The 57241-nt window shown below is 43.2% G+C and carries 63 protein-coding genes and 1 pseudogene (2 of these 64 cut by a window edge); 15 read left to right on the forward strand and 49 right to left on the reverse strand.

Features of this window, described 5'->3' with window-relative positions; genetic code table 11:
- The 4 genes in view from GC098_RS22925 to hrpB are tightly spaced (at most 45 nt apart) and all read right to left on the reverse strand, a layout consistent with a single transcriptional unit that may run on beyond the window.
- On the reverse strand, positions 1-518 hold the 5' portion of the coding sequence (locus GC098_RS22925; protein WP_171645533.1) for a class I SAM-dependent methyltransferase. The gene continues 133 nt to the left of window position 1, outside the view; the window shows 518 of its 651 coding nt (coding positions 1-518); the start codon lies at positions 516-518; the stop codon falls past the left edge of the window.
- A gap of 45 nt (positions 519-563) precedes the next feature.
- Positions 564-827 (reverse strand): hypothetical protein, encoded by a 264-nt coding sequence (locus GC098_RS22930; RefSeq protein WP_307546358.1) that lies wholly within the window; start codon positions 825-827, stop codon positions 564-566.
- Complete coding sequence (locus tag GC098_RS22935) at positions 820-1539, reverse strand: alpha/beta hydrolase family protein (RefSeq protein ID WP_171645534.1); 720 nt, start codon at positions 1537-1539, stop codon at positions 820-822. Before GC098_RS22935 ends, GC098_RS22930 begins: the two co-directional genes overlap by 8 nt.
- Before the next feature lie 33 nt (positions 1540-1572).
- Positions 1573-4059, reverse strand: a complete 2487-nt coding sequence (hrpB, locus tag GC098_RS22940; protein ID WP_171645535.1) for an ATP-dependent helicase HrpB — start codon at positions 4057-4059, stop codon at positions 1573-1575.
- Between the two features lie 228 nt (positions 4060-4287).
- Here hrpB and GC098_RS22945 point away from each other — a divergent pair, with 228 nt between their 5' ends.
- Entirely contained in the window at positions 4288-4542 is a 255-nt protein-coding gene (locus tag GC098_RS22945; protein WP_171645536.1) for a YpbS family protein, read from the forward strand.
- Between the two features lie 14 nt (positions 4543-4556).
- Positions 4557-4721: a hypothetical protein gene (locus GC098_RS22950; protein ID WP_171645537.1), complete on the forward strand. Its 165-nt coding sequence runs from the start codon at positions 4557-4559 to the stop codon at positions 4719-4721.
- 52 nt (positions 4722-4773) lie between these two features.
- Here GC098_RS22950 and GC098_RS22955 read toward each other — a convergent pair whose 3' ends face one another.
- Genes GC098_RS22955 through GC098_RS22970 form a run of 4 tightly spaced genes read right to left on the reverse strand, consistent with a single transcriptional unit; the run spans position 4774 to position 6983 of the window.
- The gene (locus tag GC098_RS22955; RefSeq protein WP_246358855.1) at positions 4774-5421 is read right to left on the reverse strand and encodes an NUDIX hydrolase; all 648 of its coding nucleotides are present in this window, start codon (positions 5419-5421) and stop codon (positions 4774-4776) included.
- A gap of 30 nt (positions 5422-5451) precedes the next feature.
- A complete protein-coding gene (locus tag GC098_RS22960; RefSeq protein ID WP_171645538.1) occupies positions 5452-5709 on the reverse strand; it encodes a DUF2164 domain-containing protein in 258 nt (85 codons plus the stop codon).
- A gap of 9 nt (positions 5710-5718) precedes the next feature.
- A complete protein-coding gene (locus GC098_RS22965; protein WP_171645539.1) occupies positions 5719-6027 on the reverse strand; it encodes a Dabb family protein in 309 nt (102 codons plus the stop codon).
- 38 nt (positions 6028-6065) lie between these two features.
- Positions 6066-6983 (reverse strand): hypothetical protein, encoded by a 918-nt coding sequence (locus tag GC098_RS22970; protein ID WP_171645540.1) that lies wholly within the window; start codon positions 6981-6983, stop codon positions 6066-6068.
- A 176-nt stretch (positions 6984-7159) separates the two neighbouring features.
- On the opposite strand from GC098_RS22970, the gene GC098_RS22975 reads away from it, so the two are divergent.
- From GC098_RS22975 to GC098_RS22985, 3 genes are all read left to right on the forward strand, one after another.
- The gene (locus tag GC098_RS22975; protein WP_164826781.1) at positions 7160-7336 is read left to right on the forward strand and encodes a hypothetical protein; all 177 of its coding nucleotides are present in this window, start codon (positions 7160-7162) and stop codon (positions 7334-7336) included.
- Positions 7337-7479: 143 nt separating this feature from the next.
- Positions 7480-8469, forward strand: coding sequence for a YpdA family putative bacillithiol disulfide reductase (locus GC098_RS22980; RefSeq protein ID WP_171645541.1), 990 nt, complete (start codon positions 7480-7482; stop codon positions 8467-8469).
- A 127-nt stretch (positions 8470-8596) separates the two neighbouring features.
- Positions 8597-8896, forward strand: a complete 300-nt coding sequence (locus GC098_RS22985; protein WP_036632364.1) for a hypothetical protein — start codon at positions 8597-8599, stop codon at positions 8894-8896.
- Between the two features lie 64 nt (positions 8897-8960).
- Here GC098_RS22985 and GC098_RS22990 read toward each other — a convergent pair whose 3' ends face one another.
- The 12 genes from GC098_RS22990 to GC098_RS40910 all read right to left on the reverse strand — a co-directional run bounded on the left by GC098_RS22990 (position 8961) and on the right by GC098_RS40910 (position 19492).
- Positions 8961-9515, reverse strand: a complete 555-nt coding sequence (locus tag GC098_RS22990; protein WP_171645542.1) for a DNA-3-methyladenine glycosylase I — start codon at positions 9513-9515, stop codon at positions 8961-8963.
- A gap of 84 nt (positions 9516-9599) precedes the next feature.
- Positions 9600-10406, reverse strand: coding sequence for a TatD family hydrolase (locus GC098_RS22995; RefSeq protein WP_171645543.1), 807 nt, complete (start codon positions 10404-10406; stop codon positions 9600-9602).
- Complete coding sequence (locus tag GC098_RS23000) at positions 10390-11166, reverse strand: ABC transporter ATP-binding protein (RefSeq protein ID WP_171645544.1); 777 nt, start codon at positions 11164-11166, stop codon at positions 10390-10392. The genes GC098_RS22995 and GC098_RS23000 overlap by 17 nt, the downstream gene beginning before the upstream one ends.
- A 19-nt stretch (positions 11167-11185) precedes the next feature.
- On the reverse strand, positions 11186-11953 hold the full coding sequence (locus GC098_RS23005; protein WP_171645545.1) for an ABC transporter permease: 768 nt from the start codon (positions 11951-11953) through the stop codon (positions 11186-11188).
- Positions 11953-12243 carry a thiamine-binding protein gene (locus GC098_RS23010; RefSeq protein ID WP_029194191.1) on the reverse strand — a complete coding sequence of 97 codons (291 nt, stop codon included), beginning with the start codon at positions 12241-12243 and terminating at the stop codon, positions 11953-11955. The genes GC098_RS23005 and GC098_RS23010 overlap by 1 nt, the downstream gene beginning before the upstream one ends.
- A 27-nt stretch (positions 12244-12270) precedes the next feature.
- Positions 12271-13284: an ABC transporter substrate-binding protein gene (locus GC098_RS23015; RefSeq protein WP_171645546.1), complete on the reverse strand. Its 1014-nt coding sequence runs from the start codon at positions 13282-13284 to the stop codon at positions 12271-12273.
- Between the two features lie 770 nt (positions 13285-14054).
- On the reverse strand, positions 14055-14465 hold the full coding sequence (locus GC098_RS23020; RefSeq protein WP_171645547.1) for a VOC family protein: 411 nt from the start codon (positions 14463-14465) through the stop codon (positions 14055-14057).
- A gap of 18 nt (positions 14466-14483) precedes the next feature.
- Positions 14484-15335: a patatin-like phospholipase family protein gene (locus GC098_RS23025; protein ID WP_171645548.1), complete on the reverse strand. Its 852-nt coding sequence runs from the start codon at positions 15333-15335 to the stop codon at positions 14484-14486.
- A 387-nt stretch (positions 15336-15722) separates the two neighbouring features.
- Positions 15723-17288, reverse strand: a complete 1566-nt coding sequence (locus GC098_RS23030) for a DUF3369 domain-containing protein (RefSeq protein ID WP_216625389.1) — start codon at positions 17286-17288, stop codon at positions 15723-15725.
- The gene (locus GC098_RS23035) at positions 17285-18820 is read right to left on the reverse strand and encodes a sensor histidine kinase (protein WP_171645549.1); all 1536 of its coding nucleotides are present in this window, start codon (positions 18818-18820) and stop codon (positions 17285-17287) included. The genes GC098_RS23030 and GC098_RS23035 overlap by 4 nt, the downstream gene beginning before the upstream one ends.
- Before the next feature lie 9 nt (positions 18821-18829).
- The gene (locus GC098_RS23040) at positions 18830-19210 is read right to left on the reverse strand and encodes a hypothetical protein (protein ID WP_171645550.1); all 381 of its coding nucleotides are present in this window, start codon (positions 19208-19210) and stop codon (positions 18830-18832) included.
- A 153-nt stretch (positions 19211-19363) separates the two neighbouring features.
- The gene (locus GC098_RS40910) at positions 19364-19492 is read right to left on the reverse strand and encodes a hypothetical protein (RefSeq protein ID WP_281367113.1); all 129 of its coding nucleotides are present in this window, start codon (positions 19490-19492) and stop codon (positions 19364-19366) included.
- A 28-nt stretch (positions 19493-19520) separates the two neighbouring features.
- On the opposite strand from GC098_RS40910, the gene GC098_RS23045 reads away from it, so the two are divergent.
- Both GC098_RS23045 and udk read left to right on the forward strand, forming a co-directional pair.
- Complete coding sequence (locus tag GC098_RS23045) at positions 19521-19838, forward strand: hypothetical protein (RefSeq protein WP_171645551.1); 318 nt, start codon at positions 19521-19523, stop codon at positions 19836-19838.
- Between the two features lie 115 nt (positions 19839-19953).
- Positions 19954-20589, forward strand: a complete 636-nt coding sequence (gene udk, locus GC098_RS23050) for a uridine kinase (protein WP_171645552.1) — start codon at positions 19954-19956, stop codon at positions 20587-20589.
- A 57-nt stretch (positions 20590-20646) separates the two neighbouring features.
- On the opposite strand, the gene GC098_RS23055 is transcribed toward udk, so the two are convergent.
- Positions 20647-21804, reverse strand: coding sequence for an MFS transporter (locus GC098_RS23055; protein ID WP_171645553.1), 1158 nt, complete (start codon positions 21802-21804; stop codon positions 20647-20649).
- Positions 21794-22336: a hypothetical protein gene (locus tag GC098_RS23060; protein ID WP_171645554.1), complete on the reverse strand. Its 543-nt coding sequence runs from the start codon at positions 22334-22336 to the stop codon at positions 21794-21796. The genes GC098_RS23055 and GC098_RS23060 overlap by 11 nt, the downstream gene beginning before the upstream one ends.
- Positions 22337-22496: 160 nt before the next feature.
- On the opposite strand from GC098_RS23060, the gene GC098_RS23065 reads away from it, so the two are divergent.
- On the forward strand, positions 22497-23612 hold the full coding sequence (locus tag GC098_RS23065) for an aminopeptidase (protein WP_171645555.1): 1116 nt from the start codon (positions 22497-22499) through the stop codon (positions 23610-23612).
- Positions 23613-23719: 107 nt separating this feature from the next.
- Here GC098_RS23065 and GC098_RS23070 read toward each other — a convergent pair whose 3' ends face one another.
- Positions 23720-25201, reverse strand: coding sequence for a L,D-transpeptidase family protein (locus tag GC098_RS23070; RefSeq protein ID WP_171645556.1), 1482 nt, complete (start codon positions 25199-25201; stop codon positions 23720-23722).
- Between the two features lie 176 nt (positions 25202-25377).
- Between GC098_RS23070 and GC098_RS40915 the strand changes: the two genes are divergently transcribed.
- Positions 25378-25509, forward strand: a complete 132-nt coding sequence (locus GC098_RS40915; protein WP_268618802.1) for a hypothetical protein — start codon at positions 25378-25380, stop codon at positions 25507-25509.
- 485 nt (positions 25510-25994) lie between these two features.
- On the opposite strand, the gene cyoD is transcribed toward GC098_RS40915, so the two are convergent.
- The 5 genes from cyoD to GC098_RS23095 all read right to left on the reverse strand — a co-directional run bounded on the left by cyoD (position 25995) and on the right by GC098_RS23095 (position 30418).
- On the reverse strand, positions 25995-26324 hold the full coding sequence (gene cyoD, locus GC098_RS23075) for a cytochrome o ubiquinol oxidase subunit IV (protein WP_047677705.1): 330 nt from the start codon (positions 26322-26324) through the stop codon (positions 25995-25997).
- A gap of 1 nt (position 26325) precedes the next feature.
- A complete protein-coding gene (gene cyoC, locus GC098_RS23080) occupies positions 26326-26937 on the reverse strand; it encodes a cytochrome o ubiquinol oxidase subunit III (RefSeq protein ID WP_171645557.1) in 612 nt (203 codons plus the stop codon).
- Positions 26937-28910 carry a cbb3-type cytochrome c oxidase subunit I gene (locus GC098_RS23085; RefSeq protein WP_171645558.1) on the reverse strand — a complete coding sequence of 658 codons (1974 nt, stop codon included), beginning with the start codon at positions 28908-28910 and terminating at the stop codon, positions 26937-26939. The genes cyoC and GC098_RS23085 overlap by 1 nt, the downstream gene beginning before the upstream one ends.
- A 34-nt stretch (positions 28911-28944) precedes the next feature.
- On the reverse strand, positions 28945-29919 hold the full coding sequence (cyoA, locus tag GC098_RS23090; RefSeq protein ID WP_171645559.1) for a ubiquinol oxidase subunit II: 975 nt from the start codon (positions 29917-29919) through the stop codon (positions 28945-28947).
- A 238-nt stretch (positions 29920-30157) separates the two neighbouring features.
- Positions 30158-30418 (reverse strand): hypothetical protein, encoded by a 261-nt coding sequence (locus GC098_RS23095; RefSeq protein ID WP_171645560.1) that lies wholly within the window; start codon positions 30416-30418, stop codon positions 30158-30160.
- A 250-nt stretch (positions 30419-30668) separates the two neighbouring features.
- On the opposite strand from GC098_RS23095, the gene GC098_RS23100 reads away from it, so the two are divergent.
- Positions 30669-31424 carry an MBL fold metallo-hydrolase gene (locus GC098_RS23100; protein WP_171645561.1) on the forward strand — a complete coding sequence of 252 codons (756 nt, stop codon included), beginning with the start codon at positions 30669-30671 and terminating at the stop codon, positions 31422-31424.
- Between the two features lie 75 nt (positions 31425-31499).
- Here GC098_RS23100 and GC098_RS23105 read toward each other — a convergent pair whose 3' ends face one another.
- The 4 genes and pseudogenes from GC098_RS23105 to GC098_RS23120 form a co-directional block, all read right to left on the reverse strand.
- A complete protein-coding gene (locus GC098_RS23105; RefSeq protein ID WP_171645562.1) occupies positions 31500-31808 on the reverse strand; it encodes a DUF4870 domain-containing protein in 309 nt (102 codons plus the stop codon).
- Positions 31809-31912: 104 nt separating this feature from the next.
- The gene (locus GC098_RS23110; RefSeq protein WP_312880286.1) at positions 31913-33097 is read right to left on the reverse strand and encodes an FAD-dependent oxidoreductase; all 1185 of its coding nucleotides are present in this window, start codon (positions 33095-33097) and stop codon (positions 31913-31915) included.
- A gap of 525 nt (positions 33098-33622) precedes the next feature.
- Positions 33623-34279, reverse strand: a complete 657-nt coding sequence (locus tag GC098_RS23115; RefSeq protein WP_171645564.1) for a deoxynucleoside kinase — start codon at positions 34277-34279, stop codon at positions 33623-33625.
- A 108-nt stretch (positions 34280-34387) separates the two neighbouring features.
- A pseudogene (locus GC098_RS23120) lies at positions 34388-35461 on the reverse strand (DUF3900 domain-containing protein).
- A 167-nt stretch (positions 35462-35628) separates the two neighbouring features.
- Here GC098_RS23120 and GC098_RS23125 point away from each other — a divergent pair.
- Positions 35629-35859, forward strand: coding sequence for a hypothetical protein (locus tag GC098_RS23125; RefSeq protein WP_171645608.1), 231 nt, complete (start codon positions 35629-35631; stop codon positions 35857-35859).
- 58 nt (positions 35860-35917) lie between these two features.
- Here GC098_RS23125 and GC098_RS23130 read toward each other — a convergent pair whose 3' ends face one another.
- On the reverse strand, positions 35918-38107 hold the full coding sequence (locus GC098_RS23130) for a PAS domain S-box protein (RefSeq protein WP_171645565.1): 2190 nt from the start codon (positions 38105-38107) through the stop codon (positions 35918-35920).
- Between the two features lie 201 nt (positions 38108-38308).
- Here GC098_RS23130 and GC098_RS23135 point away from each other — a divergent pair, with 201 nt between their 5' ends.
- Positions 38309-39241 (forward strand): zinc dependent phospholipase C family protein, encoded by a 933-nt coding sequence (locus GC098_RS23135; RefSeq protein ID WP_171645566.1) that lies wholly within the window; start codon positions 38309-38311, stop codon positions 39239-39241.
- On the opposite strand, the gene GC098_RS23140 is transcribed toward GC098_RS23135, so the two are convergent.
- From GC098_RS23140 to GC098_RS23155, 4 genes are read right to left on the reverse strand one after another with little or no spacing between them, the layout of a single operon-like run.
- Positions 39238-40932: a M3 family oligoendopeptidase gene (locus GC098_RS23140; protein ID WP_171645567.1), complete on the reverse strand. Its 1695-nt coding sequence runs from the start codon at positions 40930-40932 to the stop codon at positions 39238-39240. The genes GC098_RS23135 and GC098_RS23140 overlap by 4 nt on opposite strands.
- A gap of 46 nt (positions 40933-40978) precedes the next feature.
- Positions 40979-41284, reverse strand: coding sequence for a YciI family protein (locus GC098_RS23145; RefSeq protein WP_171645568.1), 306 nt, complete (start codon positions 41282-41284; stop codon positions 40979-40981).
- On the reverse strand, positions 41281-41979 hold the full coding sequence (locus GC098_RS23150; RefSeq protein ID WP_171645569.1) for a uracil-DNA glycosylase: 699 nt from the start codon (positions 41977-41979) through the stop codon (positions 41281-41283). Before GC098_RS23150 ends, GC098_RS23145 begins: the two co-directional genes overlap by 4 nt.
- An 11-nt stretch (positions 41980-41990) precedes the next feature.
- Positions 41991-44243 carry a type IA DNA topoisomerase gene (locus GC098_RS23155; RefSeq protein ID WP_171645570.1) on the reverse strand — a complete coding sequence of 751 codons (2253 nt, stop codon included), beginning with the start codon at positions 44241-44243 and terminating at the stop codon, positions 41991-41993.
- 199 nt (positions 44244-44442) lie between these two features.
- Between GC098_RS23155 and GC098_RS23160 the strand changes: the two genes are divergently transcribed.
- Both GC098_RS23160 and GC098_RS23165 read left to right on the forward strand, forming a co-directional pair.
- Positions 44443-45552, forward strand: a complete 1110-nt coding sequence (locus tag GC098_RS23160) for a glycosyltransferase family 4 protein (protein WP_171645571.1) — start codon at positions 44443-44445, stop codon at positions 45550-45552.
- Positions 45553-45568: 16 nt separating this feature from the next.
- On the forward strand, positions 45569-46330 hold the full coding sequence (locus GC098_RS23165) for a YheC/YheD family protein (protein WP_171645572.1): 762 nt from the start codon (positions 45569-45571) through the stop codon (positions 46328-46330).
- A 66-nt stretch (positions 46331-46396) separates the two neighbouring features.
- Here the strand turns inward: GC098_RS23165 and GC098_RS23170 are convergent, their stop codons facing one another.
- Positions 46397-46999, reverse strand: coding sequence for a DedA family protein (locus tag GC098_RS23170; RefSeq protein ID WP_171645573.1), 603 nt, complete (start codon positions 46997-46999; stop codon positions 46397-46399).
- A 254-nt stretch (positions 47000-47253) separates the two neighbouring features.
- Between GC098_RS23170 and GC098_RS23175 the strand changes: the two genes are divergently transcribed.
- The gene (locus tag GC098_RS23175; protein ID WP_171645574.1) at positions 47254-47772 is read left to right on the forward strand and encodes a C40 family peptidase; all 519 of its coding nucleotides are present in this window, start codon (positions 47254-47256) and stop codon (positions 47770-47772) included.
- Between the two features lie 53 nt (positions 47773-47825).
- Here the strand turns inward: GC098_RS23175 and GC098_RS23180 are convergent, their stop codons facing one another.
- From GC098_RS23180 to GC098_RS23230, 11 genes are all read right to left on the reverse strand, one after another.
- Entirely contained in the window at positions 47826-47996 is a 171-nt protein-coding gene (locus tag GC098_RS23180; RefSeq protein ID WP_171645575.1) for a hypothetical protein, read from the reverse strand.
- Positions 47997-48015: 19 nt separating this feature from the next.
- Entirely contained in the window at positions 48016-49146 is a 1131-nt protein-coding gene (locus GC098_RS23185; protein WP_246358862.1) for an MGDG synthase family glycosyltransferase, read from the reverse strand.
- A gap of 33 nt (positions 49147-49179) precedes the next feature.
- Positions 49180-49866 carry a response regulator transcription factor gene (locus tag GC098_RS23190; protein ID WP_171645577.1) on the reverse strand — a complete coding sequence of 229 codons (687 nt, stop codon included), beginning with the start codon at positions 49864-49866 and terminating at the stop codon, positions 49180-49182.
- Positions 49863-51341, reverse strand: coding sequence for a sensor histidine kinase (locus tag GC098_RS23195; protein ID WP_171645578.1), 1479 nt, complete (start codon positions 51339-51341; stop codon positions 49863-49865). Before GC098_RS23195 ends, GC098_RS23190 begins: the two co-directional genes overlap by 4 nt.
- Before the next feature lie 17 nt (positions 51342-51358).
- Entirely contained in the window at positions 51359-52105 is a 747-nt protein-coding gene (locus GC098_RS23200) for an ABC transporter permease subunit (RefSeq protein ID WP_171645579.1), read from the reverse strand.
- On the reverse strand, positions 52098-52835 hold the full coding sequence (locus GC098_RS23205; RefSeq protein WP_171645580.1) for an ABC transporter ATP-binding protein: 738 nt from the start codon (positions 52833-52835) through the stop codon (positions 52098-52100). The genes GC098_RS23200 and GC098_RS23205 overlap by 8 nt, the downstream gene beginning before the upstream one ends.
- Positions 52836-53039: 204 nt before the next feature.
- Positions 53040-53960: a hypothetical protein gene (locus tag GC098_RS23210; protein ID WP_171645581.1), complete on the reverse strand. Its 921-nt coding sequence runs from the start codon at positions 53958-53960 to the stop codon at positions 53040-53042.
- A 238-nt stretch (positions 53961-54198) separates the two neighbouring features.
- The gene (locus GC098_RS23215) at positions 54199-55206 is read right to left on the reverse strand and encodes an alkaline phosphatase family protein (RefSeq protein ID WP_171645582.1); all 1008 of its coding nucleotides are present in this window, start codon (positions 55204-55206) and stop codon (positions 54199-54201) included.
- 28 nt (positions 55207-55234) lie between these two features.
- A complete protein-coding gene (locus GC098_RS23220; protein WP_171645583.1) occupies positions 55235-55753 on the reverse strand; it encodes a hypothetical protein in 519 nt (172 codons plus the stop codon).
- Positions 55750-56379, reverse strand: coding sequence for an undecaprenyl-diphosphatase (locus tag GC098_RS23225; RefSeq protein ID WP_216625390.1), 630 nt, complete (start codon positions 56377-56379; stop codon positions 55750-55752). Before GC098_RS23225 ends, GC098_RS23220 begins: the two co-directional genes overlap by 4 nt.
- 83 nt (positions 56380-56462) lie before the next feature.
- Positions 56463-57241: the 3' portion of a HAMP domain-containing sensor histidine kinase gene (locus tag GC098_RS23230; protein ID WP_171645585.1), read on the reverse strand. Its footprint extends 637 nt past the window's final position; only the last 779 of its 1416 coding nucleotides appear in the window; its start codon lies beyond the right edge, outside the window; its stop codon occupies positions 56463-56465.

Below are 57241 nucleotides of genomic sequence, written 5' to 3' on the forward strand. Positions count from 1 at the left end.
TGCTCATCTTCATAGAAGGCGAAAAAGCGTTGAGGTCTGTACGTGTCATTCTCCCAAATCCCTTCGCTTTCGTAACCTCCATACAGGCCCAAGTACAAGAAACCGACTGGCTTCAGGACTCGCTCCATATTGGCTAGAACTTGTAGAAAACTATCCTTTGGTACATGAAGCAGAGCATTCATCGTCCAAATTGCGTCAAAGGATTCCGGCTCCAAATCCAAGGTGTAGAAATCCATGGCAAAGGCTTCAAGTCCTTTTTGAAGGCAAATGTTCACCATCTCATCGGATAAATCAACGCAAGTGACTTGGCATCCATGATTTTTCAAATAAATCGCTTGATGGCCAGAACCGCTTCCAAGATCCAAAATCCGTTGCCCACTACCCTTATCAGCTGCCTGCAGCCTAGCCAAAAAACGATCCATCTCATCTACTTTCCACGACTGAACTGTATCCCCATCCCGCAATCTAGCCTGTTGATCATAGCTCATCTTGAGCGTTGCCTTTATCTCAGGATCCATCGGCGTTTTCTCCCATCCAAACGATCGATATGTAAGCTGAATGTATTACTTCACTAGGGTTTTTTGAGCAGCGTCCACTAGCATATCAAACCACTCGTCGTCTTCCAGCAAGTCTTCAACAGCTTCAATATCCTCTTCTTTTCCTGATTCCTGTAAAAAGTGAAGGGCGTAGCTCCAGTCATCTTTACCTCGTTTGCTTTGCAGGGTAATTTCGTACGGATGCTCATGGCCTTCCACCTTGAATTGAACTTGCCCGAGGTAGCCTTCTTCTTTGCTGTGTTCCATGCTCGCTTTTAGTATTTCAATCATGTTCATCATCCTTTTCTATTCGTTGTAACCAAGTCCAAATCGTGTTCATCGTGGTCTGCAGGTTCGTTGCTTCATTCCATATATAGGGATTGTGATCTCTGAAATAATCGGCATGTCCACCTATTAACGGTAAAGTTTGCCGATGAGAAGGAGCATGTTTCATGCCATTCCAACGGCGCAATCCCAAGCGTGTTCTCATCCAGCCACCCCATGTGCCCAGTCTAGGAACTGGATCATTGGATTTATCCAACTGATTAGCAGCATCAAGATAAAGAACACGGCTCTTTAACGATGGAGGAATCGCACATTTCGGCGATCCAATTTGGACCACACCGAGGATGGAAACCCCCTCTTTCATAAGGGCATCGGCCGCCAGAATAGAAGCCACAGCCCCTGCACTATGTCCGATTAGCAGCAACTGCTGTTTAGGGACAAGGTTGTCGTTAATCAACTTCAACAAGCTTTTGCCGCCATAATGAGACCTCTTCCGATGTGCATTGTTCCATAGATCACTGGTAATTTCTCGGAGCTGCACTTGCTTTCGCCTCGTCCAATCGCCATACGGATAATGAATAACGACTTGGACACGTGAACCTGCTTGTTCAAAACGAGCAGCTAGTTCCGCGGCGAAAGCATCGAGGAAATAAGGCGCTGTGGCAAAACCAGCAGATACATAAATGACGAATTCCTCCGGTTCGGAGTGGATTGTCATGGCTTGCTCAGTTCCCTTCTCGTGCAAATTAGGTTAGGAACGCGGTTTAGCTCGATTTGTCGGCATCGCCGCCATCGGATCGTCCGGCCAGTAATGCTTAGGGTATCGGCCTTTGAGATCTTTTTTGACTTCGAAATAAGCATCCCGCCAGAAGCTCGCCAAATCCTTCGTCACCTGTACAGGACGCTGAGCAGGCGATAATAAGTGTAAGGTCACGGGCACCCTCCCCTTTGCGATCCGAGGGGTATCGGCTAAACCAAACATTTCTTGTAATCGAACCGATAAAGCAGGCGACTCACTGACGCTATAATCAACGGGAATTCGGGAACCGCTGGGTACCTGAATGTGCGTTGGCGCCCATTCTTCTAACCATCGACGCTGCTCCCATGTTAGCATTTCTTCTAATATACTTGTCAAGTTAAGACGCCCTAAAGCCCCCTTGCTTTTCAAACCGTAAAGATGGGGCCCCAGCCAGTCCTCTAAGGAAGCAAGCAAATTGGCGTCCCCCATATCTGGCCATTCTACATCAAATCGATGTAAAAACATAACACGCTGTTGAAGCTGCCTCGCACTCCGAGTCCAAGGCAGCAGCTCCAAAGATTCTGCCTGAATTCCGGATATCAAAGCTTGCATCACCAAGTCTGGGTTTGGATCCTGTAATGGGTTTTCTTTGAGGATGATGGCACCTAACCGAAGGCGCTGTCTTGCTTTAACGGAACCCGTTGTCTGTTCCCATACCACTTCTTGCTCTTTCAGCAAGCGGTCCTCAAAGGCTTCAAATAGCTCTTCCTCCTGAATGGGGACTGCCAAATAAATACGGCTCTCCGCACCGTTATCGTCCAGCTCGGCGGCGACGAGATAACGCTCGTTCGAGAGCGACTGCAGCTCGGGCAGCACAGCGCCGCGCCCGCTGCTGAGCAAGAACCGACCTGTCGACCGCCGCTGCGCGACGCGGTCGGGATAAGCGAATGCGAGCAGCAATCCGCTCGCATTCGCTTTATTCCCGCTCGGACGGATGCCGAGCTGCTGCATGAGCACTTTGGCTTCCGCCGCGATGCGGCGGCATAAGCCAAAGTCAACGTCTACGCGCTGCTCGCCCTGCGCAGCGCGCCAGAGCACTTCGATGCGGGTACGAATATCCGCATCTCGGCCCTCAGCAGCGCGCATGAAATCGCGCTCCCCAAGCATTACGGCGAGCTCGCACGCTAGCGCGCCGAGCTCAAGCGGTATGGCTTGCAGCACCATATGCGCAAGCCGCGGGTGCAGCGGGAGCGACGCTAGGCGTTTGCCGTGCGCGCTCAAGCCCCCGTCCTCGTGCAGCGCGCCCAGCTGCACGAGCAATTCCCGCGCCTGCTGATACGCAGCAGCAGGCGGCGGGTCTAGCCAGACCAGCGAAGCTGGGTCTGGCACGCCCCAGGCGGCCAACTCCAGCGCGAGCGGTGCCAGATCCGCTTCGCGGATTTCTGGCGTACTGCTCAGCGGGAGCTGCCGCTGCTCGGTCTCGGTCCACAGGCGGTAACACACGCCTGGACCGAGCCGACCGGCACGGCCTCTGCGCTGATCCGCAGAGGCGACAGACACAGGCACCGTCGTCAGACGAGTCATGCCGGTGCGTGGCGAGAAGCGGGGCACGCGCATGAGCCCGCTGTCGATAACGACCGTGACGCCTTCGACGGTCAAGCTTGTCTCGGCAATTGAAGTGGCCAGCACAACCTTCCGGTGCCCTGGCGAACATACTGCCAGTGCTTGATCCTGTGCCTCTTGGGAGAGATTACCATACAGAGGTGCGATCTCTATCTCTTTTCCTAATTTAAGTGCAGCAAGGTTGTTAGCAACACGATGAATTTCAGCTGCTCCAGGGAGAAAAACAAGCAAGCTGCCTTCATTCATTTGCAAGGCCCGTTGGATGTTTGTTACTACAACCTGTTCTATTCTACTCGTCATTTTCGCATCCAGATATTGAGTGACAACAGGATAAGTTCGCCCTTCACTTTGAATAATCGGTGCATGATCCAGCATGGCCGAAACCGTGTTAGCCTCAATCGTAGCCGACATAATCAGAATTCGCAGATCCTCACGCAAAAGGGTTTGTGATTGCCTGCTAAGTGCCAACCCCAAATCTGCATGTAAGCTGCGCTCATGAAACTCATCAAAAATAACAGCCCCCACCCCTTCCAAGGCAGGATCTGTTTGAAGCATGCGCGTAAGCACACCTTCCGTTATCACTTCAATTCGCGTGTTCGGTCCAACCCTCGTGTCATTTTTCACTCGATAGCCAATGGTCTGCCCAACTTCTTCACCACGAAGCTTAGACATATATCGAGCAGCCGCACGAGCTGCCAGTCTTCTAGGCTCAAGCATGAGTATCTTTTGGTTTTGCAGCCAAGACTCTTGTAGAATAGCTAACGGTACTTGCGTTGTTTTGCCCGCACCAGGCTGAGCGACCAATATTGTGCATGGATTTGTTAGTAAGGCTTCTTTCAATTGAGGAAGCACGGTTTCAATCGGTAACGAGTTCATTAGTTTTCACTCCGAGGCTTCTGTCAGTCTTGTTATCGCTTGCTCCATGCGTTTCGAGCGGGTTTCCGTCATTTCAAGTCTGGACTCATTCAATTAATGACATTAATTATTAATGAGGCGAGTTTATAATGTCGATTATTGTTCGGATTTCCTCTTACAAAAACTGTTCCTCACCTATTCAATCGTGTATACTAGATTAGAATCTGGTCACTAAAGGAGAACTTTAAGATGAATGTACATGAAGCGATATCCAAACATTCGAATGCACAGCACCTACATCTCGTTAGGTTTGCAGAGCTAGATGCACAGCGTGAGCAAGCTATTGACGCTGCTGTCGATCTGTGCAGAAGCGGGCTCCCTTTTAGCGTTGATGCGATCAACGCCGTAACAGCCCAAATCATCGCCCATGCCAAAGAAGGTATTTCTCCGCTCCGTTCTTATGTAACTGAAGACATGGTGCGTGATTACGTAAACAAAGGTTAAGGAGATAAATAGCGATGGGTGTTCTAACTTTTATTTCAATGCTAGTTATGGGATCAGCATTTAGTGCCGGATTCTTGCTTTTGTTTAAGCGGAAAATAGCTCTTGGTATTGTCTGTATCGGACTCTCCATTGTCTGTTATATCGCATATGCTTACATAGCGACCAAGTATTTCGTCTAAAAATAATATGTACGCAATGAGAACCGATTGGGTCACCCGATACGGTTCTTTTTCATTCAGACCATCCATTTTCCCTTAGTGTACGAAACACAAGATCAAAATAGGCGACTGGATGCGGCACCAAATGATTTAGGGTCAGAAGCAGATTTGTTTGATCTAGCTCGCTTTCGATCCCCATTTTATAACCACTTGCCATTATTTCTTTTGTTTCTTGATGAGCTAAGCGCTCAAGGTCTACGACACTTACTGCGTACAGACCACTTACTTCTTCTGGCTGAAGAATATAACGATTCAGTGGTTGGTCGCAGCGATATATAAACACATGACAAAACTCACGATCAATCAGTTGATCCGAAATCAGATCTTCTTCTGCAAATACCCCGCAAGGGATTAAATCACTGAAATCGACCTTCAGCCCAAGCTCTTCCTCTAGCTCCCTCACACCGTCTTCTGTGGTTTCTCCGGCTGCAAGATGCCCAGCGCAAGAAATGTCCAGCAAGTTCGGAAACAGATCCTTCTCTGGATGTCTTAACTGGAGTAAGAGACTAGGTTTCTTCCCTTCTAGGCTAACGATCCAACACTGAAAAGTTCGATGCCACAGCCCTTTCGCGTGCACTTCTGAGCGCGGAGCAACCCCAAGCTTATTCATCTTTTCATCATAGATATCAAACAGCTCTTCGGACTTGTTCAAATTACTCATGTTCTCCCCTCAGAACCTTCTATGTACCTGCTACCTGCGTATTATTTTTTTCGTCATTTTCATGGCATAGAGGTCTTCTTCCAATGAACTCATTCTTTCCATCAAGGTCTTGCCTGCATCTTCTATGGCCTGGTTATAAATAGGTGCAGCCAATTGTTGAAGCATATAATCGATTAATTGTTCCGTGGCCAAACGTCCTAATTCAATATTATGGTCCAATTCCAGATGGCCTTGCAAATCCTCAATCAACAATTCCTTCTCTTCTTTCGCTAATTTCAATGGTTTCATAAGAGCACCTCACTCAAAAATAGACAAATCGATTTCTTGAAACCGGCTTACTTCTTTTACCCAACGCTCCGCAACATAATGGGTATGTATCGGATGAACATTGTAAGCTTCATAAGCTGCTCTATCTGCAAATACCATTGAAAATCCGAAATCATAATCTGTCTTTGTGCTAACTTGACGAAACACTTCAAATTGCTCAACCCCAGGTATTGCCGCAAGTTCCTGAGCACTGCTTTTTAGAAATTGTTCGGCTTCCAGCGTATCTTTACCTGCGTGTAAATTAAATATCACCATATGTTTGATACTTGCTTGATTCATAGGTCTCTCTTCTCCTTTTTTCTCCATCTTTCTATCCATTATAGCGGATTTTGTATCAACGAACTATATAACCTCTTTGCTTCTTCCATGCTCGACTCCGACTTACTTAAAGCTTGCTCTAATTCATTACACAGTCGATTCACTTCCATCGCTTTATCTTCTACTTGTTTTGAAGTTTCGTGAATCTTACCTTGAACCAACCAATCCGTTAATAATCCGTCAAAGAAGTAATCTGAGAATTTGAGAAATTCGCTAATATGGCTATCTATAGATAACGTCATATGGACATCCTTAAGTTCCTTCTCAAAACGGCTTAGTCTACTCTGAGCAGCGTGTACATGATCCATGGCTTCATCAATTTTTCCATGTTTGATATGCGTTGACAGCATGCCGCCGCCGAGCATATCATAAGTGCCCCAATTACGTGCAGAACGAAGTGATTCAGCTGCTAATTGCAAATATTTCAGGACTGAGTCTCCTGCACTTAACGCTTCTTTAAGCTCTTTGATTTGTAATTGAAATTCCGCTATCCGTTCAGAGAGCTCCCGCAGCTGCCTGCTCTTGCCTGAGTCATTAACATGAATATAAGATTCAATTTTCAGGGTCAAATCTTCCACTTCTAAGTCCCAAAATCGCACGGAATGGAGCTTGTTCCGCATTTCTTGTATCTCTTGCTCAAGATGATCCCTTCGACGAACAGCTTCATTATATCTAAATTTCAGTTCCAGCAGTTCTTGTTCCTCAACAGCCAGCTTCTCTGCTTTCTTGTTCATTAAATCATACAGAAAGCTGGTAAAGCTGTGAGTTTTCAATTTTTCTACATCTCTTTTTTCTTTGATGAGCTGTTCTTCCCAAATGACAATATGATCTTTTGAGTTACTCCATTCTCTTTCTAAATCCGCTAGCCGGGCCGACCAAACTGCTTGCAAGCGGCCATTTTCTTTGGCTGCTGCCAATCTTTGCACAAGCTCTTGAATCATATTCCACCATCCCTTACACAATTCATCTACTCTACTAGACGACGCCCAGCTTTCTTTGGTTTCATCAACTTTCCTTTTTATGGAGAATAAAAACAACCTCAATTGTACACGTTAAAGCTGAACGCTAACCTGCCCTTGAAAGGATGAACGACATGGAAAACGAGAAGCATAGAGGCAAATACAAAGGCACAACGAACATGAATGCGAAAAATCAAGATATGGCTTTCGTGAACGACACGTTAGAAAATGCCCCCAATACGACACCTGTCAACATAGCGGAAGACGACATTAGCGAAGGTAACGAAGAACGACAATTGAATCAGAAGTAAGGGTCATCTTAGATTCAGAGCAGCATACTATTTCCTACATCAAGGGGGTAGTTGTCTGCTCTTTTTTCCCTTAGCTAAACTTGGCATCTTCCTCAGCTTGCGATACTATGTAATGAGTATTTAGTCTTGGGGAGGTTGTTCTAATGGAACAAGTCATCGTCATAGGTGCGGGTCCTTGCGGTTTGTCAGCCGCTATCGCCTTACAGCGCGAAGGCCTTTCACCTTTACTTATAGAAAAAAGCTGTATCGTTAATGCCATTTATTTATATCCAACCTATTTACAATTTTTCAGCACGCCAGAGTTGTTGGAAATTGGCGGTTATCCGTTCACAACACCTCATGAAAAACCTTATCGCCAAGAAGCTTTGGTCTACTACAGAGAGGTTGCGCGTAGAGAACAGCTGCGAATTTTTTCTTATGAGGAAGTTGTTTCTATCGAACAATTAGAGACGGGATTTAAAGTCCATACAGAGGACCAATTCGGGAAAAAGGCGGCGTATAGCACTCGCAATGTCATCGTAGCTACCGGCTACTTTGATCATCCTAATTTGCTCGGTATTCCTGGTGAAGAACTGCCAAAGACAACGCATTATTATAAAGAAGCCCATCCTTATGCAGGGGCAAAAGTAGCCGTTATTGGCGGAAACAACTCCGCGGTCGATGCAGCCATGGATTTGCTCAGAGTTGGCGCTGAAGTTACGGTGGTTTACCGCGGCAAGGACTTCTCAGCCAACATCAAACCTTGGGTTCGACCGATTTTTGAAAGTATGGTGAATAAAGGTCGTATTCGCATGTGGTTCGATTCCAAAGTGGAACGTATTGATGAGCATACCATTACCGTGCGAAAAGCAACCGAACACATCACTTTAGACAATGACTTCGTTCTTGCCCTAACCGGATTTCGACCGGATCGTGGGCTTCTGACCTCCATCGGTGTACAATTTCACGAAGAAACCAACGCTCCTCTCGTTCAACCTGACACGATGGAAACGAACATCCCTGGTTTATATGTTGCTGGTGTTGTCGCTTCATCTAAATATGATGCGAACGAAATTTTCATAGAAACTGGCCGTATGCATGGTCTGGCTATCACGAAGCATATCGTTTCCAGAATGAACCTCCAATCCAATTGATTGGAGGTTTTTTATCATATGAAAATATTTCCCATTTTTCATAGATTCCTCTTCCATTACGAACACTTGTTTGCTATAATGTAAATAAGAACAAATGTTCCAATTAGATGAGGAGGTAGTTAACATGATGAACACCAGTCACAATTTCCGTTTTATCGAGAGAGATTATTGGTACCACAAGGCATTGTGTGACACTGACCATCTTCTTCCCGGACAGATTGACGCCATGCTTGACGAAGCACACACCCACTACGCCGATTATACGTTCAAGTTTTATGACGATGGTTCGGTGACAATCATAGATAACGACACAAATAATCGCATTAAACCTCGCGAACTAACTGGAGCCGTATATGACTTCTACATTCGCAAGCGTATTTATTTAATTAAAACCAATCTAATGGAGAAGCAACTCCAATACGCCTGATTGAAGCACAAAAAGGCCATCTGATTTGGACGATCGTCCTATCAGATGGCCTTTTCTCTACACTTTATTTATATCGAAAACAGGTTTGGTTGTGATCGTTCACCATGCCAACCGCTTGCATATAAGCATAACAAATCGTCGAACCCACAAACTTGAAACCACGCTTCTTTAAGTCTTTACTCATGGCATCAGAGATTTCTGATGTAGCAGGCACTTGACTCATATCCGTCCATTGATTGTTGATCGGCTTCCCACCAACGAACCCCCAGATATAGGAATCAAACGTGCCAAACTCTTGCTGCACCTTTAGAAAGGCTTTCGCATTCTGAACAACGGATGCAATTTTCAAGCGATTGCGAACGATACCTGAATTCTCAAGAAGTTCATTCAGTTTCTTATCGTCATAGTTCACTATGATGTGCGGATCAAACCCATCGAACGCTTCCCGATAGCTCTGTCGCTTCTTCAGAATCGTATACCAGCTCAGTCCCGCTTGTGCGCCTTCCAGATTAAGCATCTCGAACAAATGCCGGTCATCATGGACAGGAACACCCCATTCATGATCATGGTAATCGATATATAACGGATCTTCATTAACCCAACCGCATCTAATAGTCATTTAAACACTCACCTTATCTAGAAATCGAACATGCGTTCTGTATTATTATAAAACCTATACGAATAGATGTCCAGTTAGATTTAATTAGAATAAGTAAGGTGAAGGAATGCCATAGAATTGTTTGGTATTATTTAATAGCGTAGTTGCCGCTTCTTCCACTGGCAGTCCTTTTAGAAGAGCTATCTGTTCAATGACAGCATGGATCATACGCGGATGCGTCTGCTGCCCCTCAAAGGGCCCCTCGAAAGGCCATGGGCCATCCGTTTCGACCATCAAGTGCGTAATAGGATAGTTACGAACAAGTATTCGTATTTCTTCTTCGTAGAGAACGTCCGGTGTTATGGAGATAAAGTAGCCAGCTTGAATCATTCGCTCCACCGTTGAATGTGACCCTTTGAACCAATGGAAATGCGCCTTTTTAATGCCATGCTTCTCAAGTAAGTCGCACACAACGTCAGCATCCTCGTACACAGCGTGCAAGACGACCGGTTTATCCAAATCCGCTGCTATCTTCAAGAAGCTCTCAAGCAGTGCAATGTAAGGCGCTAATTCAAAAACACGTCCCTTTGCTTCAGCATCAAGCCTCATATAATAAGGCAAACCAATTTCACCAACAGCGATCATCCTAGACGAATGCTCACGAATCCATCCGATTAAATCATTCAACTGACCTTCCGTAGGCAATTCTTGTTCAGGATGGAAACCATAGGCTGCAAAAACTTGATCTGGGGCTTGCTTCAGCAGCCACTCAGTTGACTTACAAGAGTCCAGATGTCTCGACACTGCTATAAGCCCCTCGATGTGGCACTCTGCTAATTCCGCTAACAGAGTCGTTGCATCTGTTTCCATGTACATATCGAGATGAATATGGGCATCAATCGCTTTTATCATACGTAATCTCCTGACGCAAAAGCCTCTGAATAAACTGTCGAAGCTCTTGAAATTTCGGGTCAAGCATGACGGACTCTTGACGCGGCCTTGCAAACGGAATAACCAGCTCTTCTATGATTCTGGCAGGTTTGTTAGACAGTACATAGATACGATCTGATAGAAACAGCGCTTCTTCAATGCTATGCGTCACAAATAGAATGGAGCGCTTATTCTGTTCCCATATATTAAGCAGCCACGCCTGCATGTCTTGCCGAGTAAGTGCGTCTAAGGAGCCGAACGGCTCGTCCAGACACATGAGTTCCTGTGGACTGAGCAAAGCTCTCAGAAAAGAGACACGCTGCTGCATACCTCCTGAAAGTACATGCGGAAGCTCTTGCTCATAGCCGCCTAGTCCAACCTTGGGCAGCCACTCTCTTGCTTTGGCTAGCGCTTCTGTTCGCGTTTCTCCTGCAACTTCCTGAGCAAGTGCTACGTTGGACTCAATAGAACGCCAAGGGAACAAGGCAGGCTGCTGCGGCATATAAGAGATTAGGCCCTTAGAGCCTGTCACATTCACGCCGTCCAACCATACTTCCCCTGAAGTAGGCTTTACAAGCCCGCCAATAATGTGAAAAAGGGTGCTCTTTCCGCTACCTGATGGGCCGATAAGTGAAACGAACTCCCCCTCTTTAACATGTAAAGAAATATCCGCAAGCACGGATACACGCTGTTTTTTACCAGGGAACGTTTGATGAATGCCTCTAAGTTCTAATTTACTCATGAACTCATCTCTCCTTTCTTTAAGATGACCGTTTCGCGTTCCATCGAATGACGAGCTTCTCAAGCCCCGCGATGAGCCAGAAGAAGAATAAGCTGAGCGTGACAATCATCAGAATAGCGACAAATTCGCGATCAGCACGGAACGCCGATTTTTGCAAAATCATATAATAGCCCAGTCCAACGCCTCCACCAAGCCATTCGGCAATCACGGCCCCCATCACACTGTATGTAGCCGATATTTTGAGTCCCGTGAAGAGAAATGGCAAAGCATGCGGCAGCTCTAATTTATAAAAGATTTGCCGTTTGCTGGCGCCGATCATCTGCATGTAGTTGTACATACTGCGGTCCGTTTGCATGAAGCCATCCAAGGTGGACATCGTTACAGGAAAAAAGCAAACAAGTGAAATTAATAGGATTTTAGGTAAAATGCCAAAACCAAATAAAATGATGAGCAGCGGCCCCAGCGCAATAGTTGGGACATTTTGAGATAAAATAAGGAGCGGGTAAAAACCAGCCTTTAACGCAGGCACCCGATGTAAGCAGCTAGCAACAAACACGCCGCCTGTTACACCAACACTAAACCCAATCAACATCAAACGAAGTGTGGCGAAAGTGTGCATCCATACTCTGGGCATATCCGTTGTGCCGTCTTTCCATATTTTGAGCGGACTAGGCAGCAACCAGCTTGCTGTACCTCCCCAAGTCACGGCAAGCTGCCATAAAAGCAGCAGAAGGATGACCACAACAATTGGTGGCCACCCCGCTTTGAACCAGCGATGCTGTTTCATTATCTATATTTCTCCGTCAGCTTGTCCATAGAAGCACCCGACGGGTTGAAGTATATTTTCACCTGTGAAATAACATTAGGGCTGCCCATCTCAATCATCGCGGCATTCATGTCTTGAATGATCGCCAGAAGTTGGTCGAGCTCCCCTTCCATCGTCGTTTCCAGCGGAGATACAAAATACTTCACACCAGACTTAGCAATGACTTCAATTGCACGATCTACATAGGGGATTACATCTTCATTGTTTTTCGTTTTCGGGATGATTTGAATACTGACAAGTGCATTAGCCACTATAAGTGCCTCCTCCAACTAATCATGTTATTTTGAGTTTTCCGGTAAGAATTTGTTCGTGAATGCAGCATCTGCATCGATATTTTTCTCGAGCAGCTTATGATCTAGCATCCAATTCGCATAGTTTTCCCATACGGATTTTTTTTGTTCTCCCCAACGAGCAGCATCATCTTGATAACGAGGGCTGAGCCATTTTTGACTGGCAAGCACAAGTTTTTTATCTAGATCAGGAACCGCTTTGATCAAAATATTAGCAGCGTCTTCAGGCTTGCTGATAGCAAATTGGTACCCTTTCGATGCGGCAGCCATGAAGGCTTTCACGAGCTCAGGCTTCTCTTTGATCATTTTCTCATTCGTCGCAAGAACCGGTGTATAGTAATCCAGTTTATCCGAATATTTGTTCAAATAAATCATATTCATCGGCTCGCCGCGCAGCTCGGCATCTACACCTGTCCAAGCATAGTAAATCCAAGCGAAATCAATATCGCGTTTCACAGCTGTGAAATAATCGGCATCACCGATGTTCACAATCTTCACTTTGCTCGGATCCGCTTTCTCGGATTGCATTAGCGATTCGATCATTGAGCTTTCTACAGGAGCACCCCAACCGCCATACGTTTTTCCCTCGAAATCTTTTGGCGACTTGATATTCTTCGCTACCGGCGAAGCAAAACCGGATGTGTTATGCTGAATCACAGCAGCAATGGAAACCAATGGCACACCTTGAATCCGTCCTTGTGTAATGCTTTCTTGATAACTGACACCGAATTCCGCAGCCCCTGAAGCAACCATCGCATCGGCTCCGCCTTCGCCTGGAGCAATAATTTCTACATTCAGTCCCTCTTTTTCAAAAAAGCCTTGATCCTTTGCGACGTATAACCCTGTATGGTTCGTATTTGGTGTCCAGTCCAGAACGACCTTCACGTTCGTTAACGGCTTGGGCGTTTGTTTTGCTGGCTGCTCTGCCATCTTATTGCCGCAACCTGCCAAGGCGACTGTTAAGCTAACTAGCATAAGTGGTGCAATTTTCTTCCATTTCATTCTTTGTTTCCCCTCTCCACACCTCTTTTTAACCACAAGAAAAAGCCCCCGTTATCCGGGAGCGCCATGTGTAGAAAATGATAAACCCATTCGAAACAGATCGAATGAACGTGCATTTATGTAAGTTCTCTACGCTGGCATTACCCAGATCAGATTAACGGTGAGTGACAATGACGGTCACAATCTCAGCCTGACTTCTCAAGCTCCCGTGGGTTCTTATTGGTTTGTTTATACCATACCTCATGTTCGTACTTATTGCAAACAGAAATGATAGTTACATGACGGTATTATGATACATGTACAGCTTTTGTGAGGTTTTACGAACGTTCTCATTTTTGTTCAAAATACGCTTGTTGCATTAAAGTTGTTCAAAGTCTAAGTACATGTATGTGGGCATCCATGGTTACCGATGTTGTATTTTCTGCAACATTTTCCGCTTTCAAAGGCTATTTTTTAAGATGAAGTTGTATTTTGTACAACACTTTTAGTCCATTTAGGGAAAAATGACCTGTATGGGTCCAAAATGTTGCACGTAATACAACAACTTATCGCAATAGGCGCAATATCGGCTGCCATTGTTGTACTTTCTACAACATCAACCAACAAGAGTCTGGATCCAATCCTTCACCAACCTTTAAACAAGAAAAAACCACCATTCACTTCATGATCATGCCCCCCTAGAATTTTCATTGGTTTAACCCAGGGGTTTTTCCAATGCCTATTCTTATTGGGGCGCTTCACTTAATGAACAGTGGCCTTTAATCATCTACCTATTTTTTCACAAGAGTCAATTGCCATGTGACTCCAAAACGATCACCAACCCAACCAAACTTTTCACTAAATGGGTAGGCTCCTAATGGCATGAGCACGGTGCCGTCTTGCGCTAACTTCTCATACACACGATCAATTTCCTCTTCACTATCACATGTGACATACAATGAAATCGCAGGTGTAAAAGTGAAATCATGCTTCACATAGCTATCTATGCACATAAATACCTGTCCATGAAGTGAAAATGTGGCGTGCAGAACACTTCCCTCGGGGCCAGCCTCACCCGCTCCATAGCGCTTTATGGTCAATATCTCGGAATGGTCAAATAAAGACGTATAGAAATTCATGGCTTCCTCAGCTTGGCCAGAAAACATTAAAAATGTCGTTATTTTTTGATTTGATTTTTCCACGAACACAACTCCTTCCAATCAATTAAGTAGCCATTCTTTCATCTGTGATCCCATTCGTTTCGCATCCTGATACCCAAGCTCGTGCAGCGCTTCTAGTTTCTTTGGATCCTTTTCCATACGGCCTACTACTACTTTAGACGAAGGTCGTATAACGATCGCACTTCCATCTGCTTCCATTCGTTCAATGGTTTCTAAGGTTCCATTATAGATTTCGCTTCGATTGACAAGTACATTTACTAGACCGTTATAAGCCGGATAAAAGCTTTTAGCTAACCATCGCTGTTTAAATGGGGTCTTGCGATAACCTTTTTCTTTGGTTAGTACGATAACATGCTTTTTATTCCCGTCAGCAAGAGACTTCTTCACAGGAATCGGATCCACTAAGCCACCGTCAAATAAGGTTCGACCTTCATAATGAATGGGTGTCGCTACAAAAGGCAATGAGCTTGAAGCTTGAACAATCGGCATGGTTTGCTGCATGAGCTGATGCTTCGTGTAATAAATGGGTTCGCCTGTATGCGCATCGGTTGTACCGATAGCGAACTGCTGCGGCGAGTTATAGAAAGCATCGTAATCAAACGGCACCAGCTTATTTGGCAGCTCATTAAATATGAAATCCATCCCAAATATGCTTTTATGACGGAATAAATTGCGATAGCTTAAATATCGGTGATCCCTAATATAACCAATCGTTACTTTTTTATTACGCCCGGGTTGTTTGGAAATATATGAAACGGCGTTGCATGCCCCTGCCGATACACCAACCACATAAGGAAAATATAAATCCTGTTCCATAAAGTATTCCAAGACTCCTGCGGTGTATACGCCTCGCATACCTCCGCCTTCCAGTACGAGTCCAATTCCTTCCATGGCCACACCTTCTTTCTCTTTCTCTCTGTCTCTAGCCCCTTTCTAGCATACAGGAAATGTAAATTAAAAGAAATGCTCCTCCATCTCCGTAAAAGAGACAAAGAAGCAGATTTCATACCACTTTATTAGACGGATTCAGGAATTACCCCTGATAATCCACGTTTTTGGCGAATTTTACGGATGATCAGTCCATTGGTCGGCGACAATAGGAAAGCTTCGAATGAAGCCACTGTCGTGATCGACACCAAACCCATCAAAAGATAGTGGAATAACAAAACCAATCTTTATACGCAACACAAAAAAGCCCCTGTCCAAGGACAAGGGCTCCGCGTTCATTTAGGGTCTGGTCTTGCTAGTATGAGAAGGCTATTCAGGCAATTAATGCCATTAACGCTGTTCCTTGTAGAACTCTTTAATGACCAGAAACTCATCCAAATGCTTAATGAAGAGATCTACGATTACAGGATCGAAATGACGACCGCGTTCCGTTTTAAGCAAATCCATCACGCGATCAAGTTCCCAAGCTTTCTTATAAACACGATCACTGCATAGAGCGTCAAATACATCAGCTAATGCGGTTATACGACCATAGAGATGGATCTCGTCGCCGCGAAGTCCTTGGGGATACCCTGTTCCATCGTAACGCTCATGATGCTGCTGGGCAATGATAGCTGCAGCATTTAAGACTTGCTTGTTCGAATGCTTAAGCATTTCGTATCCAAGATTCGAATGGGTTTTCATAACGTCGAATTCTTCACTTGTAAGCGATCCAGGCTTATTTAAAATCGCATCTGGTATGCCAACTTTACCCACATCATGCATCGGTGAAGCTAAGCGAATGACTTCGGCTTCCTGCTCGGATAAACCATACTTGATGGCCAGTAAACGGGAGTATTCAGCAACTCTTTTTACATGGTGTCCCGTTTCCTTTGATCTCGTTTCTGTGATTTCGCCCATCGTATAAATAATTTCTTGCTGTGTGCTTTCCAGCTCTTCATTCAAATAAATATTTTCGAAAGCCACAGAAACATTCGCACAATAAATATCAACTAAATAATGCTCCCACTCGCTGAGTGCTTTGAATCCATTCATATAGATGACATTTTCCATCCCCATCTTACTTTGAAAATAAATCACAAAGCGATCTGATGCGAAGCTGCTTTTTTTGGAATGAAAGGCATGTTCAATCTCTTCGAGTACATCTGCAGGAACAACATCCCTTGCTCGTTCGTCTTGATTGGATGCATAATCTCCGCTCGCTGCTAGGATATAAATATCTTCAACACCTTTGGTAACAGCAAAGCTGCAATGTAGCGCATTTTTATGTAAGTTAACGATGGATGTCATTTGTGTTAAAACACCAGAAGCGAATTTCTTCATAGATTGCAGCTCGAATAGCGAAGCAGATGATTTAATAATCTCCTCCAGGCCTGATCTGCTTTTCTCAATTGTTTTAATATCACGATAGGAACGCAGCGCCGTTACCACTGTGGTGAACAGCTTCTGTGTTGTGAGTTCTGTCTTTTCTTTATAATCATTAATGTCATAATCCATGATGACCGTGCGTTCAGGCGCTTGACCTGGCTGACCTGTCCGCAAAATAATACGTATCGCCTGATTATTCAATTCTTCGCGTATGTACTTAACAATTTGCAGCCCCGCATCATCTTGCTCCATAACAACATCTAAAAGAACTAAGGAGGCATTCGGTTGTTGTTTCAATAGCTGTTTGGCTTCTAAAGCCGAATAAGCACTATGGAATTCCAGCTTCTTTCCATCAAATTCGAAATCTTGCAGAACCATTTTCGTCACTTGATGGATTTGTTTCTCATCATCAACAATAAGTACGACCCAAGGGTCTTGTTCGATCGTTACTTCCTTAGCTGAATCGGTCTCTTCTTCCTCAGCAAAAAGAAGCTCATCCTGGTCCATTAACCCATCTTGTCCTGTCATTGCACGGCCTCCTCCTCTTTCGGAATTGTAATGGTAAATAAACTTCCTTGTCCCAAGGTACTGGAACCATCGATGGTTCCATTCAGTGATTGTGTAACGAGATTATAGACAATATTCATCCCTAACCCAGTTCCGCCTTTGCCGCGGCTCGTCGTGAAGAAAGGATCAAAAATTTGATCTAGAACTTCTTGTGTCATCCCTTTACCGTCATCTGTATAGGCAAGGATAATATAGTCTTGATGATCTTCAACACGTATCGTTAAACTGCCTTCTTCTTCTAATGCATAAGCATGGTTCAAAGAATTCATAACTAAATTCGTAATAATTTGTGATAAAGCGCCTGGGTATGTGTAAAGCATCAGCTCATTATCGCAATATACATCTACTCGGAGCCTTGTTTTCTTGAGCGTAGGTTTCAAGCTTGAAATGATTCCCTCTAAATACTCTTTCAAGTGAAACGTGCGCTTTACTTCAACACTTTGATCAACAGAAATTTGTTTAAAACTGCGCACCAAGGAAGAAGCGCGTTCCAAATTGGTCTGCACCATGGCATTCGTCTCTTGGGTAATGGATAGGAACTGTTCAAGGTCAGACTTTTTCATCTTCCCAGTCTCATACAGGCTCTTAAATTCCTTCGTCTTTTGATCCAAATAACTAATTGCGGTTACACCGATCCCGATTGGTGTATTGATTTCGTGTGAAACCCCGGCAACCAAATTACCCAAAGCCCCCATTTTTTCCGATTGGACAAGGTGGTCCTGTGTCACTTGCAGCGTATTTAGCACCTGTTGAAGTTCATGGTAGCGCTCATCCAAATTTTTGACCATGTCATTAAAAGCTTCAGACACCTCAGCGATTTCAGGAGAAGCTTTGAACTGCAGTTTAGGAAGGTCTCCTCCTTGCTTCACAATAAGCGCGGCTTCACGAAGCCGACTTAACGGACGAATAACAATCCTTCGCAAAATAAGCCATAGTAATGTTGACATAACAATAGCAACACTAAAGCCCACAATCAGAATAAGTTTCGTTCGCTTTGTCAGCAGCGCGGCTTCCTCGGAGGAATCAAAAATAACTTCTACCGCACCTACAACAAGGCCATCCTCCTGAAGAGGCGCCGTTAGACGGACAACCGGTTTATCCGTTTCCGCCATAGGCACACGGTCAACAATGGTTTGATCCTGCTTAGGAACGACTACCCTAGAAAGAGGCATATGATTGCCAACTTCAGAACGATTGGAAGCCGCGAGAACAATGCCTTGTTTATCGTATAACTTCATTTCGAGAACACGCGTATTTTTGTATTGAATATAATCAAATATTTGCTGCACATCGGTAACGGAACGAGATTCTTCATAGCGTCCATTGATGGCAATTGTCATGCCGCTTATTTGACTCACATAGGCTTCTCGAATGGATTGATTTAAACTTATGGTGTCGAAGATCAACATGGTTGAGAGCATACTGACCGTAACAGCCGTTACGACGAAAACAATTCTTTTCTGTAAGCTCAATCTCTTTTTAAGAAATGGCATGGGTTGCTCCTACTTCACTTCAAACGTGATCGTCTTGCTTACATCGTAAGGTGTATGATCGTTATTATGTAAGGAAACTTTTAATTCGTGAGGGCCTTTGCTTAAATTCTCATATTTTTTTTCAGTAGTCGTCATGATTTCTTTTTCTGCTTTGTCCAAGGAAACATGCACGTGCCCTTCCCCTTGCTTGCGCTGTTGATCATAATGCTCTTTGGAAAGCATAAGGTCCGTTGTAATTCGAAGGGTTGCTGAATCTCCATTAACAGTGGTACTTGCCTCTAAGGTAGGCGTGAACGAATTTGCCGGTGTTGTATTGGTTTTGGATGATCCACATCCGGAAATACTTAGTGTAACAGCTGCAATTATACAAAAACCTTTCCATGTTCTCATCGTTTCATCCCCTATTTAGACCCTAATTGTCTAATCATGGCAAAAAAAAGCTATCTTCTCTAGCTTATGAATATTCAAGCGGTTTGTCCACTTTTATTTTGGAAACAATAGCCTTTTTGTACAATTGATTTTGTATTCGAAATTTTCTGACTTTTAATGTCGAAATATCATAAGTGCGCTCACATTTTGCGCTTCCCCAGGAAATAATTTCATTTCCCAAACGAAGAATGATTTCCCCAGTTTTGGAGCAATGTAGTAAAGTCGCTGTTCTTTTTTACCCATAACAATTATCCTTAGGAGGCATTCCCCTATGACAGAAACCCATCAGCATCAGCAGCCGCTTCAGCACGCCATTGACGCAGCAGATCATGCGATACTCCAAGCTCAAGACGCTGAGCATCAACTGCAAGTAGCCATTTCACAAGCAAACCCTCGCTCTATACAATCTGCAAATGCAGCTCTTACAGAGGCTAAGCAGCAAGTTCACGAAGCACATGAGCAGCTTCAAGCTTTTAATAACGATGAGTATGGACAGCAGATACAGCAAACCATGGAACAATTGACGCAAGCTTCACAAGATATCGAGGCCAATCAAGAGAAGTTCCATACCCCGAAGCAAATTCGATAAGACTATTATTCTCTGCAAAAGGTGATCGAAATTCGATCGCTTTTTCTTTTTATACGAACATTATGTTAAACTACGGAGGAAGGTTTTCAAGTTATTTGGGGAGGCACTACATTTCATGCTCGTTATCGGAATTGCCGGTGGTACCGGTTCAGGAAAAACAACAGTAGCTCGATCCATCATTACCAAGCTAGGGTCCACGAACGTGACTTTAATTTCACAAGATAATTATTATCTTCATCATAGTGGTCTGACTTTTGAAGAACGGGAACGTATCAATTATGATCATCCCCGTGCCTTCGAGAACGCCTTGCTGCTCAAGCATTTAAACGAATTGAAAAGCGGCAATGCCGTGGACATTCCTGTGTACGATTTCTCGCAGCATGCGCGCTCAGAAGAAACGATTCGTATCGAGGTAAAGCCGATTGTGCTGCTCGAAGGCATTCATGTCTTAACAGACGAAGAGCTGCGCGGCGCTTTGAACATCAAGGTGTTCGTTGATACAGACCCGGACGTCCGTATTCTGCGCCGCCTATCCCGAGATATTAATGAACGAGGACGTACGCTGCAATCTGTCTTTGATCAATATTTGACGACGGTTAAGCCGATGCATGACGCATTTATTGAACCGTCCAAGAAATATGCTGACATTATTATTCCTGAGGGCGGAGAAAATCAAATTGGCATTTCGATGTTGACTATTTTGACAGAGCGGTATATGACGGATCAAGCTGCGAGCTATGAAATAGGCTAAATGAAGTGCAAATGAAAAAGGACACCAAACCTAGTTTTTAGGTTCAGTGTCCTTTTCTCATACAGATTGACGTCGAAAAGTAAACCCAGATAGGGCAAATAAGACATAGATAAAGCTTATCAAGTAAAAAATACTGGCCGTGCTTATATAGCGTATAGCTAGTCCTCCCATTAAAGGGCCAGCTATACTCCCTAAACTGTACTGGATAGAAGCAAGTACATTCGCAGTAGGTACTAAATGTCTGGGCAGAATGTCTGCCGCATAGGCCAAACCTAGCGAGAAAAACGAGCCCACCATGCCCCCGGCAACACCGAAACAGAGTCCAATCAACCAAAGATTCGAGCCCGCGAACGGAATACACAGAAATGCAATGGAGCCAATGAGGCCACTCACAATAAGGATACTTCTCCGCCCCACGCGATCACTCCAAATCCCTAGCGGCAGCTGCATGATGAGACCCCCTACCCCCATGATGGGCAGCAGAACACCAATATTAGATTCCGTAAGACCTGCACGCAGCCCATAAATCGGAAAATTGCTGTTCATCGAGGCTTCCATATAGCCATAGAGTAAGGAGGTAATGAGCGGGAACCAAGCGATTGCCAAAACCTTTGAAGCACGCTTATGCACCGCCTCCACTTTGTCCAGTTGCTCTGGCTTCTCATTGGTCAACTGCAGTACAAGCGTCAGAACGATTAAGAAAAAGCAGCTGGTCGTCAAAAAGGGAACCCAACTTCCTGCTTTGAGCAAGGTAATTCCTATAGGTCCTAAGCTAAAACCAACGCCATAAGCCATGCCGTATAAAGAGATATTACGTCCTCTACGCTCTTTAGGGCTTGACGTAACGATCCATAACTGCGTCGCATAATGCAGGGCGCTATCCCCAATCCCTACAAGCAAACGAAGTACAAACCAAAAACCAATCTGCTGCCATACCGGGAACAAACAAGTTGCCATGATGACCAGTCCCATCCCGACCATGATGACCGGCTTATATCCGTATCTTCGCACAGGCCTTTCTATGAAGAACATCGTGGAGAAAATACCAATATAAAGCGCTGCCGCATTCAGACCATTGGCTTCCGTCGAAACACCCGAACGATCCAAAAGGATCGTTAGCAGCGGCAGGAGCATACCTTGACTCATCCCTGCCACGATAACGACCATAATTAATATGATTAATTTGTTACTAGCGATCCGTTGTTTAAGAGCCATTTCCAAAATCCACAACTTCCCATCTCTCGGCGTAATCATTCAGTTTACCATGGAGAGGGACATGGAATTGGTTAATGATGACGAGTCTTACTTTTTTTATCCATTCCTTGAAGGAAGGATACGTAACGAATAGATTCGCATACCGGTCACTCATGCACACAAAATGGGGAGCGGGCGTTTTATCCGTCAAAAATTTCAAAGATGTATCTATCGGTGTGTACTTCTTACGCTTCCCTTCCCACTTATCCAAGTCCAACTGAAGGGTGGTATCCACTTGTTCCAGAAGGCTTTCCAAATGCTTCACACGGGCATAATAGGGCAGCTGACAAGGTATATCCATTCTCCGAAGCGTTTCCTCATGCTGGGGATAAAAGATAGCTCGAACGAACTTCCTTTCCTCAGCCCATCTGGTAAAAGCGTGCAGTTCTGTCTCCGTCCAGTCTTCAAATGTTTCAAATAAAAAGACGGTTCCTTTATGAGTCTCCGCCGGAGGTTCGTACCCGAATGGTACTTTAATCTGATCTCTTGCCATTGCGTCCTCCTCTAGTTGTAATTTCTGTTGTCTGTCATTCCTTGACATATTGTAGCATACCCCACTAAGTTCCACGAAATCATTAGTCATTATTGGCTTAAGAACGCCTGTTGCGATATAATTTGTAAGTACCTATATTCAATTAAGGGAGACCTATAGAATGAGAGATCCAAGACTTCAAACTTTTGCCCGCAATATAATCCGTTATTCAGTAAGCCTTCAACCTGGAGAGAACATTCTAATTGAAATGATTGGAGTCAAAGACCCCGAACTCGCCAAATGCTTCATTGAAGAAGTGTACGCTGTAGGCGGTAAACCATTCATCGAGCTGCGTGATCCTGCAATCATGAGAAGCTTACAGATGACAGGTACGCAAGAGCTATTTACCCAATGGTCCGAATTTGAGCTTGCGCGGATGAAGCAGATGGATGCTTATGTAGCTGTCCGCAGTGGTGATAATATTACCGAATCGTCCGATGTACCCGATGATCAGATGCGGCTCTATTTGAAATACTTCCAGCGTCCTCTCTTCGACGAACGCATTAATAATACGAAATGGTGCGTCATGCGTTATCCGAATCCGTCTATGGCTCAGCTAGCCGGCAAAAGCACCGAGGCTTTCGAAGATTTCTATTTCAATGTATGTAATCTCGATTACAGCAAAATGGCAGTCGCTATGGAATCACTTGTCGACCTGATGAACCGTACAGACCGTGTTCGCCTTGTTGCCAAAGGAACCGATGTTAGCTTCTCCATCAAAAATATTGGCGCCGTGCCTTGCTCTGGCCTAAGAAACATACCTGATGGTGAAGTATACACAGCGCCTGTGAAAGACTCCGTTAATGGTGTAATCAGCTATAACACACCTACGATATATTCTGGCACTTCTTTTGAAAACATTGTATTACGATTCGAAAATGGACGTATTATTGAAGCTACCAGCAATGACACGAAGAAATTGAATGATATCCTGGATACCGATGACGGTGCTCGATATATTGGCGAATTTGCAATTGGCGTAAACCCGTACATCCAACATCCAATGAAAGATATTTTATTTGATGAGAAAATTGATGGCAGCATTCACTTCACACCAGGTCAAGCTTATGAGACAGCGGATAATACGAACCGCTCCTCCGTTCACTGGGATATGGTGCTTATCCAACGTCCCGAGTATGGTGGCGGCGAAATCTACTTTGATGATGTTCTCATTCGCAAAGACGGACGCTTCGTCATCCCTGAACTGGAAAAACTCAACCCAGAAAACTTAATGTAGTTAATTTAAAAAAGCAGCTGCTGCTTCCGACTAACCTCGGTAAGCCTTGGCTGCTTTTTCCATGAGATTCACAGGAAATAATAGGTAATGCCATTAACAAAGTGTGATTAACCAAGCCAATGAAATACCTGTTCAGGCGATTCATTAATGGATGGCAGATTAATTGGAATTAGCAATAACGTGTTGTCCTTCACTTGCTCATTATGGATCGTAGCCCATTTGGCAGGATTTATTTGAACCTCTGTGCCTTTAGGAACAAATTGAAATAATTGCTGCACATCCGGATTCGTCAGTCGTATACATCCCAACGATTGATCAGTGCCGATTGAGCTCTCATCGAATGTTCCATGAAGCGCGATCGCTCCAAGTCCCAAGCCGGCGTCCCCATAAACCTTTGCATGTTTCCCTTTGGGCTGCTGAACACGATCCATCACCCGGAAATCTCCTTGGGGGGTACTCCCGTTGGCGCCAAGTCCAATATCTTTAACCCATAGTAAATAGCTGCCGCTAACCAGTTTCAATTGATGTTCAGCCTTGTTGATTTCAATATGTACAGGCTCATAAGGGACTCGACCAACGCCTGCTGCATTCGCATAAAACATCTGCTCGACATCAGCCGCGCTTGAATCATAGACCCATCCCCCTCGCCCGTTAAACACCGTGGAAGTGTCATTAGAACTTGTGACCGCCTCTAATGGAATGAAACTCAAATAATTATTTGGATAATCTTGTAGGAGATCATTCAGATGAACGGGGGCCCTTCCATAATCTTTGCGGTACGATTCCAAAGCTGTACGAACTAAATTAGCACCAATCGCACTAAGCGGTTGGTGCTTTTCAAATTCGGAATTCAGAAAGCGAATTCTCACTGTGCGATCCGTCGCGGGATGATATTGAGCGATAACAATGGCGCTCTTCGTCAACTCATCATTCGTGAGAAGCATCGTTTTCCCTTTGTTCACGTTATCTTGTGAAACGATGCCATAAATAAGAATGCTGGAATTCGGCATCTCCTTGGCTAATTCCAAAGCCTGCTTATGCAGCGCTGTTTCAATATCTTCATTTTTGGTTTCTGGATCAATGTACATAATAAATGGGACATCCATCGTCTCATACGTAACGTCACTTCCAACGCTCCAGACTTTCATTTTCGAAATCGCTTTATAGACCGGGGCATCTCCAACAAACAAGAAGACTAACATCAAATTAAGTACAAAGAGAACGATAAGCATTGTTTTCATAAATGGAGGTAACAACCGCTTTTCAGCCTCTGGGAAAGCCTTTTGCATACTTGCTGCATGTTCCGCATGTTGCTGATCCAATTCACGAATAGCTCGATTAGCAGCAGAATAAAATGGCGATGGATACGTTCGAAGAACTTCTTTGTAATGAAAAATCGCCCTTTTCAAATTCCCTTTTAAGTGAAATTTTTGCCCGATCTTATAATGAGCTTCCGGTGAATTAGCATCAATATATCGGATCACTTTCTCATAATATTGTGGATCAGAAGGGCTAATGAACAAGTTCTTATGCAGATGAATTAGATTATCGTCGAGATGGTTACGAAATCGTTGGCTTCTGCGAATCATTCGGCTCCTCTCCGTTCAATAGAATAGCTTGTCCATTCTAGATGAATGATACAATTAGTATCTCTGATACATAATGTATCACGCTAAAGATAGAAAGACAACTATTTATTACCTTTTACCTTACTGAATGAACCATAATCATTTAGCAAAAGCTGAATCGACGGAGGTGATCAATCATGAGTGGAAGAAATAGTAAACCTAAGAACAATGGACCTGCAGGCAGCCCTTCTCGCTTAGATCAATTCGGAGAAAAAGCGGTACAACAAGAGAAACGAGAAGCTAAGGAACGAAACAAACCGACATGCTAGATGGATAGATGAAATTCACCGTCTCAGGTGAAATCTTCTGAGATTTAGGCTGTTCTGGTGTCTATAAGGATGTTTTTCATCGTTATGGCGGAAATTTCAGGTACTCCATGTACTTTAGCGATGAAATTCATCGTTCCAGCTGCCATCTTCAGAGGATTTAGGCTGAGCCGGCGACTATAAGGATGTTTTTCATCGCTATGGAGGTAATTTCTGATACTCCATGTACTTTAGCGATGAAATTCATCGTTACAGCTGCCATCTTCAGAGTATTTAGGCTGAGTCAGCGACGATAAGGATGTTTTTCATCGCTATGGCGGGAATTTTAGGTACTCCATGTACTTTAGCGATGAAAATTCATCGTTCCAGCTGACATTTCCAAAGTTCTTCCTAGACTGCCTCCTGTCCGATCACTGGTGCAGTCCAACACAACATGCAAAAAAGACGTTCCCACCACGCCAAACGTGGTGAAAACGTCTTTCCTTTTCTTAATGAGCCACTTGATTATAAGTCATAATCCAAATCGAACCGGCCACGATCGTCAGTAAGATGACAAGACCAAAGATCAGCGCCATGATATTCCAGCGTGCGTTCTCGCCTTCTTTCACATGCATGAAGAAGAACAATTGAACACCAAATTGTAGGACAGCCATGATGAGGATCAAGACAATTGTGCCTGTTTTGCTCAACATATGGTTCATGACGGCAACAAGTGGAATGATAGTCAGAATGATCGAGAGAGCAAAGCCAATGATATAAGATTTCAATGAACCATGAGCGTCATGGTTTTCATGTGAACCTGTATGCGGTTGACTCATCTTACATCACCCCCATCAAATAGACGACTGTAAATACGAAGATCCAAACAACGTCAAGGAAATGCCAGTACAAGGAAATGACAGCCACTTTGCGTTTGGTTACTGCTGTGATGCCGCGGCGTTTCAATTGCAGCATCAAGCCGACCATCCAGATCAAACCAACCGAAACGTGTAAGCCGTGTGTTCCTACTAATGCAAAGAAAGCTGATAAAAATGCGCTCGTACTAATTGTTGCACCTTCATGATTAACCATGCTAAAGAATTCCATTAACTCGAGCCCAACGAATGACGCTCCTAGAAGTACCGTTACAGCGAGCCATCCGATTAACTGTTTCATGTTCCCTTTGTGCATGCCAAGCACGGCTAAACCGCTCGTGAAGCTGCTGGTAAGCAAGATAAAGGTTTCCGCAATGATACCTGGCATCTTAAACAATTCTTCCGGGGTTGGACCCCCGTTCGTATTTTGATGAAGAACCATGTAAGTAGCAAATAAAGATCCAAATAAGATACAGTCCGTGATTAGAAATATCCAGAATCCGAACGTTTTGAGCGACTCGTGATCATGTTCATGATCGTGGGCGTGATGCCCACCTTGCGTAGCTGCATGTGCCATTATACTTTCGCCCCTTTCAATGCGGCTTCCGTACGTTTCACTTCATCAGCAGGAATATAATAATCCGTATCATAGCTGAACGAACGTGCAATCATCGTGATCGCGACCCCAATTAAGGCCGGAATCGTCAGCCACATCCAATTAAATACAAAACCAAATCCAGCGAAAAACCATAGAGCGGACATTAGGAATGGAATGGAAGAGTTCTTAGGCATGTGAATCGGTTCATACACAATCTTGGCTGGTTGCTTGGTAGATAAGCTTTGCTTCTGCTTTTGTTCCCACCATGCATCTGCCTCGTTTACTTCTGGCAATACAGCAAAGTTATAAATTGGAGCTGGCGAAGGAATCGACCACTCTAATGTTCGGCCATCCCATGGATCCCCGGATACATCCGGTTCTCTGAATTTAATCGAGTGGGCAATTTGCCATACTTGGAAAATGAACCCGACACCCATAAGGAAACCACCAACGGTTGATACGAGATTTAACGGTCCCCAGCCCATATCGAAATCGTACGTGTACGTACGACGTGTCATACCATCTAAGCCTAAGAAATATTGCGGCATGAAACAAACATAGAATCCAATGTTCCACAGCCAGAATGCCCATTTACCTAAGTGTTCGTTCAGCTTAAAGCCGAACATTTTCGGCCACCAGTAGTAAAGTCCAGCGAAGTAACCGAAAGCTACGCCACCAATTAAGACTTGATGGAAATGCGCAATTAGGAAGTAGCTATTATGGAATTGAAAATCAGCTGGCGCAACAGATAACAATACCCCTGTCATGCCCCCAACAACGAAACATGGAATGAAGGCAATCGTCCACATCATGGGAGTCGTAAAACGAATCTTACCGCGGAACATGGTGAATAACCAGTTAAATACTTTGGCCCCAGTCGGTATCGCAATCAACATCGTACTAATGGCGAAAAAGGCATTAACATTCGCGCCAGACCCCATCGTAAAGAAGTGATGCGCCCATGTGAAGAAGGACAATAAACTTATGATCAGCATGGCGAAAACCATCGATTTGTAACCAAACAATTTCTTTTTGGAGAAAGTAGATACAATTTCCGAGAAAATCCCGAAAGCCGGAACGACAACAATGTAGACCTCAGGGTGACCCCACATCCAGATCAAATTGATGTACATCATCGGATTCCCGCCGCCATCCAACGTGAAGAAATGAGCACCAAGGAAACGGTCAAGGAACAATAAGGCCAACGTCACTGTAAGGATTGGGAAAGCAAAGATAATCATAATACAGCTTGAAAATACGGACCATGTAAACATCGGCATCTTCATCAACTTCATGCCAGGCGCACGCATTTTCAAAATGGTCACGATAAAGTTAATTCCTGTTGCCAAACTACCGATACCGGATATTTGAATACCCCAGATATAGAAGTTCTGTCCGACGCCAGGACTATGGGACATTTCCGAAAGCGGCGGATAGCTAAGCCATCCTGCATCCGGTGATCCACCGATGACGAATGATACGTTGAAAAGCATAGCACCCCAGAAGAACATCCAGAAGCTAAGTGAGTTCAAGAACGGATAAGCAACGTCTCGAGCTCCAATTTGCAGAGGGACTACTATATTAAATAACCCGAACATCAATGGCATAGCCATGAATAAAATCATGATCACGCCATGCGTTGTGAAGATTTGATTATAGTGCTCTGCTTGTAAAAATTCGCTATTTGGCATCGCTAACTGCAGACGCATTAGAAGCGCATCCACACCACCGCGGAACAGCATCATGATCGAACAAATGATATACATGATCCCGATTCGTTTATGGTCAACACTTGTTAACCATTCACGCCAGAGCCAGCCCCACTTTCTGAAATAAGACAGCACGAATATCATAGCGATCATCGAGAGTCCGATACTAACCTGAGCACCCAGGATGAGTGGATCGCCCGTTACGAAAAACTCTGATGCAAATTGCTTTATTTTATCCAACATGAGCAGATCTCCCTTTCTCAAAAACTTTGATCGATCATTTTGTCATTTTCATTTGACTGTGATCATTATGGTTCATAGGGGCATTTTTGTCCGTTGATTGAGGCTTACTCGTCTCTTTCACGGATTCTGTACTGCCATGACCACTGTGAATGGATTGACCATTCGTATATTTCGTTACAATCTTTTCGAAAAGACCATCAGGCACTGAGGAGAAATATTGCACATCCGACTTCCCAGGCTTTGCTAATGCTTCATAGCTTTCCATCGTAAGTTTTGTCGGTACCTTTTTCGTTTTGGCTACGAAAGCATCGAAATCGCTCTGAGATGTCGCATTCACATCGAACGTCATATCTGCGAAATGCTCACCGCTGAAATTCGCTCCCGTCCCGAAGTAATGCCCGATTTCATCGGCTTGTAAATACAGCGTCATCGCCATACCTGACATCGTATAGATCTGTCCACCCAACTGCGGGATCCAGAACGAGTTCATCGGAGCATCAGAGGTCAGCTCAAATTTAATCGGTGTATCCTCTGGAATTTGCAAATAGTTGACTGTTGCTATGCCCTGCTCTGGATACGTAAACAACCATTTCCAATCCAGTGATGTCACTTGAATGGTGACGGGTGGTTTATTGGATTTCAACGGCTTAGAAGGCTCCAGTGCGTGCGTATAACGAATAGTTATGACAGCCAAGGCTACAATAATAATGATGGGAATTGACCACCAAACGATTTCTAAGGTCGTGCTGTGCGCCCAATTCGGCTTATAAGATGCTTTATTGCCTTCTTTATCACGATACCGCCAAACGATCCATGCGGTTAGCGCAAGTACAGGAACGAGGATTACCGTGCATAGAATAGTGGAAATCACAATTAAATCTTTCTGTTCTGCACCCACAGGTCCTTTGGGATCCAGTACCATAGCTTGATTACTGCAGCCTGCCAATAAAACAATGATGGCGACCATCATGAAGGGCAGCATAGCTTGTACGAGTGTTCTCTTCTTCATCCTACTTAACCTCCCTATCAACAAATCTGATCTATTATCAAGATATCATCTCGTTGATAAAAGTACACTGTCGCAAACGCAACTTAACAAATACGTCAAAGGATCGACGTTTTACTGTAAAACAAATGTCACAGAACGTTTGTTGACTATTATAAAAATGTATGAAAACACATGAAAATGAAAAAGCCCTTCAAGTTGTCACTTGAAAGGCTTTTTAACTGCTCTTAAAACATTGAAATCATTCATTCTTTGAAGCTGCACGTGAATGCACCAAGTGAATTGCTGTCCGAATGACATAGATATGAACACTACCTACCATGAAGCCAATTCCAACCATCAAAGAAGCATTGCGATCACTAAAATGATCCATATTCAACAAGCTTAATAGTAATCCTATGCCTAGCAAAGCCCATGCCGCTATTGTCATCATCTTGACTAGTGGCATCACATCGCGCTCACTGCGTTCATTACTACTGATCAAAACAGCTCTATTTGCCATAATTATCACTCCAAACCTTCAATGTAAGTGCTTTATAAACATAGTATATCACAAATCCAAAATTTGTTCATATTTTATTCACACGTTGATCAAAATTTGGACAAAATAAAGTACGTCAAATTCACAATTAAATTCACCTTGACTTCAATCGGATTATGTGGTATAATAAAATATTTGTTTGACAAAATAGATCCATTCTAGGTATGATAGCACTGTTATTTCACTATCATTTCTCTTTGGAGGGATTCAAATGCGGATTGCAAACGGTATTTATATGCTTGAACTGTCAGTTCCTGTCATGGGGCGTATCGATGTCATACACCCAACCCTTTTTTCCGATGAAGAAGGCGCCATTTTGGTGGACACCGGATATCCTGGTTTATTACCGCTTATTCAGAAAGCCATGGAGGAACATAACGTTCCATTCCGTCACTTGAAGACGATTATTATTACCCATCAAGATATAGATCATATTGGAAGCTTACCAGATTTCATAAGCAAATCTCCGCATAAGCTTGATATCCTTGCCAGTGAAATTGAGAAACCTTATATTCAAGGTGAGAAGATGTTGATCAAAATCACCCCAGAATCGATCGAACAAGCGGTCGCTAGCTTACCTGCGGATATTTCACCGGAATGGCGAAAAGCTTTTCGATCGGCTTTGGAGAATCCGCCTAAAGGTCCGGTCAATGACATTCTTGATGATGGACTCGAACTTGCGGGCTGTGGAGGGATTGTCGTCATACATACCCCGGGTCATACTCCGGGACATGTCAGTCTGTACCACAAACAGAGCAAAACATTGATTGCGGCTGATGCCTTGGTTGTTTCAGAGGGTCAACTTCTCGGACCCATACCGGAGTACTCTGTTAACTATGAGTTAGCGATGCAATCACTTAAGAAGTTCAGCGAATACGACATCGATGCTGTTATTTGTTATCACGGCGGATTGTACACAGACAACGTAAATCAACGTATTGCTGAATTGGCAGCTTCTTCTATCTGAATTATCACCGTTTTGTTTACAATCGAAAAAGCAGGCTGCCACAAATGGCAACCTGCTTCTCATATGTATGTCCTGCTACTTCAATAATGTGTAGCCTCCGATAAACGGAAGTGGTTTTACTTGGCCTTGAGCCGCAGCAACAATACCTAGAATGGCTAAAACAAACACGGCCAAATTCGCTAAAGGCAATAGAATCCAACCAATAACCGGAATGATACCCAAAACAACATTCACGATGACAGCGGCCAGTAATAACGTAAGACCTTGGTTAGCGTGATACCATGCAAACTTTGAATCCTTTGCAGCGATGAGCGGGATAAAAAACAAGATGTATGCAATGATGGCCATTCCCTTATTACTTTGAATATCCGAAGAATCATACATAGACGGCACCTCTTTCTTTTTCTCAAAGTATACTATTCCATTATATTCGGTGTTTTCCATCTATTCTATTGAATTTCACACATTTTGAAAAAATTATTTTCCAATTACACGCGATAACCCAGAAGCCAATCCAATTGCTTCATTTGGACATCATCAGGAAGAAGTCTAAGCACCTGATTACGCAGCATAATAGCAACCGGATTACTCATTTGCACGATGCGTGCCATTCGTCTAGATTGATGCACAACTTGATTGGTTCGCGGTTTTCGATTACTTTCATAAGAATGAAATGCAGCTGCCACGCTGCTTAATGAAAACATTGATATTCCCTCAAGAAATCTAGCTAATACCAGAGCATCCTCCATCGCCTGTGCGCCTCCTTGCCCGAGATTAGGCAGCATAGGATGAGCCGCATCACCCAGCAGTGTTACTCTCCCTCGGCTCCATCTTTCAAGTGGTTTACGATCATGAATGTCATGCGTTAATATGGACCCCTCATCGGTTGACTGGATAGCCTGCTCAATCGGGTTATGCCAGCCCTCAAATTGCTTAAGAACGTATTCCTTCTTACTATCCACACCTGTCCCTGGAGCTGCGTTGATTGCTGCAAACCAAAAAACTTGTCCCTCGCCAATCTGGGAAAAACCGAATCGTCGTCCTCTCCCCCATGCCTCAAATCCTCCACCGATCTCAGGAATATATCGCTTATCCAAGAACGTAGTAATACCTCGGAAAGCTCTAAAACCTGAATATCGCAGCTGTTCAATGCCAAATAATAGATGAGCAACTTGTGAATGAATGCCATCTGCACCGATTAAGACATGTCCGGTATCTTCTGTTCCATCATCAAAATGGACAACAACCTGATGCGGATCCTGTTCAAAAGATATCAGCTTTTTATTCAAATAAACGGTTGTTCGTTCATTTAGTTGTTGAAATAAAATCATTTGAAGCTTAGCGCGATGAATAAGGTAGCTATAAGTTCTATATTGAGCAGCTTGCTTCGAAACAGGAACTGAAGTAATCGGTTTACCATCCCATGAGCGAATTTCAGCCATGCCAACTTTAGCGCCTGCTACCCTCACTTGTTCATCACAGCCAAGCTCCGTTAATACATGCATGGCATTCGCAGCTAATACAATTCCGGCACCGAACTCGGATAGCTCTTTCTTTTTCTCGTAGATGACAACTTCCCAACCTTGCTTTTGTAAGAAAAGCGCTGTCGTTAATCCACCAATTCCAGCTCCAATGATAATGGCTTTCCTAGTAGTAGCTAAGATATTATTCACGCTGCCCTCCATAACCAACAACCATTTCCATCTACTGTAACATAATCCAGTCCAGACAAAAACCTCCTAAAACCAATGGTTAAGGAGGTGCGTTATTATGAGGGTATGAAGTTTATATTATGTTATGTTGCAACTAATTGTTGTTTAACCTCAACGATCTCAAGATTCGAGAAAAATCGGCTTAACTTCATCATTTTCTCATTTGCTGCCAATTTAGAAAGTGGCGGGCACATAGGCTTTCCTCTGTAACATACGATAAATAACAAACTCATCACCTACTCTTCCATTGAAGAATTCACATCTTTGCCTGATACATAATGTATCATACAATAATTTTACTTGAGATACAACAAATAAAGATAAATACCGTCATATTTCGATAGTATATGTAATTTCACAGGACTTTATAACCAAATGAAAGTAAAAAGGAAAGATCTAGAACAACTTCAATGTCTAAACCCATTTAAACTCCTACATAATTCGAAAGACCCCCTCGGTATGAGGGGGTCTTTCGATATTTCCATATTAAACGATGACTAATTCGGAAAGCTTGGCACGTACCTGCTCAACTAATTCGATCGCATCTTCGGAACGATTCACAACATCAACACGATCCATATCTACAATCAACACCTCAGAGGCATGATAATGATTCATCACCCAGTCATCATAACCTGACCAAAGCTGCCGATAATAATCAACTAAAGATTGATCTTGCTCGAAGCTGCGTCCCCGCAGTCCGATGCGGTACATAACCGTTTCGAAGGAAGCTTTTAGATAAACCATGAGGTCCGGCGCTTTCTTAGGAAGCTCGGCAAGCTCAGACATCATATTGTCCGCAAGCCCCTCATAAACATCAAATTCCAGCTGTGAAATACGACCTAACTCCCGATTCACTTTGGCAAAGTACCAATCCTCATAGATACTTCTATCCAGTACATTTCGATTATGTACTAACGCTTGTTTAATTGCCTTAAATCTTGTATTCAAGAAGTGCAATTGAAGTAAAAACGGATATCGCTTCTTCTCAATTTCTTCCGGAGTTGCCGTATAAAAAAGCGGAAGTATCGGATTATCATCGACACTTTCATAATAAACATTTGAATTTAATTCTTGTCCAAGCAAAGTCGATACAGATGTTTTACCTAGACCAATCATTCCCCCAACCACGATCACAGCCATTGACCCCTTTCTCCTTCTGCCCATTCCTAATTAACCGTCAGTCAATTCTTGCAAAGCTTCCCTATTATACAAGGAATTCATAGTGGTGGGAACCCTATTTTTTTACCTTTATCTATCGTTTTCTTCTTCTCTTGTAATCCGCTCAATGACAGCGTGAAGATCATCTGGTCTTAGTAATTCTACTGGTGATACGCCTTTTTCAAAGTGTAAATAATCGCCTTCAATCAGGATGACATACCGTTCACCTTGTCTGGCAATGTGAACCTTGCGCCCATAATCGGCAAGCTGCGCCTTCACACTGATATGATCAAGCTTGATGCGCATTTCCAGATCCGGCTTCTGCTGGGCCAAATAATTGGCGGCATCCATGACCTGCGTCGGTGTCCACTTCTCCTGAAGCTCGCTCTTTTCACTGGCTGCCCAGATTTCCAAATCCTTTTCTTCCTGCTCACGTTCCTCAGGTTTATGCTCATAGTCTCTCTCTAACTGCTGCTGAACGAGCCCTAGTACTTGATGATGCAATATTTCTGGCATGGACTGCTCATATTCTACATATTTTAGGAAATCCTCAAAGTAACGAGCATGTGAAGCTTGGTGAATTTTGAGCTCTGAAGGTTCTAACATGCCTTCCTCAGGCATAAACGGATATTGGATCGATTTCATGTTTTTCGCATTGATCGCCATTTCCACTTGATTCAATAAGCTCTTTTCATCGGTTATTCGTGCAATTTTGGGCTCAAAATCACATTTTAGGATAAATACAAATGGATCATCGAAATATTGATTAAGCTTCGCGCTTGCGACAAGAAAAGCTCCGCCCCTGACCGCGCTTGTGTTCAGAAAAGCATTCAAAAGTTCATCACTGACATTAAGAAAGTCCTGTTTGTTCTCTGCATAGCGCAGACGCGCGAATAGATTATAATTCGGATTGCTTTCTAATTAGAAGCCTGGCTCAGTAATGAAACGCCCTATTTTCGTAGGCACCTGCTCAGCTCTCGGGTTACGCTCTACTTTGCGTTTAGCGATTCGCGCGAACTCACCATCTAGGAATTGTTGTAAAGCACTGTCTTCATAATCGTTCTCGTCCAAAGTCTGATAATGGCGATAATTTTTAGCCGATGCCGCGTCGGCACCTTCCCCTTGGATCACGAAAAATGATATATATTGAACTGCGAATTTCATGCTGATTCTCCCTGTCAATCATATTCAAAATTGCACAACTTTGATTGTACTTGGTATAAAACCGAAACGCTACAAAAAAATAGGTACAGTTTGTGATTGTTTGTAAGTTCATGCTGTCACTAGTAATAAGCGCTGCTTTTTCAAAATAATAAGACAGAGGTGTGAAGATGATTTACGGAACCAAACTACTGGAAACAGATACAGAAATTTTCATTGCCGCTCTTACAAAAACACCTGTTTATGTTTGGTCGTTAGATTCATTAGGCGTTTATTATCAGGTAAATTCGGGTTTTATCGTAAAATATACACCTGATGAAGTACAAATTCATTGTGAACAGGACTCCTCGATGACCAAATGGCATTCCAGAGAAACGAATGAATTTAGTATCCGTTTTTAGAAATGAATAAACCGCCAGTTCCTGTTACTTGACAGGTCTGGCGGTTTTTACATTCATACTATTCGAATTCACTCATGTCCTTACTTATCGTCTGCGTCGGCAAAAACACATCAATTATGGTTCCTTCTCCAATTTGGCTCTGAATCGACATTGTGCCTTTGTGCGCTTCAACGATCTTGAAACACATCATTAGACCGAGTCCTGTACCCTTTTCCTTCGTTGTATAGAAAGGTTCACCTAATTGCTTAACCCGCTCCTCTGGGATGCCGCATCCATTATCCTGAGTCCTCACTCGGATCATCTCGCTGCCCTGCATGGAAACGGTAATCTTAATTTGTCCATCTTTCGTTATGGCTTCAATCGCATTTTTCACCAAATTAATAAACAATTGCTTAAGATGCATCTCAGAACAAATGAACTCCGGAATATCAGACTCAAACTCGAGCAAAAGCTGCACATTGCAAAGATTAGCCTGTGTATCCAACAGCGCAATCACGGTTTGTAATATATTTATCAAATCACTTCTTTTGTATTGAATAGCTTCCGGTTTCGCAATGACGAGGAATTCGCTAACGATGAAATTAATCCGATCCAGTTCGGACAGCATGATGTCAAAATAGTGCTGTTTCCCCTTCATATCGTTCTGCAGCAGCTGTAAGAAGCCTCGGAGTGACGTGAGCGGATTTCTAATTTCATGAGCAAGCCCTGCTGCTAACTGGCCTGCAACAGATAGTTTATCCGATTTACGCAACAATTCCTCCGTTCGTTTCCGTTCAGTAATATCTCGCGTAATACCAGCGAACCCGATAATCTCGCCCTTCTCATTCTTAATTGGCGTTTTGGTCACACTTACATGAATGAGCTGTCCATCTTTACGAACCCGAACAGTCTCTAACCCCGAAATTTGATTACCTGCTTTCAATAGGTCCTGAATTTCTTTATGATGCTCTTCCAAGAAATCTGGATATATGGGCAATAGTTGGTTTAGAAGCTCATCCTGATTCCAGCCAAATACTTTCTCATAAGCGGAATTGACAGAAATAACCTTAAACCGTTGATCAAGTACGCAGATGGCATCTGTTGTATTATTAATAAAAGATTCCAGCAGCTCCTTCGTTCCTCTAAGCTCCGTTTCCATCTGTTTACGTTCCGTAATGTCCACACAAGAGCCGATCACTTCAACCACGCGGCCATTTTCAAAAATGGGACGTAAAGATGTCAAATACGTAATCCCCCGGAATGTGGCTTCATACATGACATTTTCTTCCCCGCTCCATGCCCTGCGGTAATACTTATCGATATTGGAAGCCATATAAAATGGCCATATCTCGTATAAGCCGTTGCCAAGGATATGCGATGGTTTATAGCCGAGTCTATACAGAAGTTCACCATCACATAAGGTATGAATGAATTTCCCTCGCATTTGTCTGAACTTCATGGTCATTCCTTGCTGTCTGCGAACAGTGTCATGCAGGTCCTGCTGCGCAACTCTCAATGACTCACGGTCTTTATTATGCTGGGTGATATCTCTAGCGATAATATAAACGCCTTCCGTTATCCCATTCACAATAATCGGCACATTTTTTAAACCTAATTCAATCTTATCGCCACTCTTATGCGTAACCCGAAGCATGTAATTATCCGTCTGCAAGAGCACACTATCGGTCAGGTATTCTGCTTGATCTTCTTGTTCCCAGAAATGATGGATGGACTGTCCCACCATATCCGTTTTCGTGTAACCCAAAATCCGTTCCATAGCAGGATTCACACTTAAGATCAAACCATTCAAATCACTTGTCAAGATCCCCGCTGGATTATGCTCAATTAATGAATTATACCGCTGTTCACTCTCCGCAAGTTTACGTTCCATCTCGGACTTTATCGAGAGATCTTTCATCTGGGCCATATAATAAAGAGGTTCATTATCAGAGTTTCTAATTAGTGAAATCCCGCATTCCACCCTTATAATTGTCCCCTCTTTTGACTTCATTCTTTGTTCGATCTGAAAAGAGCGCAAATCCCCGGACAACAATTGCTCTAAGTGTCGAATCAGTTTGTCGTTCTCTTCGGACAAAAAGATCGTAGTTATATCCGTATATAATAATTCTTCTTCCGAATATCCAGTTATCGCGCTAAGGCTGTGATTCATTTTCATCCATTGACCATTGAGCGAAATAATCGCCATGCCCATCGTTGTGAATTCGAATACCGTGGCAAATGACGGTTCCGTTCTCGAAAGCATATCCATTCATTTATCCCCCATCTTAAACATACATGGATGGTTTCCATCATCAAATGTTTGAATTCGACGATGTAAAGATTATTCCTCCCGTAACAGCTCTTGGTTGATCAAATAGTTCATGAAATGTGCCCTTGAAATTCCTCTTTATGATAAAATAAAATGGTTCTTTCATGTATGTTCGTACATCACTAATTAGGAGGGGCACAATTGCCTAACATCTGGACACATCTGATTTTCGGTCAAGAATTAATGAACCAATTGGGGCATTCCAATATGCTTAGTGATAAGCAGCTGCGACATGTTTTCTCCCTGGGCTGCCAAGGACCCGATTTCTTGTTCTATCATAACTTCTTACCTTGGAAAAAAGATAAGAAACTCAATCAATTGGGAAGTCTTATGCATACGAAAGCATGCGGTCCGTTCTTGATGGATCTGATTTCCCATATGCAAGGCAGGGGCTTGTATAATCCCGCTGTTGTTTATGCACTTGGATTCCTTACACACCATATTCTCGATCGCAACATGCATCCCTACGTTTTTTACAAATCAGGCTTCAAGAAATGGGATCACCAACGATTTGAGATTATTATGGACACACTCATTGTTCGTCGCAAACTTGGACTACAGACATGGAATACGCCTGTATGGAAAGAAATATATGTTGGAGAAGCTCTGTCCCTCGGTATTGTTCCAGCGCTTGCCCACGCTGCTGCCATTCACTATCCTGACCATGCATCGCAGGTTTCTGAGAAGGATTGGAACGATGCTTACATCGACATGATTCGAGCTCAACGCTTGTTCCACGATCCGAAAGGAATCAAACGGTTATTCACCTTCGGTCAAATCTCTCCGTTGGTCTATACCAAGCATCCGGCTCCGCTTGATTATTTAAACGAAGCCAAGACGGTTTGGAATTGTCCTACATCATTAGATGAAACATACACATACAGCATTTGGGACTTATGGGATATTGCGATGGAAGATGGACAAATCGTCCTCCAGGCAGCCATACAAGCCTTACAACGAGGTTCTTCGGCTGATTACCAAGCCTTAGAAGAAGTTCTCGGTAATCGCTCCTATGAAACCGGTAAGGACTGTGACAGCGGACTGCAAATCACTCATGTCCAGCCTATGATTTAAAGCTTAGCATCATCAACCTGATCAAGCCATGAATCGATATGACCAATTACCGATGCCACGCAGCCTTCTTTGAAGGGTGAAATTAGCTTCGCTACTTGAACAAGCTCTGTGAAATTCAGACTTCCGCCTTGCTGACAAAGTCTTAAGTAATCCTCCCAAGCTAATTCTGGATTTTCATTAGCTCGTTTCCAGAATTGAAACGCACACACTTGCGCAAGCGTGTAATCAATGTAGTAAAACGGGCTTTTGTAAATGTGGGCCTGCTGCTGCCAAAAGCCCCCTCTATCCAAATAGTCGTTATCCTCGTAGACACGATGCGGCAAATATTTGCGCTCAACCTCGCGCCAAACTAGCTTACGCTCAGCGGATGTCAGTTCCGGCTGCTCATAGATCCGGTGTTGAAATTCATCTACCGCAACACCGTATGGAATGAATAAGAGCGATTCACTTAGATGCTTGAATTTATACTTATCTGTATCTTCCTCGAAGAACAACGACATCCAAGGCCAAGCGAGAAACTCCATGCTCATGGAGTGGATTTCACAGGCTTCCAAGGTGGGGAATATGTATTCAGGTACTTGAAACTCTCGGCTGCTATAGCCCTGGAAAGCATGTCCTACTTCGTGCGTTAAGACATCAATGTCACCTGAAGTTCCGTTAAAGTTAGAGAAAATGTACGGTGCTTTGTATGTACTAATATATGAGCAATAACCACCTACGCGTTTTCCCTTCTTAGCCACTAGATCCATCAAACCGTTCTCGATCATAAAGGTAAAGAACTTATCCGTTTCTGGGGATAGCTCTGCATACATCTTACGAGCTTGTTCCACAATCCAATCCGCATCACCTTTTGGCGTTGCATTCCCTGAGGCGAAACCAAACTTGTCATCATAATAGTGCAGCGAGTCTACGCCAATTCTAGCCTTCTGCCGTTCCTTTAGTTTGGATGCCACCGGTACAATGTGTTCAAGAACTTGATTCCTAAATACTTCCACGTCTTTGGCATTATAATCAGAGCGGTTCAAACGAGCGTATGCGAGTTCAACAAAATTGTTGTATCCGAGCTTCTTAGCGATGACAGCACGAATCTTCACTAATTGGTCATACAGTTCATCCAATTTCGCTTCATTCTCTATAAAAAAGCTATATTTCACATCATTCGCTTCTTTACGGACTTTTCGGTCTGTTGATAATTGAAAAGGCACGAGTTGGGATAAATTTCGTTCTTCCCCTGCATAAATGAGCTTCGCAGAAGCAAGCAGCTTCGAATATTCACTGGCCAGTTTGTTTTCTTGTACGAGATCTTCAACAATTTCCGGCGAAAACGTTTTCAATGATAAGGAGGCAATCGTAAACAGCTGCTTCCCCCATTTGACTTCTAACTCTGAACGATAGGAGGATTCAATGAGTGCTTTATAAAACTCTGTAATCAACCCTTGATATAAAGGCTCAATTTCATCGAAATACTCTTGCTCAGCTTTGTAAAATTCATCGTTGGTATCCACACTGTGACGAATCCGCCCAATAGATTCCATAGATTCCAATTCACTTCGCAGGCTAACGATGGCTTCCATCGCTTGGTCTTGATCGCCAAACGAATTTGCTTGTTTAAACGCCTCTAAAAGCTCCTTAAATTTAATTTCAAAAGCGCTAAAGTCGGGTCTTTCGTACTTAAATTCTTGAAATTTCATTGGTTTCACTCCTTTGAGTTTTTAGCCAGGAAAACTGGCAGCCTACTTACATAACTGCAATACTGTAGGGAAACAATTCACTGGTCATAAGTTGATTAGCAACAGCAGGGTCTTGTTCCATGATCAGTGTAGCTTCTAACTCATTATCCACCCTCAGGATAACAATGCCAAATGTTTTTTCGTCAAAAGTTTGTGTTCTTCCTGCTAAAATAAGTTCCCCCTCCTCTTTCAACTGTAAAAGGTATTGAAAGTGCTCTTCAACAATTTTTTCTTCTCTTTCTGTCCAAACACTGCGGTCTAGAAAAGCAGGTTTTAATCGTAAGACATAAATAAATTCTTTATTTTCGCTCATGACTCCCGCTCCTTCACAAATAAATTTGGTATTTGCCAATCAATTTCCGAACTCCCAAGATCTCTAAGATAGGCATTCGCTTGCGAAAAAGGCTTACTGCCAAAAAATCCGCGATACGAAGAAAGCGGACTTGGATGAACTGATTTTATGATAGCATGCTTCGTTGTATTGATGAGACGCTCCTTGGCCTGTGCATGACTTCCCCACAGTACAAAAATGATCGGCTTCTCCCGATCACTTAGCGTCGTTATGATTTTGTCTGTAAAACGTTCCCACCCTTTTCCCTTATGCGAATTCGGCATGTCTGCTCTTACCGTTAGAACCGTGTTCAATAGCAGCACGCCTTGTTCTGCCCAAGCCTTCAAGTAGCCGTTATCAGGGATACAGCAGCCAAGGTCAGACTGTAATTCTTTATACATATTTTGCAAAGATGGCGGTGTCGGTATACCCGGTTTAACGGAAAAACTGAGGCCATGGGCTTGGCCTCTACCGTGATAGGGATCTTGTCCCAAAATAACGACTTTGGTATTCGCATAAGATGTTAAATGAAGTGCACTATAAATCTCATTTTGCTCAGGAAAAATGGTTTGTGACGTATTTTCATCATTGAGAAATTTTTGCAAAGCATGGAAATAGGGCTCTTGAAACTCAGATCCCAACAAAGAAGCCCAGTCGTTCGTTAAATGGCTCACCATTCACCTTCCTATCACTCCGTTTCCGTACCGAGCTCTCCAGTATCGATATTTCTCAGCACGATTCGTCCATCCGCAGCTGTACCATCAGCAAGTACGAGCTTCAGCTTCGTCGTTTTCCCTTTATTTACAAGCGCTTGAACTTGAGCGTCCGTTAGATTCCGGCCAAAGCTTTCTTTCCAGATGACGAATTTGCAGCCTTCCTTATAATGCGAGCAGCCGTAACCTTTACGTCCCATGAAAAGGGAGCCTCCGCACCCTGGTCTTGGACAAGTAGCTATGAACGTACTAGCTCCATCTGTTTGTTTAGCAGGAGCCGTTTTCTTAGCTGCAACTGCTGTTTTGGTGCCACCTGTTGATGCCGCACTCGATCGTGCAGAACCGCGTTTGGGTGCAGCTGCAGGAGGCGTCTCGCCTTCGAAAGCTGTTTTGGAAGCTCTAGTCTGCACGCGAACCTTATCAACGATAAGTGTTGCGAATCTTTTGACGTTATGCATAAACTGCTCGTCCGAAGCTGTACCTCGGGAAATTTCGTTCAGCCTGCGCTCCCATTGCCCAGTCATCTCAGGTGAAGTTAACAGCTCAATGCCTGCGCCGCGAATTAGTTCAACAACCGTTCGCCCCTTCTGGGTCAGGACGATTTTCTTACCCTGCATATCGATATAACCAACCTTCTTGAGACGCTCGATGGTCGCTGCACGAGTTGCCGGAGTCCCGAGTCCCGAATCCTTCATCGCATCGCGGAGTTCCTCATCCTCAATCTGCTTGCCGGCGCTTTCCATGGCTTTGAGCAGCGTTCCTTCGTTAAAATGCTTAGGCGGCTGCGTATCTTTTTCCTTCACGATCGCGTCATGGCAAAGGACATTCCCCTGCGGATCGATGGAGAAAGGCTCGTTTACTTCAACCTCTTCGTCTTCTTCCTCTTCCTTCTCCTTGCCCTTCGTGCTCTTCGCCTTTTCCTTTTTCTGATCGGCGTAAATGACCTTCCAACCTAATTGGAGTAGTTCTTTGACCGTTGTTTTAAACATTTCTTGTTCGACTTCAGTCATAACTGTATGAACTTTATACTCAGCCGGTGGGTAGAACTGGGATAAGAAACGCCTTACAATCAGATCGTACAATTTCTGTTCATCCGGACTCAGTCCTGAAGCTTTGCGATTCGTCGGAAGAATCGCATGGTGATCTTCAACTTTGCTCGGATTGCAAATAAACTTGTTATTTTTGTGCACTAGATTTCGGTTTGCCCCTTGCACAAGCTCATGGTAAGCCGTTCCTTGTAAAGCGGATAAGGACTTGTGCATTTCCGGAATATTTTGCTCAGTCACATAGTTGGAATTGGTTCTAGGATAGGAAATGACCTTATGCTTCTCATAAAGTGCCTGAGCCGTATCCAGCGTCTTCTTCGCCGAGAAGGCGTATTTCCCATTTGCCTCACGCTGCAGCAGCGTCAAATCATACAATTTGAACGGGTATTCCTTCGTCTCTTTCACTTCATAGGAAATAATCCGTGCAGGTTTCTCTTTGACCTTGGCAGCAAGCGCCTCGACCTTCGGTCCGTCCGTCATGCGCTCTCCCTGCCACATGCCTCTATACGTCGTCTCGCCTTGTGTAAAGTGCCCCTCCAGCTCATAAAATTTGAGCGAAGAGAAGGCTTCAATCTGCTTCTGGCGGTCATAAATAAGCGCAAGCACGGGCGTTTGAACTCGGCCAACGGAAAGCAGAACGTTATGCTTCGTTGTGAATGCACGTGAGCCATTCATACCGATTAGCCAATCCGCTTCACTGCGTGAGCGCGCGGCGCGCGTTAAATTTTCGTATTCAGCACCGTCTTTTAATGTAGCGAAGCCATTTCGAATCGTCTCCGAGGTTAAATCGGAAATCCAGAGTCGCTTAACAGGCTGATTCAGTTTAAGATGCCGCTGAATAAGCGAGAAGATGTGCTGTCCTTCTCTCCCCGCATCGCACGCATTAACAAGCATGTCGCATTTCTTCGCAAGCTCAGCAATCACCTTAAGCTGATCGTACGTCCGCGGGTTTGGAATCAGCTTAAATTCATCAGGAATAATTGGCAAGTGATTAATATTCCATTTTTTATATTTATCATCATATTGATCAGGTTCAGCCAACTCAATTAAGTGTCCAATCGCCCAGGTGATGATATATTGTTCACCTTCTAGATGGGACCTCATATTTTTGGCTTTGGGCTCTATTGCGGCGGCTATATTACGTCCCATATCGGGTTTTTCCGCAATAATTAATGTCTTCAAGAGAGTATCGCTCCTTAATTGAACTTTCTAAGTAGATCAGAATCTGTCGCCTCAGTGTATCCCACTTTATAAATGGCTGCAATATGGTAACGATCGAAAATTTTATTTTACCAAGTAGACTTTACTCCAAGTATCTTCACTTCCTTTGAATATGATAACTGGAAACATCAATTGAAGCCAAGAGGTGAAGGTTCTTATTATGCATATTCTGATTATTGCTCCTGAACAAATCCCCGTCCCTCCTCCCGTCGGAGGCTCTGTGGAGCATTGTATATACCAAATTGCCAAAAAAATATCCTCCAAGCATAAAGTGACCATAATAAGTCGGCTGCGCTCCAACTACCCAAAGACAAGCAGATTAGGTCATATTACGATTATTCGAGTACACGGTGCTAATAAAAAAGCTTATTTATCTAATGTGCTGAAGACTGTCAAAGGGCATCATTACGATAGGATTCAAATCGATAACCGCCCTAGATTTGTGCATGCCGTGAGAAAAGTATTCCCACATACGCCTATCTCTGTTTTTTTGCATTCAACGACATTTATATCCCCGCCAATGACATCCAGAAAGCAAGCAGCAATCGATCTCAGTGGGGCTAATCGCATCATTGGCAACAGTCTTTCGCTGCAAAATCACCTGAAACGAACCTTCCCAAATATCAGTCATAAAGTTCGTTACGTTCATCTGGGCGTCGATCTCGCTCAATTCCGTCCTCGTAAAGAGAAAAAGCATTCAACTGGCGGTCGCCGGCCATTTGTCATTCTATTTGCAGGCAGGTTGATTCCGAGGAAAGGAATTCCCGTCCTGATGAAAGCTACACAAATCGTTAGAAAATCCATCCCTTCAGCGAGGCTTCACATAGCTGGCGGGACTGGTAAGCCAAGCTACAAGCAATATTTGAAAAAATTAGCTTCCTCACTTCGAATCCCAGTAACGTTCAAGGGTTACGTTTCACGCAGTCAAATGCCTCGATTCTATCAGTCCGGGGATTGTTTCGTTTGCCCGTCTCAAGGTCATGAAGCGTTTGGCTTAGTGAATGTGGAGGCGATGGCATCCGGCATTCCAGCGATCGCCTCCAGAAATGGCGGGATTCCTGAAATTATTCGGCATGAGCATAACGGACTTTTAGTGGCGAATTATCGAAGCCCAGAGGCTTTTGCCAAAGAAATTATTAAACTAGCCAAAGACCCTTCTAAGGCCAAAAGACTGGCCAAGCAAGCCCGACTAGATGTAACGAGAAAATTTAGTTGGCGAGCCACAGCAAGCAAATTAGAAAAGATTTATACGACGAAAAATTCCACGTAGAGGGGCTGTTATGTCCATGAATCGAGCTAGAACAGTAGGCAGCAAATGGGTCAAGACGAAAGTTCTTTTATTAAACAAAGAACTTCGCAAATTTGTTCCGGAAACAAGAATCTATAGTCAAAAGAACCTGCTTGATATGCTAAATAAACATAAGATGGTTTATGTCAAACCCATCAATGGCACTTTCGGGCAGGGCGTTATTCGTGTAGAGAAAAATGAGACTTATCGATTTCAGTCCGGTAAAGCAGCTAAATCTTTTCGAACTTTTTTAGGTTTATTCGGTGCCCTAAACAAAGCCAAGTTATCTAGATCCTATTTGGTTCAGCAAGGCATTCATCTCTTAACCCATCAAAAGAGAATTTTCGACACACGTATAATGGTACAAAAAAGCCCTAAGAAAACTTGGGAAGCTACTGGTTATATTGGTCGAGTTGCTCATCCACAAAAAATAGTAACGAACTTTCATAATAGCGGCAAACCGCTGCCATTAGAATTATTACTTGCTCCCTACTTAAAGAATCAGAAGAAAGATGATTATATCAAAAGCTTGCGACATCTAGGATATCAAATCGCAACGCATTACCAGAAGGTTTATCCGAGATTTAATGAAATTGGTGTAGATATCGGTATTGATAAAAATTTAAAACCATGGGTCATAGAAGTAAACACAGCACCTGACCCCTTTATATTTAACCAATTAAAAGATAAAAAAATGTTCTTCAAAGTTCTGCGTTATTCGCGAGCAAACGGCCGATTCTTACCCAAAAAACGTAAGTAACTCTTGTTTCCTAAGGTTAGTAAAAACCTCCAATCCCACTTGAATGGGACTGGAGGTTTATTTGCTTTATGAGGTTACTCGGCGCTGGTGTACCATCATCTTAGTTAATAAGCCAAGACCTATAATAATAACCGCGACAATAATCCATATTGGATGATGGAATTGTGTATAGATGTGGTGCCACGCTTTTCCAAGCTTTTGACCAAGAAGAACAATAACCAAAATCCAAGCCAATGCGCCAAAGTACGAGATACTCATGAATTTGGTGAACCGCATTCTCGTAGCCCCTGCAATGAAAGGAGCAGCATGCCTTAGCCCAGCTACATAATAGCCAACTAAAAGTAAAATGGCACCATGCTTTTTAAAAAGTTCTGCCCACTTTTCTAATCTGTTCTCGGAAAGCTTAATCCACTTGGTAACCTTGCTGATACGCTTCAAACCAATGCTTTGTCCAAGCAGGTAATTAAGTGTCATCCCTGCACAAGCACCAAGCCAAGCAAAGCCGATGATGCCACCTATGTGTAGATTAGCTTTTAATGCTATATATCCTGCTCCTAGCAGAATAATCTCAACCGGAAGCGGTATGCCAACAATGCCAATGAAAAGTAACAAAAATATACCCGGATAGCTATAATGGGTGATTAAATTAATCATAGTATGATGATTCATTTTTGTTCACCTGCCTCGTAATAATCGTACCATAGGAATGTGAGAAGAGCATGAGAGTAGGATGAATAAAGAAATAAACCTTTCTTGTCAAGGTTTTTGGCCTCATTGGATTCTCATGGTTTTCTAATAAACCTCGTATCCTCCTGATTTGACCTAGTATTCCCCTATCGTTGGTAATCTATAGGTCATACTGGATGTGTTAAGGTTATCCCAGGTGGAAGCCTAAAACACGATCCTGAAGGAGGACATCAATCATGAACAACATGAGAAAGAACCGCCTAAGTAAATCGCTATTAGGAATTACACTTAGTGTATCCTTATTTGCATCAGCTAATCTCATAGCTGCGCCGCAATCCGCACATGCTGCAAGCGCAGCTTCTATAACAGCAGCTTCAACAGCCATGTCTGGGAAAGCAAATAGTATTATCTCTACTGGTCAACAGTACCTTGGCGTGAGATACAATTTCGGAGCACAGAAAAGCACTACAAGTTCATTTGACTGCTCGTCTTTTACGCAATATGTATATGGGAAGAATGGGATTAGTTTGCCCCGTTCATCCAAGCAGCAATCACAGGTAGGTACATTCGTGCCTAGAAATCAGCTGCAGCCAGGAGACCTTGTCTTCTTCTATTCACCCATTCATCACGTCGGTATTTATATGGGTAATGGTAAGGTTCTTCACACGTACGGCAAGCCTGGCGTAACGATTTCAGATATGAATTCCGGTTGGTGGAACAAAAATTACAAAACTGCTCGCCGCGTGTTGAATTAAGCCTTACTTGCAAAAAACTCCTTCCAGATATCCATCTGAAGGAGTTTTTTGCATTAAATGACTTTACTTTCTTCATGATCTCCGCTTTTTCCGGGAATGATAAGAATATGGTCTAAGATAAACTTCTTCTCTACATCAGATAAATTCGATTGGTGAATTAGATGGACTACTTTTTCTTCAAGTTCATAGATCGTTTGCAAAAAATCATCTAGACTCTCCTTCATCCGGATCAATCCTCTCATCTTATAAGGATAGCGAAACTGGTTTATTATTCGAATTATTCATACTTAGCATCATATCATTCACGATGTGAACAGCCGCTTGACTTCGTTGCAATGTTCTCATGCGTTCTTTTATTTCTTCATGCAAGCTTGGATGATTGATTAAATAAGTGATTTTACTGATAAATTCCTTCATATTCGTAGAAATCGATGCCATCCCGCGGCTAGAGAGATACAGGGCATTTTCCTTTTCTTGACCGGCATAGGGCCTATAAATAAAGATAGGCAGTCGTAAAACAATGGCCTCTGTTAATGTTAATCCCCCTGCTTTCGTTACAATACAAGTTGCCTGAGACATCCATTCATGCACATTGTCAACAAATCCAAGAATCGTTATACCCGGAAAAGCAGCAAATTCGTCTTCAAGCTTACCTTTCAACCTCTCATTTCGGCCACAAACAACGACCAATTGACAATTATCTAGAACAGCTAAACCATTCAACATTTCCTCTAAATAGCTGGTGACACCGCTGTCTGATGCCATGATAAGAATGATCTTCTTTTTTTGACTTTTGGCGTTGCTATTCCTCTCATTTGCGAACTCTTGTCGCAACGGGATTCCGCTAACCTCAATACGGTCCTTACTGAACCCTTTGAAAATGATTTGCTGCTTTAATTCTTCCGTAGCCACATAATATTTATCAACATTCGGGTGTAACCAACTGGCATGTAAAGCATAATCCGTAAGTACAGTGAAATTCGTAATGCCCATAGAACTGCACACTTCAGGCGATGCGCCGAATGGAAAGGTGTTAACAACAACATCCGGACGCTCATGATGAATAAGTTCTCTCAGCTTCTTTTTACCAAGATAGGTCATGGATCTCTGGAATAAAGCGGTCCGTTTGGTTTCACGGGTTAAGTAATAGCTCCAGCCGTAATAATCAAGTCCTATGCGAGAACTTTTTGTGCTTTTGTTTATTAGCGAGGTAGTAATTAAGTTAATGAATGGATGGCCTTCTTGCATCAGATTGACAATCTTCACCTGATCTACACCTTGCCTCAAGAATTGCTGCTGCAAGGCTTTTGAAGCTTGTAGATGTCCGTTACCATAGCTAGCTGTAAGTATCAATACACGAGGATTCACATTCATGCTCAAGGAAAAACCACCTTTCATCGCATACGTTTATAGGCGAAAACGATAACCTGCACCCCATACCGTTTCAATATATTGAGCGTTGGATGCATCTAATTCAATCTTCTCTCTTATTTTACGAATATGGACCGTAACAGTCTGTGGATCTCCCATCGCATCCATTCCCCATATACGGTCAAAAAGGTGATCTTTGCTGTACACACGATTCGGATTCATAGCTAGAAAATAGAGTAAATCAAATTCCTTCGTCGTAAGGCTAATTTCCTGCTCATGAACGAAAACGCGACGTGAACCGTAATCAATTAAAAGACCATGTATGCGAATTTCTTCGCTGTTTTCTTTGGTGCCTATTAATCGCTCATAGCGTGCCAAATGCGCTTTGACTCTTGCAACCAGTTCTCCAGGTTTAAACGGCTTTGTAATATAGTCATCTGCTCCAAGACCAAGGCCCCTAATTACATCGATATCCTCTTTTTTTGCAGTTACCATCAGGATAGGAATTTGATGCTTCTCGCGAATTTGCTTGCATACTTCGAATCCGTTCAATAGAGGGAGCATGACATCAAGAATGATTAGATCATACTCTCCACTGAGTCCTAGCTTCAAACCTTGCTCGCCATCCATCGCGATATCCACTTTAAAGCCACTCACTTCCAAATAATCACGTTCGAGTTCAGCAATAAGTTGTTCATCTTCTACAATTAATAGTCGTTTCATTCGTTTTCACCGTCTTTGTGCCTTCTAAGCGGCAAGTTGATAGTCATACAAGTCCCTTCACCTTTCATACTGCGAGCCCCAATGGTTCCGCCATGACCTTCGATCATTTGCTTCGAAATCGCTAACCCCAAACCGCTCCCCCCATTATTACTGTTCCTGGACGGATCTGCTCGGTAAAAGCGATCAAAAATATGCGGAAGCGCCTCAGCATCCATACCTACTCCATTATCTGTAATTTCAATGATGACATGTTCCCCAGCTATCCTAGCGATCAGACCAATATGTTTCTCTGGTTTATTCATATATTTTAAGCTATTGTCCATTATGTTAGTGAAAACGCGTTTCATTTTATCCCGATCAATCGAGACCTCAATATGCTTGTGTAACGCGATATCTGACTTATAATGAACGCCTTGTTTGCCAAGTTCAAATTCAAGTTCATCGGACCAATCTTCTAAAAAAGATGCGAAATCAACGACTTCAAAATTGAAGGGCATCCGCTTCAAATCCAATTTGGAATATAGAAATAATTCATCAATTAAATGATCCATCTCTTCAGCCTTGGACGAAATGATTTCGATGTATTTTTGTTTTTTGTCAGGGGTATCGGCTATTCCGTCACCTAGACCATCTACATAGCCTCTAATCGCTGTAAGAGGTGTCCGAATATCGTGTGAAATGTTAGAGATAAGCTCTTTACGATTTTCTTCGTATTGAATTTGCGTATGAATAGACTCTCGCAATTGTTTTCGCATTTGTTCAAAGGCTATGCTGAGTTGCCCAATTTCATCCTTACTTGTGATCTGTACTTGGAAATCAAGATCACCAGATTGAATCCTTTTCATAGCATTTTTTAACTTTCGGAGAGGGGTAATGATACTTTTTGAGACAAAATAGGTTAATAAGGTATGCGTGAGAATCAGAATAATAAGTAAAGTGATAAAAAGAATAGGGAAAAATTTCTGCGTGAAATTGACGATCGGATTCACCGTCGTAATAATGAAAACACTTCCCGGTTGTTGTCCGACATTGTAAAAATCGAAAGAGGTTACTCCCAGTAACTCTCTCCCATACCGCTTGGCATCTTCCCGCTCTGGATGTCCAGGGTGCTTGAAAGCAGGCAGCTGCTGGAGTACATCTGATCCTTGCAAGGTCGGAGAAACATAGACTAACGTATTATCCTTACGTACAACCAGCTTTGAGTTACTTAACTGAAGCTCTTGATCAATATCCGCTAGGTACGTTGAGTCGGCTAAGATGGACGGATTTTTCTCCGAGGAACGTTTCATATCTTTAAGCGTATGTTCCACATTCTGATTCTCGAATAGCCCGATACCAGACCCATATTGATCACGGATACTTTGGAAATCGCCTTTAAAAACAACGACCAATAGAACAGCTGTAATCATCATCATAACAAGTGGAATTAGCAGCATCGCCGCATAGGAAAGCAATAACTTCAGACGAATGGACATGAGTAGATTCCCCGTTTTTATACTTCTTTTCTATCAAATTTATAGTAACCAAGTGCCAAAAACAACATACAACTGGAAATCAGGAACAAAGACGTAGTCAATAGCTTACCCGCGGAAACGGTTTGACTGAGCCATAACATATGCCAATCCGTATAGGAGGCAGGTGAAAACGCAGCAATAGAGCTCATCAAGAATGGAGCAATTTTGGCAGCCGCGTATAGCACGAGTGAAAAGACCATGAAGGTGCTGGCACTTTTGAAGAACTGAGAAACGAATACAAACAAGGCTGACAAAGCAAACATGGAGACAACTGCAGCGATGTAAGCTTTCAACATATGGAACGAATCCGTGAAATTGGCTGATGTCCCAGCGAATAGGTTGCAGATAAAGGTAACAATGCCGAGTAGAATCAGAATTCCAGCAATACCTGTACCAAGAGCTGCGACTTTTGTTCCATAAACTTGAAAGCGTGAATTCGGACGAAGTAATGCAAGCTTCAGCGTTCTTGATGCCACTTCATTTGGAAATAAATCGCCAGTAACCGTTAAAATAAACAGTGGAATCCATATACTTGTATAAATCGTTAACATCTCAATTGGAAAGGACTGGCTTACGGCAATAAGCCCGAGAATTGGCTGTAAGGCATTGAGAGAAATGGCAAGCAGAACAGGAAGAATCGCTGAAAAGATAGCGAACATAACTACTTTCTTCCGATACAACAGCAAGTAAAGTTCATTTAAGTATCCAGCGCGCCATCTATGCACAATCTTTGTCCTCCTTGGAAAGCTGAAGTTCGTCTATATAGAATTGCTCTAAGGATTGATTGCTTTGCAGCAGTTCGGATACGTACCCTTCTTTCTTCAAATGTCCTTCTACAACAATCCCCACCCGATTACATAGCTGCTCTAGCTCGTGTATCATATGGCTTGAGATTAAGAAAGACGTTCCCTTCTCATCGGACAGCTGCTTAATCAACTTTCGAAACATCACCGTACCTTCGATATCCAGCCCGTTCGTAGGCTCATCCAGGATGACAAGCTTAGGTTCCGGCAGGATAGCCGCGGCAAGTGCTAGCTTTTGTTTCATACCTGTGGAATAGCCTTTGATTTTCTCCTTACGAACTTTGAACAAGCCCACAAGATCCAAGACTTCTTCAATTCGCTTTGGCGTGACATTCGGATAGAACCGGGCGACTAGTTCTAAGTACTGCCATGCGCTAAGAAAATCATGAAAATCTGCCGATTCAATCATGCTGCCAACGTGCTGCATACCTTGTTCGAATTGTTCAACGATATTGGCATTAAACAATGTGATCATCCCTTGATCTGGACGTATTAAACCTGTTATTAGCTTTAGAAACGTTGTTTTTCCAGCGCCATTTGGCCCAAGTAATCCATATACATCTCCTGCATGCAGCTGGAGACTCATATCACGAATTCCCCGGTCATTGCCATATACTTTGCTTAAATGAGCCGTCTCTAATATGGTGTTCACTAAGATTCCCCTTTTCTTATGAGAAAATCTCTATCGAGGCCATTCAAAGATGAGCGACCGCGTTTAGAGGTAGGTTTTATCGCCAATAAGAAAGCGGTTTCGTGAACCGAAAACTTATACTTTCTTATGTGGTAAGATAAAGCAGATAGGCTTGGACAGGGAAGCCTATCTGCTGTTACCTAATAGGTTTACAAATGCTGATTATTATTCGTTATCGCCTTGTTTACCTTGGTGATCATGCTTTAATGTTTGTACGGTTTTACCAGTCAGATCAATGGTTTCAGGTGCTGTGCTGTTATAACCGGACAGATCCGCTTGAAGGTGAAGCGTAACTTGGTGCACCGCACCACTATCATCTTTACCAGAGACCGTTAAATCTGCTTCTTGATGAGAGATATAATTATTAGCATTTACGGTTGCCTTAATGGATACTTTATCGATTTTGATATCTTGCGTCAGCTGTGGAGCCGCGTTTTTCAAGAAATCTTCTTTGAACGGCAGCTCATTTGCTTTTAAGGCGTCATCATTAGTCTCACCGTCATTCTCTTCTTTGGTTGCTTGTTTAATAGCAATCGGTGCAAGAGCGTTAACTACAGTAGGAATCTGAGCGTTGTCAAGTTGAATGGCGATCTCTTTAGACCCATCTGCTTTCGTATCAACAGCCACATAGTCCTTCAGATTACCAACTAAAGCGTCGATGACCGTCTCTACTTGCTGAGGAATGTCAGTTTCATTCAGCTTTTTCTCGGCTTTGTGTTTCTTTCCGCCTTCTTGTTTCACGAAATACACATCGCTAGCGTTTGATTTAAGTACGGTTTGATCATTTTGCTTATAGAAGCTGAGCGATTGTTGGGTACCATTCGCTAACACATCTGCACTTCCGCTTGCCGTTTTCGTATCCAGGCTCACTTTGAAGCTTCCATTTGCACTTGCAAGCACATTACCGTTATCTTGTAAGGCTGCTGACGCTTGTACAGCTACATTTTGAACGGTTTTGGTGTTTTTCAGAGCAGATTTATAGGCATCATACCCAGATGTACTCGCCAATGCACTAAACCCAGTCGTCACCATGACAATACTACTGATTCCAACAGCGCTACCTAACATTAACCATTTCTTTTTCATTTTTTCCTCCTAATATAGGGATCTTTGAGTGTAGCTCAAAGTCTCTCCGCTTTGGGATCTTTGAGTGGAACTCAAAGTCTGGGCTTACAACTACATCTTAGTCAGCAAAAGTGAAGTGCTTGTGAAGCATTTCTTAAATCTTTCTTAACTCTCTGTCCACAAAAAGAAAAACCCGTTTAGCATCTAAACGGATTTGCATACTGCTTACCTATGAACTGTGAGTTATTATGTTTTATCTTTACTTCCAAATACCTTGAATAGTAGTAACATCAGCTGTACCGCCCAAATAAGGCAGTTTATACATCTCTTCTAACGTACGTAATACATTCAAATGCGTAATATGTTGATCATATTTCGCCGGTTTGATCATAGGTCCTACAAAGATTGTAGGGATATGATTGTCTTTGGAATTATCATCTTCGTCCCACGTTAGAATGAGCAAGCTGTTATGGCTTTGAGCCCAGGTTACATAAGGACCTATATGTTTTTTCAGCCAATCATCTGCGTCTAGAATGGTCCCGTCATGCATGTCATTATCCAAATTAGGGATGACGAAAGAAACCGTTGGCAGTTTGTTAAAGTCTTTAGGGAATTGGTCAAAAGGTTGATTACTCTCTTTGGCAACATTGGAGAAACTCACCCATGGACTGTGTTTTCGGCCATATTGGTGATTCGTACAAGCGGTTGAACCCATCACAGGTAAATCCTCCGAGTAGCCTGCGAAAGAATAGCCTGCCTTAACTAGTTCGCTTGCCAAATTAGCTGTTTTAAATGCATGGCCGCAAGAATTATCTTTAACACCTTGGTCTGAACCGGAAAATAGGACGAAATAATTAGGCTGACTTGGATGTGTTACCGCATAGGAATGAGTGAAGAATGCACCCTGTTCAGCCAACGTATTGATATAAGGAGCTGAGGCATTGCCAATCAATTTCTCATAGGAATGATTCTCTTCTACCACTATAACAACATGGTCGGGTTTACCCCCTTCGGAAACTGCCGGATTAGGCACTTTCGATGGAGCTGAAGCCGTGGACAACGGACTAGGTGAAGGTGTTAAGGTCGGTATTGGTACTTCTTGTGCAACAGGTTTATTCGTATTTACAGGGGAAGCCTTTGGTGATGCAGCGGGAGTCGCTTTTTGAGTTTGTGGTTGGGTTGATGTCGCTACATGACCTTGATCCGGATTGGAACAAGCTGTCACCACTAGCATGAGAAGCGATACTGCCATATATGTTTTTTTCAATTGGTGTCCTCCCTTTATTCCCCTCTTATCAAAGGAATGCATGAATCAAAAATAAAACAGCGAAGATTAGCCCTAATCGCAAATGCCATTTCCGATCAAGTCCTCGGGATCGAAATACCCCTGCAATCGGTACAGGTAATAGGGCAAGTCCTGCGAGCAGTCCACTGATATTAGCAAAGTCTAGCTTGATACCATATAGAAAAGCACCCACGATATGCAAAAAAATGACGCCGATTGCAAGAATGGCGATAGGCGTATGGAATTTCCGAGTTATTCTCAAAAGGGTAATACTACTTCTTTTCAGTATAAGCCATTGTTCCACCCATCGTCTCTGTATAATTGTTTTGAGCACATAGTACGCCAGAACGGCAAATAATAAAATTCTTGCTTGAGATCCATAGTTTTTATATAAACCTTTGAACGTGCGATCATGCCACTGTACAGATGGTGTATGGAACATTGTCCATAAACCAAAAAGTACGATCAACAGTGTAATTCCAAGACTAAGAATCACCCATTTACGGTCCTTCGCCCAGAATGTATTCATAATTTGTTTACCGAAGATTGCGGCGCTTCGTTCCTGCGCCAAATCCTTGACTCGACAGCTTCATACCAATAGATGAATTTCGTCAACCATTTCAGTGCCAGCGACGAACGCCTAAATACCTGATTTATGAGAACCGCGGCAGTAATTCCAATTACAGCACCTGCAATAACATCAGATGGATAATGAACCCCTGTCCATATTCTTGAGAAAGCAATACCTGCAGCTAGTACAAGCCATAACTTGCCATCTTTTCTATGGTGTATCCAAATGGATGTAGCTATTACGAAAGCGCCGATTGCATGGTCACTTGGGAAGGAGGCATTGGCCGGATGAGAGATCAGTTGAATGACATTATGTGTGACAAACGGGCGATCACGGTAGAAGAAATGCGCAAGTAGACCACTGAAAGAAACTGCCACACATGCGGATAGAAGGGATTCAGCGACCATTCTACGCTTGCCATCATGCCTAGTAAACCAATAAATGACAATCCCGATGTAAAACACGTACTCCGCATAAGAAGCTAACAAACGCATAATTGGGTTTAGAATGGGCAGGGTACTCCCGAATTGATTAATAAGTTGAAACCAATGATAATCCAACTGAGTAAAGTTCATCTTCATCATTCCTTTATTTATACTGAATGCTCTAAAAAGAAGCATTTACATTGACTTTACATGATGAAGATGAGAACAAAATGAGAAATGTACTATTTGATAATTTGATTCATAGGTAATTTTATTATAACTGTGGTCCCTTCGTTTTCCTTGCTTCGGATGGTTATTTCCCCCTGATACTTGTGTACGAATTGCTTGGCAATGGACAACCCCAGCCCTGTACCCGCAATCTCTCGATTTCTTGCTTTATCAACACGATAGAACCGATCAAATACATAAGGCAATTCGTCTTGCGGAATGCCTATTCCATGATCTTCTATGGTAATTTGCACTTCATTTATCAATCGTTGTCCCACAATAACGATCCTTCTATCATGCATGGTGTATTTAACCGCGTTATCCAGAATGATCAGAAGAATTTGCTCCAGGTGCAGCGGGCTTATGGATACCAGGGCATCCCTCATTTTCTCCGTATTCACTTGAAATACAAATTCAGGATTGAGAACCTCAAATCTTTTGAGCGTCTCTTGGATAACGGGTTCGATTTGAACGGGCTCATTGATTTCAGAATCGAGGTGAGTTTCTACCATTGTTAGGGTCAGAAGTTCTTCGACGATCCCTTTCAAGCGCCTTGTCTCTTGTAGTGAAGCTTGCAAGGATTCATCTAAGACTTCAGGATTCGATTTACCCCAGCGATTTAAGAGGGACAAGTGACCTTCCAATATCGTGATTGGTGTTCTCAGCTCATGCGAGGCATCCTCAACAAATTGCTTTTGTTGGCGAAAGGAGACTTCCAGCTGATTCATCAATTCATTAAATAGCTGCGCTAAACTGGATAATTCATCTCCATTTTCTATGTTGCTAACGCGCT

The organism is Paenibacillus phytorum (assembly GCF_013141715.1).
Lineage (GTDB): Bacteria > Bacillota > Bacilli > Paenibacillales > NBRC-103111 > Paenibacillus_E > Paenibacillus_E phytorum.

What these genes read in the sequence shown, in the direction of transcription:
- cyoC (WP_171645557.1), bottom strand. Translation starts at nt 26,937, where the DNA reads ATGGCACATGCAGCTACGCAAGGTGGGCATCACGCCCACGATCATGAA.
- GC098_RS22965 (WP_171645539.1), bottom strand. Translation starts at nt 6,027, where the DNA reads ATGAATCAAGCAAGTATCAAACATATGGTGATATTTAATTTACACGCA.
- GC098_RS23055 (WP_171645553.1), bottom strand. Translation starts at nt 21,804, where the DNA reads ATGGCTCTTAAACAACGGATCGCTAGTAACAAATTAATCATATTAATT.
- GC098_RS23130 (WP_171645565.1), bottom strand. Translation starts at nt 38,107, where the DNA reads ATGGATATGCTTTCGAGAACGGAACCGTCATTTGCCACGGTATTCGAA.
- GC098_RS23045 (WP_171645551.1), top strand. Translation starts at nt 19,521, where the DNA reads ATGACAGAAACCCATCAGCATCAGCAGCCGCTTCAGCACGCCATTGAC.
- GC098_RS23170 (WP_171645573.1), bottom strand. Translation starts at nt 46,999, where the DNA reads ATGAATCATCATACTATGATTAATTTAATCACCCATTATAGCTATCCG.
- GC098_RS23005 (WP_171645545.1), bottom strand. Translation starts at nt 11,953, where the DNA reads ATGAAACAGCATCGCTGGTTCAAAGCGGGGTGGCCACCAATTGTTGTG.
- udk (WP_171645552.1), top strand. Translation starts at nt 19,954, where the DNA reads ATGCTCGTTATCGGAATTGCCGGTGGTACCGGTTCAGGAAAAACAACA.
- cyoD (WP_047677705.1), bottom strand. Translation starts at nt 26,324, where the DNA reads ATGAGTCAACCGCATACAGGTTCACATGAAAACCATGACGCTCATGGT.
- GC098_RS22945 (WP_171645536.1), top strand. Translation starts at nt 4,288, where the DNA reads ATGAATGTACATGAAGCGATATCCAAACATTCGAATGCACAGCACCTA.
- GC098_RS23150 (WP_171645569.1), bottom strand. Translation starts at nt 41,979, where the DNA reads ATGGTGAGCCATTTAACGAACGACTGGGCTTCTTTGTTGGGATCTGAG.
- GC098_RS23035 (WP_171645549.1), bottom strand. Translation starts at nt 18,820, where the DNA reads ATGCCATTTCTTAAAAAGAGATTGAGCTTACAGAAAAGAATTGTTTTC.
- GC098_RS23095 (WP_171645560.1), bottom strand. Translation starts at nt 30,418, where the DNA reads ATGGCAAATAGAGCTGTTTTGATCAGTAGTAATGAACGCAGTGAGCGC.
- GC098_RS23145 (WP_171645568.1), bottom strand. Translation starts at nt 41,284, where the DNA reads ATGAGCGAAAATAAAGAATTTATTTATGTCTTACGATTAAAACCTGCT.
- GC098_RS23115 (WP_171645564.1), bottom strand. Translation starts at nt 34,279, where the DNA reads ATGGCTGTGATCGTGGTTGGGGGAATGATTGGTCTAGGTAAAACATCT.
- GC098_RS22935 (WP_171645534.1), bottom strand. Translation starts at nt 1,539, where the DNA reads ATGACAATCCACTCCGAACCGGAGGAATTCGTCATTTATGTATCTGCT.
- GC098_RS22955 (WP_246358855.1), bottom strand. Translation starts at nt 5,421, where the DNA reads ATGAGTAATTTGAACAAGTCCGAAGAGCTGTTTGATATCTATGATGAA.
- GC098_RS23175 (WP_171645574.1), top strand. Translation starts at nt 47,254, where the DNA reads ATGAACAACATGAGAAAGAACCGCCTAAGTAAATCGCTATTAGGAATT.
- GC098_RS23030 (WP_216625389.1), bottom strand. Translation starts at nt 17,288, where the DNA reads ATGACAGGACAAGATGGGTTAATGGACCAGGATGAGCTTCTTTTTGCT.
- GC098_RS23140 (WP_171645567.1), bottom strand. Translation starts at nt 40,932, where the DNA reads ATGAAATTTCAAGAATTTAAGTACGAAAGACCCGACTTTAGCGCTTTT.
- GC098_RS23165 (WP_171645572.1), top strand. Translation starts at nt 45,569, where the DNA reads ATGAATCGAGCTAGAACAGTAGGCAGCAAATGGGTCAAGACGAAAGTT.
- GC098_RS23180 (WP_171645575.1), bottom strand. Translation starts at nt 47,996, where the DNA reads ATGAAGGAGAGTCTAGATGATTTTTTGCAAACGATCTATGAACTTGAA.
- GC098_RS23085 (WP_171645558.1), bottom strand. Translation starts at nt 28,910, where the DNA reads ATGTTGGATAAAATAAAGCAATTTGCATCAGAGTTTTTCGTAACGGGC.
- GC098_RS40910 (WP_281367113.1), bottom strand. Translation starts at nt 19,492, where the DNA reads ATGGGTAAAAAAGAACAGCGACTTTACTACATTGCTCCAAAACTGGGG.
- GC098_RS22990 (WP_171645542.1), bottom strand. Translation starts at nt 9,515, where the DNA reads ATGACTATTAGATGCGGTTGGGTTAATGAAGATCCGTTATATATCGAT.
- GC098_RS23185 (WP_246358862.1), bottom strand. Translation starts at nt 49,146, where the DNA reads ATGAATGTGAATCCTCGTGTATTGATACTTACAGCTAGCTATGGTAAC.
- GC098_RS22985 (WP_036632364.1), top strand. Translation starts at nt 8,597, where the DNA reads ATGAACACCAGTCACAATTTCCGTTTTATCGAGAGAGATTATTGGTAC.
- GC098_RS23105 (WP_171645562.1), bottom strand. Translation starts at nt 31,808, where the DNA reads ATGTATGATTCTTCGGATATTCAAAGTAATAAGGGAATGGCCATCATT.
- GC098_RS23125 (WP_171645608.1), top strand. Translation starts at nt 35,629, where the DNA reads ATGATTTACGGAACCAAACTACTGGAAACAGATACAGAAATTTTCATT.
- GC098_RS23100 (WP_171645561.1), top strand. Translation starts at nt 30,669, where the DNA reads ATGCGGATTGCAAACGGTATTTATATGCTTGAACTGTCAGTTCCTGTC.
- GC098_RS22950 (WP_171645537.1), top strand. Translation starts at nt 4,557, where the DNA reads ATGGGTGTTCTAACTTTTATTTCAATGCTAGTTATGGGATCAGCATTT.
- GC098_RS22975 (WP_164826781.1), top strand. Translation starts at nt 7,160, where the DNA reads ATGGAAAACGAGAAGCATAGAGGCAAATACAAAGGCACAACGAACATG.
- GC098_RS22995 (WP_171645543.1), bottom strand. Translation starts at nt 10,406, where the DNA reads ATGATAAAAGCGATTGATGCCCATATTCATCTCGATATGTACATGGAA.
- GC098_RS23060 (WP_171645554.1), bottom strand. Translation starts at nt 22,336, where the DNA reads ATGGCAAGAGATCAGATTAAAGTACCATTCGGGTACGAACCTCCGGCG.
- GC098_RS40915 (WP_268618802.1), top strand. Translation starts at nt 25,378, where the DNA reads ATGAGTGGAAGAAATAGTAAACCTAAGAACAATGGACCTGCAGGCAGC.
- GC098_RS23220 (WP_171645583.1), bottom strand. Translation starts at nt 55,753, where the DNA reads ATGAATACATTCTGGGCGAAGGACCGTAAATGGGTGATTCTTAGTCTT.
- GC098_RS23210 (WP_171645581.1), bottom strand. Translation starts at nt 53,960, where the DNA reads ATGAAAAAGAAATGGTTAATGTTAGGTAGCGCTGTTGGAATCAGTAGT.
- GC098_RS23015 (WP_171645546.1), bottom strand. Translation starts at nt 13,284, where the DNA reads ATGAAATGGAAGAAAATTGCACCACTTATGCTAGTTAGCTTAACAGTC.
- GC098_RS23190 (WP_171645577.1), bottom strand. Translation starts at nt 49,866, where the DNA reads ATGAAACGACTATTAATTGTAGAAGATGAACAACTTATTGCTGAACTC.
- GC098_RS22960 (WP_171645538.1), bottom strand. Translation starts at nt 5,709, where the DNA reads ATGAAACCATTGAAATTAGCGAAAGAAGAGAAGGAATTGTTGATTGAG.
- GC098_RS23040 (WP_171645550.1), bottom strand. Translation starts at nt 19,210, where the DNA reads ATGAGAACATGGAAAGGTTTTTGTATAATTGCAGCTGTTACACTAAGT.
- GC098_RS22980 (WP_171645541.1), top strand. Translation starts at nt 7,480, where the DNA reads ATGGAACAAGTCATCGTCATAGGTGCGGGTCCTTGCGGTTTGTCAGCC.
- cyoA (WP_171645559.1), bottom strand. Translation starts at nt 29,919, where the DNA reads ATGAAGAAGAGAACACTCGTACAAGCTATGCTGCCCTTCATGATGGTC.
- GC098_RS23160 (WP_171645571.1), top strand. Translation starts at nt 44,443, where the DNA reads ATGCATATTCTGATTATTGCTCCTGAACAAATCCCCGTCCCTCCTCCC.
- hrpB (WP_171645535.1), bottom strand. Translation starts at nt 4,059, where the DNA reads ATGAACTCGTTACCGATTGAAACCGTGCTTCCTCAATTGAAAGAAGCC.
- GC098_RS23000 (WP_171645544.1), bottom strand. Translation starts at nt 11,166, where the DNA reads ATGAGTAAATTAGAACTTAGAGGCATTCATCAAACGTTCCCTGGTAAA.
- GC098_RS23225 (WP_216625390.1), bottom strand. Translation starts at nt 56,379, where the DNA reads ATGATGAAGATGAACTTTACTCAGTTGGATTATCATTGGTTTCAACTT.
- GC098_RS23065 (WP_171645555.1), top strand. Translation starts at nt 22,497, where the DNA reads ATGAGAGATCCAAGACTTCAAACTTTTGCCCGCAATATAATCCGTTAT.
- GC098_RS23195 (WP_171645578.1), bottom strand. Translation starts at nt 51,341, where the DNA reads ATGTCCATTCGTCTGAAGTTATTGCTTTCCTATGCGGCGATGCTGCTA.
- GC098_RS23025 (WP_171645548.1), bottom strand. Translation starts at nt 15,335, where the DNA reads ATGGAAGGAATTGGACTCGTACTGGAAGGCGGAGGTATGCGAGGCGTA.
- GC098_RS22930 (WP_307546358.1), bottom strand. Translation starts at nt 827, where the DNA reads ATGATTGAAATACTAAAAGCGAGCATGGAACACAGCAAAGAAGAAGGC.
- GC098_RS23070 (WP_171645556.1), bottom strand. Translation starts at nt 25,201, where the DNA reads ATGATTCGCAGAAGCCAACGATTTCGTAACCATCTCGACGATAATCTA.